A 57484-nucleotide genomic window follows, 5' to 3' on the forward strand; every position below is an offset into this window, starting at 1 on the left:
CGCGCGAGTCGGTGTGAATCCTGCCGAGTGTTTGCGAGCATCTGCGACTCGCGGCGTCGAGCCTCACCGCTTAACACATGGGAACGTGCTTTGCTGCGTCACGGGCGCGGCCGCCGCGTGGCGCGCGTGGGTGGACTCGCAACCCCGACTCACAACCCCGACTCACAACCCGTATGGAGATTGCAATGTCAGGCTTACCGGTCGAACCGACAGTAGAGGACCGAATTCGCAAGCGCGCGTATGAGTTGTGGGAGAGCGACGGCTCGCCCGAAGGGCGGCCCGACGATTACTGGCTGCGCGCGCAGGCACAGATCGAAGCGGAAGGCGACGCGGGCGACGCCGAGCCGCCGATTGCGGCGGAACAGTCGGGCAAGGGCCGACGCGCGGCGGAAGCAATCGACGACGAGAGCGCGGAAACATTGGACACCGCGCAGCCCCCAACCTCCGCGAAGACGCGCGGCAACGGCAGCGCGAAGCGCGGCTAGCGCGGCACAACCACTACACGCGGGAGAAGACATCATGGACTTCGAATATGGAGGCTGCATCGTTCACGTCACGGCAGGCGTCGACGACGGCGCGATTGTCGCGCAGGCGAGGATCGAAGTGACGGAAGGCGCCGTGAGTTCGAGCGACGATACGCACGATATGGAGTTTCATCGCGATTTCGTCGACGAGCATGAGGCGATCGAGTTCGCGCGCGAGCGGGCGACGGACTGGATCGACGAGCATGTCGAGCGAGTGGAGCCCGCGTCGCCCGCCGACGGCTACAGCGGCCCGATCGCCTAGCTGCCCGTCACCCGCCACAACGTTTAAATTTCATCGCCGACCGGTACATTTTTCCAACGACGATAATCTTCCAACGACGACAATCGCGGCGGCTCACACGCGACATTGCCGGGCATGCGCGATGCGGCGCGCTACGCATCGGTTCGTCGAGCGGAGCAACGCATGCGCATCGCCCAGGTGTCACCGTTGTACGAGCGAGTGCCGCCCGTCGCTTATGGCGGCGTCGAAAGGGTGGTGGCATGGCTGGTGGACGGCCTTGTCTCCCTGGGCCACGACGTCACGCTGTTTGCAACCGGCGATTCCCGCACCCGGGCACGACTCGTCTCGGGCAGCGATTGTGCGATTCGCCTGATTGAAGATACGGCCGACGCGCAGGCGTTTCACTTCGCGATGCTCGAGGAAGTGGTACGGCGCGCGGATGACTTCGACCTCGTCCATTTTCACACCGACTACACGAGCTTTCCATTCGCGCGGCGATTGGGATGCGCGTCGCTAACCACCTTGCACTGGCGACTCGACGTACCCGGCTTGAGCGCGCTATACCACCAGTTCGCCGACATGCCGGTGGTGTCGATTTCCGAGGCGCAGCGCGCGCCGCTTCCATGGCTCGACTGGCGCGCGACCGTCCATCATGGCTTGCCCGCCGATCTGCTGCGCTTTCATGAAGAGCCAAGCGATTACGTGGCGTTTCTCGGTCGCATCTCGCCGGCCAAGCGGCCCGACCGCGCAATAGAAATCGCGCGGCGCGCGGGCCTGCCGTTACGCATCGCCGCCAAAATTGCCCACGATGACCGTGAGTATTTCGAGCAGGAAATTGCGAGCCTCTTCGAGTTGCCGCACGTCGAGTACTGCGGGGAAGTCGACGACGCGCGCAAAAACGACTTTCTCGGGCAGGCACGCGCGTTACTGTTCCCCATCGACTGGCCCGAGCCATTCGGCCTCGTGATGATCGAAGCGCTCGCCTGCGGCACGCCCGTGATCGCGTTCAACAACGGCGCCGCGCCGGAGATAGTCGAACACGGCGTGACCGGTTTCCTCGTCGATTCCGTCGACGAAGCAGTGGCCGCGCTCGCGGAAATCGACACGATCGAGCGCGCTGCATGCCGCGCGGCATTCGAGCGCCGCTTCACCGTCGAGCGGATGGTCGATCAGTACTCGCGCATTTACGAAGCGATGCTGCGCAGCACTCGCGGCGCGCAATCCGGACAGACTGACTGAAGCAAGCCGAAACGAAACAGCGAAACAGCGAAACAGCACTACGGAGCGTCTTTCATGCGATTTCTTGCCATTGCGACCGACTACGACAACACCCTCGCATCCGACGGACGCGTCGCCGACGCAACGTGGGACGCGCTCGAGCGCCTGCGCGCCTCGGGCCGCCAGGCGATCCTCGTGAGCGGCAGGGAGATGGACGACCTGCTCGCCGTCTGCCCGCGGCTCGACATGTTCTCGCGGGTGGTCGCGGAAAACGGCGGTGTGTTGTACACGCCGTCGACGGGTACACGGCGGCTCCTGGCGCCGCCACCGCCGCCCGTTTTCGTCGATGAACTGAGGCGCCGTGGCCTGCATCATTTCAGCGTCAGCGAAACGCTCATTGCGACGATGAAGCCCGCCGAGCAGATCGCGCTCGCCGCGATTCGGGACCTGGGACTCGGCTTGCAAATCATCTTCAACGGCGAGGCGGTCATGATCGTCTCGCCGGGCATATCGAAAGCAAGCGGCTTGCAGGAGGCGTTAAGCGAACTGGCGCTGTCGGCGTTCAATGTGGCGGGAGTAGGCGACGCCGAGAACGATCATGCGCTGCTCGACGCGTGCGGTTTTTCGGTGGCGGTTGCCAATGCTCTACCGGCCCTGAAGGAGCGCGCCGATATGATCACGAGCCAGGCGGCGGGCGCGGGTGTCGCCGAACTGGTCGACGCGCTGGTAAAGGACGACTTGCGCGAACGGGCGAGCATGACGCCACGCAGTCGCGTCCTTGTCGGACATGCGCGCGACGGCGGCGAGCCGGCCGACCAGTATTGCGCGGCACACGGCACGGTAGCGCTGCTCGCCGGTGAATCGGGGTGCGGCAAGTCGACCGCCTGTGCGGGTCTGCTCGAACGGTTGGCGGGCATGCACCAGCAGTTGTGCATCATCGATCCGGAAGGCGACTACCAGAACGACGAAGACACGATCGTGGTCGGCGATGCGCACACCGCCCCGCTGATCGAGGAAGTCGTGCAGTTGCTGCTGCGCCCTCCGCGTGCTGCGGTGGCCGTCAATCTGCTGCGCGTGCCGCTGCCGGAGCGGCCCGCGTTCTGCGCGTCGTTACTGCTCGAAGTGCAGCAGTTGCGCGTGCGAACGGGGCGGCCGCACTGGCTCGTGTTCGACGAGGCGCATCATCTGTTTCCCGCTGGATGGGCAGGGGCCAGCCAGACCATTCCGCAGACGCTTGCGACCGCGCTTGCGATCACGGTGTCTCCGCAGCAACTCGACGGCGCGTTCCTGCGTCAGGTGAATCTGATGCTCGCAATGGGTCCGAGCGCGGGCAAGGCCGTGCAGGAACTCGCAAAGGCGACGGATCGCACTGTGCCGAACGTCGACGACATGCTGGGGCAAACGCAGCTGCAACCCGGCGAGGCGTTGCTATGGCGTCTCACCGAGCCGGCGCCCGAAGGTGTGATCCGGCTGGAACCGGGCACGAAGCACCGGCTCAGGCATCGGCGAAAATACGCGGAAGGGCTGTTGATTCCCGAGCGCAGTTTCTATTTTCGCGGGCCCGAACGTGCATTGAATCTGCGCGCGCATAACCTGGTGCTGTTCGTGGAGATCGCGGAGGGCGTCGACGCCGCCACCTGGCGGTATCACCGCGAGCAGGGCGACTATTCGCGGTGGTTCGAAAAGGAAATCGGCGACCCGGATCTCGCGGCGCAGGCGCGGCAGATCGAGCAGGACACTTCGCTCGATGCAGCCGGGAGCCTCGCACGAATCAAGGCTGCAGTGCAGGAACGCTATACGCAGCCGGAGAATCCGTCGATGCCGGCCGTGCTGACCACGAAGCGTGACGCTCCGGCGGCGGACGCATCCGCGCCCGACGATTTGAAGCCCGAAACCTCGGCTCAAAAGGATGGCGCGGCGTAATGGCAGATGTTACGGATACCGTAATAAACCGGCATCTGCCACGCATCGGCTAGTCCACGCGTGCAAGGCTCCCGCCCGTCTTGCGCGCGCCTCGCCTGGGCGAATCGGTCGGCGCAGAATTCACCGCGACCACTGGCGCAGCATTCTTGTGTTTCGTGCCGCGCATCGTTGCGAGCGTATCGAACAGTCGCTGCACGTCGGTCGCGTTCGACGGCGCATCGAAATACAGCGCCATGCGTTCGAGCATCTGCAGTGCTTCGGGTGCGCGACCGCCTTCCTGCCGCAAGCCGGCCAGTGCCAGCGACGCGCGCAGTTCCCACATTCTTGCGCCCTGTGAACGCGCCATGTCGATTGCCTTGACGAAGCAGGATTCGGCGTCGGCGAGCTTGCGCTGCGCGTGCGCGGCGACTCCGAGCACGCGCCACAGTTCGGGCGCGAACACCATCTCGCCGTTGGCCTCGCAAAACTGAAGCGTATCGGTGAGCCGGCGCGACGCTTCGTCGATACGTCCTGCGGCCACGAGCGCCTCGGCATAGGCGCTGATGAAGAGCGTGATGAGGCGCCGGAAACCACGCTCGATCAGCGCGTTGAGCGAGGTTTCCAGTAGCGCGATGCCGCGCTGCTGATCGCCGCCGAGAATGTCGCGATACGCGCACAGACAGTTGCAGTAGTCGCGCCAGACATCGAGGCCATGCAGCGCCGCCTGCGAGCGCATGATCTCCAGATAAACCGCGCCGCGCTTGAGATCGCCGCACATCAGCGCGAGCGGTGCGGCCGAGGCGCCGAGCGTGTGCGTGAGCAATGGCTCCATGATGTCGGGGCGCACGAGCCCGACGAGCGTATCGACGAGCTTCATCGCCTCGCCACAATGTCCTTCGAGCCACGCAATGCGCGCGAGCGTGCCGTTGCAGTAGACAAGCGGATGGACGGCGATCGTGTTGTCGCGCTGCCCGCTGTATTCGAGTTCTGCAAAGCGGTCGCGCGTGCGCAGCAGTTCTGCTTTCGCCTCGGCATGTCGGCCGAGGCAATGCAGCGAAATCGCGACAATCTGATCGGCCAGCGTTTCCTGCCACGGGTTCGCGCGAGCGTGCGCGAGCTGCCGCAAGCGCTTCGCGAACTGCATCGACTCGTGGATGTTGCCGCTCGAAATCATGGTGGTCCACAAGCCCCAGAGCGAGCGTGCCTGAAATGCCGCGTCACCGTGTTCGGTCGCGAGCGTGAGGACATTGCGCCACAACTGCTCAGACGTCGACACAGCGCCGCGCACGTGCGGCAGCGCGGAAGCCAACGCCGCGCGTACGCGCATCTCGCCGAGCGCATCGACGCTGCCGGCGGGCAGCGTGTCCAATGCATCGACCGCGCGGCTTGCGCGCTCACAGCATTCCGCGATCATTCCATTGTCGAGCAGCGCACCCGTGAGATTCGATGCGAGTTCGATGCCCAGGTGCACATCGCCGTCGGCGGAAAACGCCCAGTCGTCTGCGGTGCGTGCGTCGTCGAACGTGTGCCTGAGGGCCGCGGCGCTATCCGCGTTGCCACCCACCGTCTGCGCCGTGTGTGCCATGAAACATTGCGACAGATAGCGCGCGTGGCGCAAGGCCATGTCCTGCCGCTCGCCCTCGGCTTGCAGCTTTTCGAGCGCATACGCACGCGTCGATTCCAGCAGACGGTAGCGCGCCACGGGGCCATCGAACTCCACGTTCACGAGCGACTTGGCAAGCAGTTCGCTGATCGCGCTGATCGCATCGGCCACCGTCAGCGACGCGTCGCATGCGACCGCGCACATCGCTTCAAAGCTGAAGACGCCGCCGAATACCGCGGTTCGTCTGAAAAGCGCTTGCGAATCCGAATCGAGCAGCGCGAAGCTCCAGTCGAACGTCGCGCGCAAGGTCTGGTGGCGCGGCAACGCCGTACGATAGCCGCCCGCGAGTATCGCCATGCGGTCGTCGAGCCGTTGATGCACACCGACCACGCCGAGTGTCACCACGCGCGCCGCCGCCAGTTCGAGCGCAAGCGGAATGCCGTCCAGACGCCGGCATATTTCGCCGACGAGCCGCAGTTCCGCGCTATCCGCGGCGACTTCGCGCTGCAGCGAGTTGGCGCGCAGCAAAAACAGGCTGACAGCGGATTGCTGCAGAATCTGCGCGTCAAGGCAGCCAGGCTGCGGCACGTCGAGCGGCTCGACCCGCAGAATCGCTTCGGCCATGATGCGCAACGGCTCGCGGCTCGTTACGAGCACTCGCAAATTCGCGTTGGCAGCGACCAATGCCTCGACCATCTCAGCGACGTGCTGGACCACGTGTTCGGCGTTATCGAGCACGAGCAGACGGCGCTGGTCCGCCAGCACCAAGGCGATTTGCGCGAGGTCCGGCGTCCCGTGTTCGACCGGCAACCCGCAGCCTTGCGCGGTGGCGGCCAGCACTTCGTCGCGCGTGCCGAGCGTGGCCAGTTCAACGAACCACACGGGCTCCGCGAAATCTGCGGCGGCATGACGGGCGGCTTCGATAGCGAGACTCGTCTTGCCGATGCCGCCTGCGCCGGCTAGCGTCAGCACGCGCGTGTGTTCGAGCATGGAGCGGATTTGAGCGATGGCCGTGTCGCGTCCCACGAGCGGCGTGCGCGGAGGCGGAAGAGAGCGCCCGGCGGGCGCAGGCATTGGCGGCGTCGCGGTGCTGGCGGCTCGATGCCGCTGCACGAGTTGATAGCCGCGGCCAGGCACGGTCAGAATCAGATCGCGATCCGCGCCGAGAATCTTGCGCAGTGCAGACAAATGCACCTGAATATTATTTTCTTCGACGATCGTATCCGGCCATACGGCGTCCATCAACTCGTCTTTCGTGACGAGGCGTCCACCGGCCTTGACGACCATTGCGAGAATCTCGAAGGCGCGCGAGCCGAGCGGCACACGTTCGCCGTCACGCCATAAGGTGCGCAGTTCCAGATCGATTTGAAAGCGGCCTAGTTCAATCATGTCGTTTTCAACTTCCGGGACAACGTGCTTGGTGAGAAGAACCTGCAGTGCGACAAGACGGAAGTTACCGCATCAAATCGTTCGAGTCTTGTCGGTTAGTGCGATGCTTTGTACGAAAGTCCATTTGCATGGGCTGCGCACCGTGAAAAATGGGTGCTACCGGAATGACGTCTTCTATCGGCAAGCCTCACGACGCCAATGTCCTGGCGGCATGCCGACGAGCTGCGAAAACGTGCGCGTGAAATGGCTCTGATCGGAAAAGCCGCAAGCCATGCCGATCTCCGAAAGCGAATGGTTCGAGTGCTTGAGAAGCTCGCGAGCCTGGTCGATACGCCGCTCCAGTAGCCATTGATGCGGCGTGCGCTGCGTGGTCTCGCGAAATGCTTGAATGAAGTAACTGCGCGACAGATTGCACGCACTGGCTATCTCTTCAATGGACACATTGCCCTGAGATCTGGCGAGCAGCATCTCTTTTGCGCGGGCTTCCTGCAACGCGGACAAGCCCCGGTTGTTGCGGTTCGACCGACGCGATGCCTCGCCGTAGCGATCAAGCAGATGCGTGCCGATGGTCACGCCGAGTTGTTCGATGAAGAGCGGACTTGCCTCGCTTTGCGCATTGAGCGTGAGCGCGAGCACCTGCGCGAGATGTCCGAGCACCGGATCTTTGCGGCCCGCAACCGTTGCGATACGCGCAAGGCCGCTGCCGCCGCGCTCGTGGCAGGCGTCGCTGACAAAATTGCGCGACAGTTCGATCAGTACGAAGTCGAAGCCGCCAAGCAGTTCGGCGCGGTAGTCGTCGGCGAAATCGCGGACGTAGACGCAGTCGCGCTCGAACTCGTGCGTGACCCAGCGATGTTGCGAATAGATGCGCCGGCGGTGTCCTGTTTGCAGCGATACGCCGATCAGAAAACCACGGCCCGAGCCGTCCATTGTGACGGGACTCGTGTCGCTGCCCAACGTGCATTTGCGGTAAAACTTGAATTCGCCGGTGTCGAGTTCGAGGTCCTGGCGCAGCTGACTCGACAGACACCCGAGGGAGTCTTTAGGACGTGCGGCCGTGGCGGCGGATGCATGAATATCGTTGAACATTTCGTCACCTCGGGTCGTCGCAGCGCCTCAACTGCCGTTAGTCGTTACTCAAAAATTATCATTTGTAAGTTATTTGTCATTATGCCGGGTTTTCCCGAGGTTGGGAAACGTCGATAAAATAATGTGCGCTCAAATAATAAGCATCAAACATCATAAGAATTACGTGAGCCCCGGCCTTCGGAGCTTTGCTGCTTATCACAAATCACCGACGCTCAAAAAGCAACGCGATTTATTTTTGTGATCGACATATTGCCGTAACGGATTTTCGCTCGGAGGATTCGCGTCGCGGCATTCATGTATTCGCGACGCTTCTATTAATCGGACTCGCAATTCGGAGCCGATCGCATCGGCGCTTCGCGCGGCGGCAATCTGCGTCAAAAGAATCTAGACGCGAAGGGAAAGGCAGGGGCGGCGCCGCTAGAACGCGGCGCGGCCGCCAGGTTTAGCTCTGCAGGAATTCGAGCAGGTCGGCGTTGACCTTGTCTGCTTGCGTCGTGCACATGCCGTGCGGTGCGCCGGCATAGACCTTCAGCGTCGCATTCTTCACGAGCTTGGCCGACAGACGGGCCGAGTCGTCGATCGGCACGATCTGGTCGTCGTCGCCGTGAAGGATCAGCGTGGGCACGTCGATCTTCTTCAGGTCCGCGGTGTAGTCGACCTCGGAGAACTGCTTGATGCACTCATACTGGCCTTTGATCGAGCCGAGCATGCCTTCGCGCCAGAATTCGTCGATCGTGCCTTGCGAAATTTTCGCGTTCGGACGATTGAAGCCGTAGAACGGCACCGCCAGGTCCTTGTAGAACTGCGAGCGGTTCGCCGCCACGTTCGCGCGAATGCCGTCGAACACGGACATCGGCAAGCCGTTCGGATTGGCTTCCGTCTTGACCATGATCGGCGGCACGGCGCCGATCAGCACGGCCTTGGCAACGCGCGACGTGCCATGGCGGCCAATGTAGTGAGCGACCTCGCCACCGCCCGTCGAATGGCCGACGAGCGTGGCTTCCTTCAGGTCGAGCGCCTCGATCACGGCGGCCAGATCGTCCGCGTAGGTGTCCATGTCGTTGCCGTGCGACGGCTGGTCCGAGCGGCCATGGCCACGACGGTCATGAGCGATCACACGGTAGCCTTTCTGCACGAGGAACAGCATCTGTGCGTCCCATGCGTCCGCATCGAGCGGCCAGCCGTGCGAAAAGACGACCGGCTTACCCGAACCCCAGTCCTTGAAGAAAATGCGCGTGCCGTCCCTGGTCGTGACCGTGTTCATGGTGTGTCGCTCTCCGTGCTTTGAGTGAGAAGAATTGCCCGCATGGCTGCTGCCGCCGGCCGTTGCCGCTAGCGCGACGCCCGGCGCTGCGATAGCGGCAACGGCCGCACCTGCGCCTGCTGCGAGCAACTGGCGGCGGTTCGCCGATGGAATTGCGGATGAGTTGGCCAAATTTTTTCTCCGTGCGTGTGACGTTGTGATGTGCGTGCCGGCGAAACGCGACGCGGCATCGCAGAGTTGCGGATCCTACGGGCGCGAATATTTCCCGTACTTTCAGATTGCTTAATTGTTGTTAAGGCGGATGACTGAACCTGTGCCGCCAGTGGCGTGAGCGAGAGAGGCCAGTGCGCTATCAGTCGTGGCGTCCCGACTCGAACAGGAACCACACGCGCTGCTCGGCTTCGTCGATCCAGTTTTCGAGCAGGCTCGCAGTCGCGACGTCGCCGTATTCATCGCACAACGAATGCGTTTCGCGCATATAGCCGGCGAGCGCCAGGTTGTCCTCGCGCAGTTCCGCGAGCATGTCGCCGGGCGTGACGAAGTCGGCGTCGTTATCGGCGATACGTTGCAGCTTCGTGATGTGGCCGGCCGAGCGCAGCGTTTTGCCGCCGATCTTGCGGGCGCGCTCCGCGATCGGATCGGTCGTCGCGTAGATCTGGTTCGCCTGGTCGTCGAGCAGCAGGTGATAGTCGCGGAAGTACGGCCCGGACATATGCCAATGAAAGTTCTTTGTCTTCAGATACAGCGCGAATACATCGGCGAGCAGGGTGGTCAATGCGGCGGCGATGTCACGAGTCGCGTCTTCGGTGAGGCGAGTCGGCGTCCTGAGCGATGCCGCGCGATGCGCCGCTGCCTGCTTTAGGTCTTTCATGGCGAGTCCTTGATCGGGGGTGGTGAGTGGCGCTGCGAGCGTGACCGTTCATATGCCCATTGAGCGCCCAGCCAGTGTAGGAAGAGCACGTGCATAAAGTCCTGCAAAAATAATGAAAACTTCTGAGGCGCGTGCGCCACTCGCGGCGATTGTTTTCGCGGACGCGACACGAACCGTTTTGAGAACCGGCAACAGGAACCAGCCTCACCAACCAGCATTAAGAACTTGCATTAAGAACTATTAAGGGCTTCGACAAGGACCTGGCAAAGCGCCGCCGATAGACTGCCTCCCAGTTCGACTCGCCATCCAGGCGAGCGCGGCACGTCTCATCAGCCTGCCTGTCCTTTCTCTCACGGAGCCCGCCATGTCCAAAGACCTGTCACCCGGATTCACCCCGGCCGAGGTCGTCTTCTTCAACGGCAAGATCGCGACGCAGGACGAGAAGCGCTCGTTCGCCGATTCGCTCGCCGTCGCGAATGGCCGCGTTATCGCCGCTGGCTCGCGCGATGCCGTGATGCGTCACGTGAACGACGCCACTCGCCATGTCGACCTGAAAGGCCGCACGGTCATTCCGGGTCTGAACGACTCGCACCTGCACATCATTCGCGGCGGTCTGAACTTCAACATGGAGTTGCGCTGGGACGGCGTGCCGTCGCTCGCGGACGCGCTCGACATGTTGCGCAAACAGGTGGCCCGCACGCCCGCGCCGCAGTGGGTTCGCGTGGTGGGCGGATGGAACGAATTCCAGTTCGCCGAGCGGCGCGGCCCGACGCTGGAAGAGATCAACGCGATCGCGCCGGATACGCCGGTCTTCATCCTGCATCTGTACGACAGCGCGCTTCTCAATGCGGCGGCGCTGCGTGCGGTCGGCTATACGAAAGACACGCCCAATCCGCCGGGCGGCGAGATCCAGCGCGACAAGCGCGGCAATCCGACCGGCATGCTGATCGCGCGGCCCAACGCCGGCCTGCTTTACGCGACGCTCGCCAAAGGTCCGAAGCTCGCGCTGGAAGACCAGCGCAATTCGACGCGTCACTTCATGCGCGAGTTGAACCGGCTCGGCGTGACGAGCGCAATCGACGCGGGCGGCGGCTATCAGGCTTATCCGGACGACTACGCGGTCATCATGGAAATGGCGAAGCACAATGAGTTGACCGTGCGTATCGCCTATAACCTTTTCACGCAGAACGCGAAGAAGGAAATCGAAGACTTCGCGAAGTGGGTGAAGATGACGAAGCCCGGCGAAGGCGACGACTTCCTGCGCGTGAACGGCGCGGGCGAGATGCTGGTCTTTTCCGCCGCGGACTTCGAAGACTTCCTGGAACCGCGGCCCGATCTGCCCGACACGCTCGAAGCCGAACTCGAGGCCGTGGTCCGGTTGCTTGTCGCGAACCGCTGGCCGTTCCGTCTGCATGCCACTTACAACGAGTCGATCGAGCGTTTTCTCAACGTGTTCGAGCGCGTGAACGCGGACATTCCGTTCGACGGCCTGCGCTGGTTCTTCGACCATTGCGAGACCATCACGCAGCAGAACATCGAGCGGGTGCGCGCGCTCGGCGGCGGCATCGCGATCCAGCACCGGATGGCGTATCAGGGCGAGTACTTCATCCAGCAATACGGCGAAGAGGCAGTCAAGCACACGCCGCCGATCCGCCAGATGCTCGACGCGGGTCTGCCGGTCGGCGCGGGCACGGACGCCACGCGCGTCGCCAGTTTCAATCCGTTCGTCTCGCTGTACTGGATGGTGTCGGGCAAGACGGTTGGCGGCACGGCAATGTATTCGAGCGCGAACAAGCTCGATCGCATGGAAGCGCTGCGCCGCTATACGGTCGGCAGCGCCTGGTTCTCAAATGAAGACGACCGCAAGGGCGCGCTCATGCCGGGCCACTTCGCCGACTTCGCCGTGTTGAGCGACGACTACTTCAGCGTCGAGGAAACCAGCATCAAATACCTCGAATCGGTGATGACAGTGGTGGGCGGCAAGGTCGTCTATGCGGCCGACGAGTTCGCGCCGCTCGCACCGCCCGATCTGCCAGTGAGCCCGTCGTGGTCGCCGGTGGCGGAGTTCGGCGGCTACAGCCGCTATAAGCCGACCGCCGTCGCCTGCGTGGACGGCTGCGTGAATCTGTGCGGCGTGCATGCGCATGCGCATGGCTGGGCATGGCGCAAGAACGTGCCCGTCAGCGATTCCAACGGCTTCTGGGGTGCGCTCGGCTGCAGCTGCTTCGCGTTCTGACGCGCGGCGCGCTGCTCTACTTGCCTGATCTTCATCGTGCCTTGCCGTAAGCGGGAATCACTATGCCGACTCTGACCGATGGCGTGCTCTATGGGCTCGGCATTCTGGTTCTCGACTTCCTCGCTTGGCGCTTCATGGGCCGCCGCAACGCGAACGCGCGGCTCGCGTTGCGCGTGATCATGTTTGGCCTGTCGAGCTATGTGCTCTTCACGCACGGCATGAATCCGCTGCGCGAGGCGCCGTGGGGCGCGGAGCCGGTGCGCCATCTGCTCGCGCAGATTCTCGAAGTGATCTGGTGGCTGCAGGGAGCGCGGCTCGTGACCGTCGTGCTCGATCGAATGGTGCTGCCCGAGACCTGGCACAAGGAGCGTCTGTTTCAGGACGTGCTCGGTGCTCTCGTGTTTCTGGCCGCCGCGGTCGGCGCGATCGCGTTCGTGTTGCAGTTGCCGGTGCGCGGGCTGCTCGCCACCTCGGGAGCGGTTGCGGTGGTGCTGGGTCTCGCGATCCAGAGCACGCTGAACGACGTGTTTTCCGGCGTCGTGCTCAACGCGACGCAGCCGTTCCGCATAGGCGACTGGATCACCATCGGCGAAGTGGAAGGCAAGGTGGTGGAAAGCAACTGGCGCGCGACGAGCCTGCTGAACGGGCAGGGCAACATCGTCGTGATCCCGAACAGCGTGGCGGCACGCACGAACATCGTCAATGCGAACCGGCCGATGGATACGCATGGCGTGAGCGTGCTGCTGCCCGTGAAACCGTCGATTCGTCCGGCGACCGTTCTGCAGGCGCTGATGCACGCCGCCGCCAGTTCGCCCGAGGTGCTCGCCGAGCCGAAGCCGCTCGTGAGCGTGAAGCGCGCCACCAACGACGCGATCGAGTACGAGATCGTCTGCTACGTCGACGCATGGAACAAGAAGATCGGCGTGCGCAACGACCTGTATGACCTCGCGCACCGGCATCTGCTGTCGCGCGGCGTGGTGTTGCGGCCATTGTCGGTAGCGGAGCCCACGGGTGAGCCCACGGACGAAAAGCAGCGGCTGTTGCACAACGTCCTGATCTTCCAGACGCTCGACGACGCGGAGATCGCCGAGCTCGCCGGCCAACTGACGCTGCACGAGTTCGATGTCGACGACACGATCTATACCGCCGCCGACGAAGGCGGGCATGAGCTGCACATTCTCGCGCGCGGGGTTGCGAAGGCCGTCGTGCAGAAAGACGGCGGCGAGGTCGAATTGCGCAGGCTCGCGCCAGGCGACTCGGTGGGCCAGTCGGGAATACTCGCCGGCATGAGAACCGGGGTAGTCGTGCGCGCGGTCACACGCGCCACGGTGTTCCGGCTCGACAAAAGCGCGCTTACTCCGATCCTCGCGCGGCGCCCCGAAGTCGCGCGGGAAATGTGCCGGTTGCTCTCGGTCCATCACGAAAGCGAAAAGATGCTGCTTGCGACATCGGCCACCGCTGATGAGGGCAGCGGCGGGCTGCTGCAATGGATCCGCGACGGCGTGCGGCGCTTTCACGAGCTTGCACTGTGAGGGGGCGGCCATTCGAATTCAGCTTTCGCTTAAGGCTTTTTAAGGTCGCGCCAAGGCTTTTATCGACGGCAATCGGTACGCTGAATGGGATCGCAAGGCGGCCCGTTCCGAGCCGCCATGCGCTGCATCGTGCGCAAACGAGGGCCCGATGGCGACGAGGCCCGCGCAGATCGCCGGCGATCGGCATATGGAGGAGGTGACATGAAGAAAACCATTGCGGGCATCGACATGCCCGACAGTGCGATGGCCCGTGGGGCAACCGAACGGATTCGCGCGACCGAGTCTGCGTTGATGTTCCATCACGCGCAGCGGGCGTTTCTATTCGGTGCGCTGACTGGCTACCGCGAGAACATGGTTTTCGACGTGGAACTGCTTTATGTGGGCGCGATGTTTCACAACGTGGGCCTGAATAGCGTGCATCGGCGTTCGTCGTGCCGCTACGAAGTGGACAGCGCGAACGCCGCGCGCGATTTCATGCGCGAGCATCGGGCGGCGGCAAGCGCGATCGACGAAGTATGGATGGCGATTGCATTGCACACGACGCCGGGCATTCCCGAGCATCTCGCGCCGCTCGTCGCGTTGCTCGCCGCGGGCGTGCAGATGGACGTGCGCGGTGCGCGCTACGACGAATACGCCGTCGACGAGCGTGACGAAATCGTGCAGGCGTGTCCGCGCGAAGTGGGTTTCAAGAAGCGGATTCTCGAGGAATACGCGCGCGGCATGGAACATCGCCCGCAAACGACGTTCGGCACGGTCAACGCCGACGTGCTCGACCGATGGGATCCGAATTACCGGCGTCTGAATTTTTGCGGGCTGGTGCTTGGTTCGGAATGGCCGAACTGACCCGGCCTCGATAGGAGATTGGCATGGGCTACATCATTTCACTGGGAGTCGGCTTCGGCGTCGGACTTCTCTACTGGCTGCTCAAGGTGCAGTCGCCGGCGCCGCCGTTGATCGCGCTCGCCGGCCTGCTCGGCATGGTGCTCGGCGAACACGCGATACCTGTGGTGAAGGCACAGCTCTTTCCACAGAGCGCGGCCGTAGAGGCAGCATCGCCTTCGTCGACATTGCCGGTTGCCGCGCCGATGCCTGACAGCTCCGCGCAAAAGCCGGGCGCACCCGGCGCCACGAAACAGGGCGGTTGATTGCAGATCGAGGCGCAGGTCCTGATCTGAAGCCATGACTCAAAGCCTTGGCTCAACCGCTGGCCCGCTCCCAGGTGCAACCCGTATCCGCCGGATCCGGATTGCACTCGAATTCTTCCAACATCGTCAGGTAGATCACATGATCCATTTGCTTCAGCGTTTTCGTCCTCTCGCGGCCGTTTCCGCCGCGTTGCTGATCGGCCTCGCGCCGCTCACCTCCGCTCACGCCGATGCCGGCCCGCCCGAAGTCGCGACCGCCAACACCGCGCTCGCCGCGCGCCAGCCGGATGTGTCGGTCGGACCGCAATACGACACGACCCACGTGTATGTTGCGTCAGCGGATCTGGACGCGTTCGTCAACAGCTTTATCGCGACGTTCGGCGGCAAGGCGTCGCCGCGCGCGGTGTTCACCGTCACGCCGACGCCCAGCAAGACCGCGTCGCAATATGTGCAGACGCCGGTCGGCATGCTGTCGGTGTTCGGCTTCGAAACGCCGGTTCCGTATCCGTTCGGCAATGAGCGCACGGGTTATCTGGTCACGAATATCGATCAGGCGGTGAAGGCGGCACGCGCGGCGGGCGCGGATGTACTCGTGGACAGCTTCGACGACCCCATCGGCAAGGACGCGATCATCCAGTGGCCGGGCGGTCTGACGATGCAGCTCTACTGGCACACGAAGGCGCCGAACTATGCGCCGCTGCAGAGCGTGCCGGATAACCGCGTGTATGTGTCGCGCTACGAGGCCAACAACTTCGTGCGCCGCTGGCTGCACTTTTCGCACGGCAAGATCGTCTCGGACAACCCGCGCGCCGATGCCGGCGTGATCGGCCGCCCGGGCGAAACAATCCGCGAGATTCGCATTGCCTCGGGCTTTGGCCGCATGGTGGTGTTCGTCACCGACGGCAAGCTGCCGTTCCCGTTTGGCCGCGAAACGACCGGCTATGGTGTCGACGATCTTGCACAGACGCTGCAGCTCGCGCAGGCGGCTGGCGCGAAGGTGGTTTATGCGCCGTATAACAGCGCAACGGGCAAGACGGCAGTGCTCGAATTCCCGGGCGGATATATCGCCGAAGTGCACGATGGCCGATAAAGCGCGCGCAATCAGAGCGCTGCTGACAGTGGGGCCGCGTCGGCCGCGTTCGTCAGAGCGAGCCGCGCGAGCGCGGCTTGGGCGGGGCGCTGCGCTGGGTGCTTGGCTGCTCGGCAAGCAGCCCGCAGCGAGCCTCAAGGCCAGCCTGAGCGCACGGCTCACGGTGGGGCTTACCGTGGGGCTTACGGCGGGGCTCACAGCGGGGCTAACGGCGGCACTGCCGGCAATGGCAGCCGACACCGCGCTTGGCAGCGCCGACGACACCGCGGCCGTGAGCGCTCCGGCGGCAAGCACCTCGTGCGCGCGCCCGACGGTGATGTTCAACCGCTGGCAGGAAAACTGGTCGGCGCTCGCGAATCCTTGCGTACCCAAGCGCCCGTTCGACTCGCTCAAGTACATTCCGCTGTTCGGCAATCCCGACGCGTACGTGTCGCTCGGCGTCGTGCTGCGCGAGCGGGTCGAAATGAACGACGCGCCGCTCTTCGGTCTCGGCGCGGGGCACGACGATACGTATCTGCTGCAACGCCTCGAAGTGCATGCGGACGTGCACCTCGGTCCTCACGTGCAGATCTTCACCCAGTTCGAGGACGCCCGTCCGTACGGCAAGGACAATGTCACCCCGGTCGACAAGAATCCGCTCGACTTGCGCCAGGCGTTTGTCGCTATCGTCGAGCCGCTCGGCCCGGGCGTTGTGAAGTTCCGGCTCGGCCGTCAGGAGATGGCGTTCGACTTGCAGCGGTTCATCTCCGTGCGCGACGGCCCGAATGTGCGCCAGGCCTTCGACGCGATCTGGGCCGACTACGAGACGGGTTTGTGGCGTTGGATCGCGTATGCGACGCAGCCGGTGCAATACCGCGACAACAGCGATTTCGACGACGTGTCGAACCGGCATCTGACGTTCAGCGGTGTGCGCGTCGAGCGCAAAGCGGTCGGCCCCGGCGACGTATCCGCGTATTACTCGCGCTACAACCGCAGCAACGCGCGTTTTCTCGACGCGACCGGCGACGAACACCGCGATGTATTCGATGCACGCTATTCCGGCACGCTGAACCACGTCGACTGGGACATCGAGACGATGTATCAGTCGGGGCACGTAGGCACGAAAACGATCGGCGCGTGGGCGGTCGGCTCGCTCGCGGGCTATACGTTCGCGTCGACGCCGTGGACGCCGCGCGTCGGTATTCAGGTGGATGCGGCTTCCGGTGACACCCATCCTGGCGATGGCCGCGTCGGCACCTTCAATCCGCTCTTTCCGAACGGCTACTACTTCGCGCTTGCGGGTTACACCGGCTATACGAACCTGATTCACGTGAAGCCGTCGCTGATCGTCAAGCCGACGAGCAAGCTCTCGCTGCTTGCGGGCGTTGGCCTGCAATGGCGTGAGACCACCGCCGACGCTGTCTATCAGCAAGGCTCGGCGGTCGTGCCGGGCACGGCGGGACACGGCTCGCGCTGGACCGGTTTCTATACCCAGTTGCGCGCCGACTGGGCAGTCACCGCGAATCTCGCGGCGGCGCTCGAAGCCGTGCATTTCCAGGTGGGACCGTCGCTGCGCGAACTCGGCGCGCGCAACGCCGACTACATCGGCGCGGAACTGAAGTTCGGGTGGTAGCGGGTAGGTAGGTAGCGGCCGATATCGGATCGATTGAGGCCGTCACGAAAACAAAGGTCATCGTTATGAGCACTTCCGGTCTATCGCCCGATGTGGCGCAACCGTCCGAGCTGGAGTTCCCGTATTCGTCGCTCGAATACCGGCAACATCAGATGTTCCCGCGTCTGTCGCCTGCGGAAATTCAAAGCCTGCGCCGCTTCGCGCGGCCGATGAACTTCAAGGCAGGCGAACTGATCTTCGAGACCGGGCAGGTCGCGCTGGGGCTTTTCGTGTTGCTGCATGGCCGCGTGAGGATTTTTTCGCGCGACAGCTTCGGCCGCTCGACGCTCGTGACCGAGCACGACGACGGCCATTTCATGGCGGAGATGGCGCAGCTTTCCGGCAAGCCCGCGCTGATCGACGGCCTCGCGCTGACCGATGTCGAGACGCTCGTGATCGAGCCCGAGCGTCTGCGAGCGCTGATCGTCGCCGATGCGCAACTCGGCGAGCACATCATGCGCGCGCTGATTCTGCGCCGGCTCGGACTGATCGAGCAGGGGCTCGGGCCGATCATCGTCGGTAATGGCGACGACGCACGCCTCGTGGGATTGCAAGGCTTCCTGCGGCGCAATGCGTATCCGGCGACCGTGATCGACGCGCGTTCCGATCCCGAAGCCGTGACCCTGCTCGGCGGCATGACAACCGGGCCCGGCGACTTTCCGCTCGTGTTCTGCCCGAACGGGCATGTGTTGCGCGCGCCGGACGAGGCGCAACTCGCGTCGTGCCTCGGACTCGTGCCGACCTTCGAACAGTCGCACAGGTACGACGTCGCGATCGTCGGCGCGGGTCCGGCCGGACTGGCGGCGTCGGTCTATGCGGCTACCGAGGGGCTCTCGGTGGCCGTGTTCGATCAGCGCGCGCCAGGCGGCCAGGCCGGCGCGAGTTCGCGCATTGAAAACTATCTGGGCTTTCCGACCGGCATCTCCGGGCAGGCGCTCGCCGCGCGCGCGTTCCAGCAGGCGCTGAAGTTCGGCGCGCACCTTGCGATTCCAGGCAAGGTCACCGAAGTAACGCGGCAAGACGGGATGTTCGTGCTGACGCTCGTCGACGGCCAGCGCATAAGCGCGCGCACGGTCGTGGTGGCGAGCGGTGCCGCATACCGCAAGCCGACCGTGCCGGGCTTCGAACGTTTCGAGGGGCGCGGCACGTATTACTGGGCGTCGACCATCGAAGCGAAGCTCGTCAAAGGCCAGGACATCGTGCTGATGGGAGGCGGCAACTCGGCGGGCCAGGCCGTGGTGTTTCTCGCGAACTTCGCGCGCAGCATCCGCATGCTGATTCGCGGCCAGGACCTCAACGCAAGCATGTCGAAGTATCTGATCGACCGCATCGGCTCGCTGCCGAATGTGTCGTTGTGCACCGGCTGCACGCTGCGCGGGCTGGAAGGCGATGAAGCAGGGCTCACGCATCTACGCGTGCGCCACGAAGCGAGCGGCGAAGAGGAAGTCCTGGCTTCGCGGCATCTCTTTCTCTTTATCGGCGCGGAGCCCAAAACGGATTGGCTCGCCGCAAGCGGCGTCGAGCTCGACAATCGCGGCTTTCTCCTGACCGGCATGGCGAGAAGCGGGCAGGGCGCGTCGGCGGCCAGTGTGCACTATCCGCTCGAAACCAGCGTGCCGGGCATGTTCGCGGTCGGCGACGTGCGCTCGGATTCCGCGAAACGTGTCGCCGCCGCGGTCGGCGACGGTGCGGCCGTCGTCGCCCAGATCCATGCGTACCTCAGCCAGTCCACGAAGCTCGCGGCCACCCCCTGACGGAGCAGACGATGAAGTCGATTCAACGTAGCGCAACCCTGCATGCGGCGGCCTGCTGCGTGCTGCTATTGAGCGTCGTCACGAGCCTGTGGGGCGGCGTGGCGTTTGGCGCCGCGCCTCAGGTCAGGACTCAGGGCCCGGGCTTTTACCGGATCATGCTCGGCGGCTTCGAAGTGACCGCGCTGCTTGACGGCACGCATCCGTTTCCGATCGACACCGTGATCGAAGATGTTCCGAAGGCGGAGATCGCGCGCGACCTGGATCGCGATTTCCTGCAGGCGCCGGTGCAAGGCTCGATCAACGCGTTCCTGATCAACACGGGCTCGAAGCTGATTCTCGTCGACTCCGGCGCGGGCGTGCTGTATGGCGATTGTTGCGGCAAGCTGCTCGCCAATCTGCGGGCGGCCGGCTATCGGCCCGAACAGATCGACGAGGTGCTGCTGACGCATCTGCACAAGGACCATGTGGGCGGCATCGCGACGAGCGGCGCGATGGCCTTTCCGCATGCCGTCGTGCGCGTGAGTCAGACCGAAGCCGACTACTGGTTGAACCCGGCCAACAAGTCCAAAGCGCCGGCCTTTCTGAGCACTTTCTTCGACGCTGCCAGTGCGAGCGTCGCCCCGTATATCGCGGCGGGCCGCTTCAGACCTTTTCAAGGCGATGTCGAGCTCGACCCAGGCATTCGCGCCGTCGCGCTCGATGGACACACGTCCGGCCACACCGGCTATCTGGTGCAAAGCGGCGCGCATCGCCTGCTCGTGTGGGGCGACATCGTGCATGTGGCGGCGATCCAGTTGCAGAACCCGACGGCATCGGTCGAATACGACACCGATGCCGCCGCGGCCCAACGTTCGCGACGCAGCGCGCTCGAACTCGCTGCGAGGGAGCGCTATCTGATTGGCGCCGCGCATATTGCCTTTCCGGGCCTCGGGCACATCAGGCAGAACGGCAACACGTACGACTGGGTGCCGGTCAATTACGAAGCGGCGCCGGCTCAGTGACGCAGCGTGGCCGGGCGACGCTGCCGGCCACTTCTGTCACGGGCGCTGCGCCAACTTTCGAGGAGAATCACGATGCACATCGAATCCCCGGCCAGGCAATGCAAGACTGCAGCGAGGCACGAAGCGGACGTGCATCATGACGCTTGCCGCATCGCGCACGACGACCACGCGGCCACGCACGACGAGAGCCTTGCGCCCGTATGGAGTCACGTGATCAAGCGGCTCCTTGCCGGTTATCGCGGCGAAGCGGAAGGCGAAGCCTATCTTGCACCGCCGCTTACGCGCGAGGCCGCCAATGAACCGTCGCGCCACCGGCAGGTCGAGGTGATCGAGCGTCTGTCCGAGACGTCGATCGCGGTCCTCTGGCAGGACGCCACGCTATGCCGTTACGCGGACCAGGTATGGATCAGTTGCCGTGCGAGACTAAAGGGGCGCTGTGCGGTGAGCGGGGCGACGATCCGCCGTAATGATCTCATCTACAAACCAAGGGTGCGCAGCGCAGTCCCGGTCAACGCGGCCGCGATGATTCTGGCGTCGGTCGTCGACCTGCAGCATCCGCTGGTTCAATACAAAAATTTTGAACGATAGCTTCAGTTTTTTCCGCGCATGCGAAGTTGCGGTTGGTCTAGACTTCGGGGACTCATCGCCGGGCCGCTGTTGCCCGGCAGCTTCTCCACCGGTTGCGTCCTGGATACCGCCTCATGATTCGCATCGGACCTCTTCAAGTGGACCTTGCCAGTCGGGAACTGCTTCTCGACGGACAACCCGTGCGCATCGGCAGCCGCGCATTCGACATGCTGGCCGTGCTGATCGCCGCGAAGGGCGAACTCGTGTCGAAGAACGACATGTTGAAAGAGGTGTGGCCCGACACCATCGTTGAAGAGAACAATCTTCAGGTTCATATGTCCGCGCTGCGCAAGGTGCTCGGCGAAAGCCGCGGACTCATCCAGACTGTATCGGGCAGGGGCTACAGGCTCGTCGCAAGGCAGTCGCCGCTGCCGCCCGCCAACGGCGTCAATCAATCCGATTCCCCAGTAGCCGATGACCGGCAGGTTCGTTCCGCCGGTCAGGTGCCCCACAATCTACCCGCGAGTTTTTCGCCGCTGATCGGCCGCGACGGGGCGCTGCGCGACGTCGCGCGCACGCTCGCGTCGGCGCGGCATGTCACGCTTCTCGGCGCGGGCGGCATCGGCAAGACACGCCTCGCGGTCGAAGTCGCGCGAGTTCTGCTCGACCAATATCCGGACGGCGTCTATCTGGTCTCGCTTGCGTCCACGTCGGACGCAAACAGCGTACTCGCGATGTTCGCTGCGAGCGTGGGCGTGAGCAAGGCGAGCGGTCCGCTCACGCTTACGCGGGTCAGCCGCGAGTGGGGCGAACGGCGCGTGCTGTGCGTGCTCGACAACTGCGAGCACGTGCTCGGCCCCGCTGCGGAACTCGCCGAGGCGCTGCTCAATGCTGGCCCTGGCGTACGTGTTCTCGCAACGAGCCGTGAGCCGCTGCGCGTCACCGAAGAGCATTTGTATTGGGTCGCCTCGCTCGACGTTCCTTCGCACGACGATCAAGGTGAGCACGTGCTTCAGTGCAGCGCCGTACAGCTGTTCATGTCGCGCGCCCGAGCAATGGACGCGCGTTTGTCGTCCGACGAGCGAAGCATCCAGCTGACCGGCACGGTGTGCCGCCGGCTTGACGGCATTCCGCTCGCAATCGAACTGGCGGCGGCCCGCGCGGCGATCCTCGGCATAGAAACGCTCGCGGATCATCTCGACGATCGCTTCAATATGCTCACGGGCGGCAATCGTACGGCGCTGCCCCGGCATCAGACGTTGAAGGCCACGCTCGACTGGAGCCACGGGCTGCTCGACGACGCAGAACGCGCAACGCTGCGCAGGCTCGGCATTTTCGTCAACAGCTTTTCGATGGACGCGGCCATTAGCGTCGTGACGGACATCGGCTTGCGCGAGCAGGAGGTGATTGCGGCGCTGTCGGGCCTCGTCGAAAAATCGCTGGTCGTCGCCAACGTGGAGCGCGGCCGGGCGAGCTATCGGCTGCTCGAAACCACTCGCGCGTACGCACTGCAAAAGCTCGACGACAACGGCGAGCGGCGCGCCGTCACGCTCAATCACGCGCGCTATTTCACGGGCTTGCTGGAGCGCTACATGTCGGCCGAAGCACGCTCCGAGGAGGCCGACGCCGACCGTTGGCATTCGCGTATGCGCGAATGGCTCGACGATCTGCGCGCGGCGCTCGGCTGGGCGCTTTCGTCGAAGGGCGACGATGCGCTCGCAGAAAAACTCGCGGTCAAAGTGGTCGCGCTGCTGTACGAACTGTCACTCGTCGACGAATGCTGCGCGTGGGCGCGGCGCGCGCTCGATAGCGTTGCGCGAACGCATGGCGGATCGGGCTCCACGCGGCATCTGCGAGTTCGCATGCAACTGCTCGCCGCGCTCGGTGCGGCGCTTGTCTACGTGAATGGACCGAACCGCGAAACGCTCGCAATCTGGGCCGAGGTGCTTGCGCTGGCCATCGCGCTCGGTGACCACGCATTCGAAGCACGCGCGTTGTGGGGTATGTGGAACGCGAGCCAGTCTTCAGGCGCGGCGCGAAATGCGCTTGCGTTCGCGCATCGATTCGCTTCGCTCGCGGCGCAGACGGGCGACGCAAGCAACGACATTCTTGCTTCGCGCCTTCTCGGCATCGCGTCGCACTACGCGGGCGACCAGCAACAGGCGCGCGCGTCACTCGAACGGTTTCTCCAGCACACCGACACGCTTCAGCACGGCTTGCCACTCGGGCAGTCGATCGATCAGGGCGTGGTGGGACGCGCCACGCTTGCGCGTCTGCTGTGGTTTCAGGGCTCGCGTGACGAGGCGCTCGATCTGGCCGAAGCCTGTGTCGCGAGCGCGTGTGCGCAGGACCAGGCCATCGTCACCTGCTACGTGCTGGTCGAAGCGGAGATCCCGCTTGCGCTGCTGTCGGGCAAACGCGAGCGCGCGGCTGACGCAATTGCATTGCTGCGCGATGTGTCGGCTCGTACGGGTCTCGGTGTATCGCAGGCATGCGCCCGCGCTTTCGACGAGTATCTGCGCTCGCTCGACGACGTGAGCCCCGAGCGGCTGAATGCGTTTCGCGCCGCCTTGGACGAACTCGACTCACTCGAGTACGGTGCTCAACGCGCGATGCTCGTCGCGCGGTACGGTCTTGCATTGGGGCGCGCCGGGCGACGCGACGAGGCAATCGCAGCGGTGACGCGAGCCTTGGCGCAGTGCGACGAAAGCGGCGATCACTGGTATGTGGTCGAACTGCGGCGCGCGCACGGCGAACTGCTTTTGCTCGGCGCGGCGGGCTCGCCGCCAGGTGGCGATGTCGTCACGGATGCCGAGGCGTGCCTGACCGCCGCGATGGAGGAATCGCTCGCGCAAGGTTGCCGCTCGTTGCAATTGCGCGCCGCGACGAGTCTCGGCCAGTTGTGGTGGGCGCAAGGGCGCGCCGCCGATGCGGTGCGTCTCGTCGAATCCGCGTGTGCGAGGCTAAGCCAGGGGCGCGATCTTGAGGACTTCGCGGCCGCGCAACAACTGCTCGATGCCGCGAGAGTTGCGTCCCGGGTTGTGACGCCGCGCGTGGAGAGGCAGGGCGATGTGGACCTGCATCTGGATCCGCATCTCAATCCGCATCTCAATCCGCACCTGAGCCCGCATTTGAACTCGCGTCTGCCGAAGCGTACGCGGCAGAAAGTCAGCGAAGGCCGCTAGCCTGCGCCGAGCGGTTGGATCGCACTGCGTGGCATGGCTTTCGCCATGTCACGCGTTCACTTGCGTCTGCTGCATCTGCTGTTGCACGGCTTTGTCGATCAGATCCGGCTGGTCCAGCCGATCGACCCACCAGCGCAGTGCCTTACCCGTCTCGTCGTCGCGCCACGCCAGATAAAAGTGCGTGACGTCGCGCATGCCGAGCACTTCTTTCTGGACGAGTTCACCGCGCCTGAGCGCGTCGATGGCGAGGCACTCGGGAATCGTGCCCGCAGCGAGCCCGCGCAATTGCGCAGCGAGCTTCGTTTCGAGCGTGGGCACGGTCAGCACTTCCTGATTAACTGCAAGCGCAATGGTGCGCGGTGCGAGATCGCGCGACGTATCGCCGATTGCAACCGCACGATGCCGTGCGACTACATCGAGCGTAAGCGGCCCAGGCAACGAAGCAAGCGGGTGCTGCGGCGCCACCACGAACACGTGCCGCAGCGAGCCGATAGGCTTCGCGATGAGATTCGGGATTGCCGGCGGATCGCCCGCGGCGCCGACAATCAGATCGGCACGGCGTGTGAGCAGCGCATCCCACGAACCGCCCAGTACTTCTTTGGACAGATGCAGGCGCGTGTCGAGCTTCAGCCCGTAAAACTCGTCGACGTGATCCCACAGCAGCGCGAACGGAATGATTTCGTCGACGGCCACGTACACGTCGGACTCCCAGCCTTGCTCGATGCGCTTTGCCTTGGATTCCAGGTCTTCGGCCGCCGCCAGAAGACGGCGGCCTTCCTCGACGACCACGCGTCCCGCATGCGTGAGGGTGGCGCGCCGGCCGCTGCGGTCGAACAGCTTGACGCCAAGATCCAGTTCGAGCTTCTGCACGAGATAGGTTAGCGACGAAGGCACCTTATGCAACGTTTCGGCAGCGCTTGCAAACGTGCCGGTTCGATCGACGGCGTCGAGTACCTGGAGAACTTCAAAGGAAAGGTTCATGGCGAAGAGTGAAATCCATCTGGGCCGGACGGCTGAAGCGCCCAGCATACTGGATTTCATCGCGCTCGCGACGGCCTCGTCGTTGCGTTTCATGTCGCCCCGTGCGATTTTTCCAACGCTCAAGACAGCGCGTCGACGACGCGGTACATTTGAAGTCCGTACAAAAAATCACGGAGACAAATGTGGGACGCTATTCAGAGGATCAGCTTGACGAGTTTGCCGCGGCGTTCGAACGCGACGGAATGGTCGTATTGAGAAACCATTTTCCGGCGGAAAAGCTTCGCGCATGGGCCGAGGCTTTCGAACCGTTGCTCGACGAGCGGCTTGCATCGAAAGCGACGGCCGTGCGCGGCGAAAACCGGCACTACATCACGCTGCCGTTTACCGGCGTGTTTGCCGACGAAACCATCTTTTGCGATGCGGACGTGCTCGCGATAGTCGAGCGCGTGGCGGGCGACGATCCTGTCATGTGCCAACTCGCCACCGACACGCCGCTCAACGGCTCCACCTATCAGGACGTGCACCGCGACACGCCGGCGCTGTTCGACGGCGAGCCCGAAACGCCTTCGTTCCAGCTGGCAGTGAACTTCCCGTTATGCGATGTCACGCTGGAAAACGGTCCGTTCGAAACCACGCTCGGCACGCATCGTATGCGCTCGGAGGAGGCGTTGCAGGCATGGCGCGAAGGGCGTGTGCCATTGCAGGCGATTCCAATGAAGCTGGGCGATGTAATGATCCGCGACGTGCGGGCGCTGCATCGCGGCACGCCGAACAAAACCGACGTGCCGCGTCCAATGGTGGTGATCGGCTACAGCAGAAGCTGGTACTTTCGGCCCGAAGTGCATATCGACGTACCTGCGGCTGTCTACGACCAGTTGAGCGCGCGGGGCAAACGGTTGTTGCGATACATGCCGCGGGTCGAAGAACTGGATACCGCACCGGGTGCCGAGCACTATCGGAAGTTTGCTTATTGACGGGTGTTTTTGCGTTTCGTGTGATGCGTTGGGAGGCGCGGATGCCGGACCGAAAAATCAGCCCCGCGCCTTCCGCGCAAAGTACTCCGCCGCCATTAGCCGGAAAGCAATGACGGCCGGATTGTCCTGATCCGCTCGCCAGGCCATGCTCATCTCCGCCTGGATCGAATGCTGCGCAATGAACCGGAATTCGACATTGTCGTAATGGAACCGCTGCGCCGACGCGGGCAAAATCGCAACGCCCAGCCCCGCGCGCACGAGCGACAGAATGGTGGGCGTCTGATCGATGTACTGCGCAATGTTCAGATTCACGCCTTCCGTCGCGAGCATTCCCATGATGCGGTCGTGAAAGTACTTCCCTTGCGTGGGCGAATGCATGATGAACGGCTGCTCGTCGAGTTGCTTCAATGCGATCTGCTCGAATTGACACAACATGTGCCGCTTCGGCAGCGCGACGATCAACGGTTCTTCGTCGACGAGAAGGAACTCGAGCTTCTGCCTGGATGGCAAAGGCCGGAGAAAGCCGAGATCGATCGTGTTCGCGGCAAAGGCTTCGATCTGCGCAGCCGAGACCAGTTCGAGCAAGACCACGTCGATCTCGGGCAACACTTCGGCTGCCGCCACCAGCAACTCGGGAATCAGTTCATAGCCTGCCGCGCCGGTGAAGCCAAGACGCACGCGCCCGGTTTTGCCCTTGCTCGCGCGCCGTACCGTGCTTTCCGCCTGCTCGGCGAGATTGAGCAGACGCGTGGCGTCCGCGAGAAAGACGCGGCCTTCCGTCGTCAGCTTGACCGTGCGGCCAATGCGTTCGAAGAGCATGACGCCCAGGTTGTCTTCGAGTAACTGGATCTGTCTGCTGAGCGGCGGCTGCGTCATGTTCAGCAGCGCAGCCGCACGCCTGAAGTTCAGTTCTGTCGCCGCCGCAACGAAGCAACGCACTTGTCCGAGATCGAGCATTCTTGTATCGACATGAATGGGGAAGTCGACGGTCATTATAGGTGCGCGCGCTCTCGCTCGATCCGGGCATGGCAGAACAGCTGCCGCATCAGGTCGTGAGGCTGCCCTCGGGACGTTGCCCGGCGAGTGCCTGCGCGAGACTTGCGAGCACCATTTCACCCATCGCCGTGCGAGATTCGATCGTGGCGCTTGCGCGATGCGCCTGCAGCACGACACGGTCCATTTCGAAGAGCGCGGACGGCACATTCGGTTCGTCCACGAACACGTCGAGACCCGCGCCCGCGATCACGCCGCCACGCAACGCGTCGACCAGATCGCTTTCGACCACCAGCTTGCCGCGCGCCACGTTGATCAGGTAACCGTGCTTGCCCAACGCGTCGAGTACCGCGGCATTCACGATGCCTTGCGCCTTGTCGGCGGCGGCCGCCAGCACCAGAAAATCGCAGCCGCGCGCGAGCGACAGCAAGTCGGCAACGAACGGAGACGCGACATCGTCCATGCGTCGCAAGTCGGTGTACGTGACGAGGCAATTAAATGCAGTAGCGCGTTGTGCAATTGCACGGCCGACTTTACCCATCCCGACGATGCCTACTCGTTTTCCGCTCAGACGGTGCGACAACGGCAATGCACCCGGATGCGGATTCTTCTGCCAGTTGCCCGATTTGACGAACTCGTTGCCCGCGCATATTTCGCGGCACACCGCGAGCATCAAACCGATGGCGAGGTCGGCGACATCTTCGGTCAAGGCGCCGAACGTTGCCGTGACCGGAATGCCGCGCGAACGCGCGAATTCGAGGTCCACCGCATCGGTGCCCACGCCGTTCACCGCAATCACCTCCAACGCCGGCAAGCGTTGAATCATGTCGTTCGCGATGCCCGTATGTCCGCCGGTGATCACGCCTCTAATCGACTGCCCGTGCTCGCGAATATACGCGTCCTTATCGCTCTGTTCGAAGAGGCGATGCACGGTGTAGAGCGAGGCGAGCGTGTCGTTGATTGCGGGAATCAGAATCGGGTTCAGTTGCAGAATGTTCGGTTTCATTCCGTGCGCTCCTTTGTTGTAGTTGGCGGTCGTCGCGACGCCATATCCGGCGCACGCATCCAGTCGCAATGTCGGCGGATGATGGGCTTTTTCGTAAGCCGCGTCCAATCCCAAAACGCTATCAGTTGATCCACGGATCGACACGTGAAGGGCGAGTGCTATCGATTCAATTCCGGCATCAATCAATAGCGAGAAAAGATTGGACGGCGTATGGCACGGCGGCCAGAATCAAAACCGTCAGAAGGAGCGTTCCTTCACCCACTTCCCAGCAGGGAAGGGAAATAAGTTTCATGCACATTGGAGACAAACGTGAAAACGTGCCGCCGTATCGCGCCCATTGCTTTTACGCCCACTTTCCCGCGCAACATCGCGAGGGGACCGGTATGAACAATGCGGAGGGTGTCGTCGCGGGCGCGAAGGCGCAGCCGGTCGCGGAGAAGCGTACCGGCCACCGTTGGATCGTCATGGGGCTGATCTTTTGCATCTGGGCCATTGCCTGCGCCGATCGCGCCAATTTCGGCATTGCATTGCCGTACCTGAAGAAGGAATACGGCATTACGAACACGCAGGCCGGACTGATCGTGAGTCTCTTTTCTTTTGCGTACGGATTCGTGCAAATACCGGTCGGCCTGCTTTATAAACGGCTCAGCGAAAAGACGACTGGTTTTCTGTTTTCGATCTTCATGATACTCACGTCGGTGTTTACCGGCCTCATGGGCACTACGTCGTCGGTGTTCCTGTTGCAGGCATACCGCGTGGGTCTGGGTCTATCGGAAGGCCCGTTGGGCATCGGCTGCACGAACGTGATCAACCGCTGGTTTCCCGCAAAAGAGAAGGGCACGGCGACGGGACTCTGGATTGCGGCGTCGAAGCTCGGTCCGCTGATCGTACCGTCGGTTTGCATCGTCGTCATTCAGCTGTGGGGATGGCGAGAAATCTTCTATGTATTCGCGGTGCCTGGCATTCTGCTCGCCATAGTCTGGATGTTCACGGTGACAAACTCGCCGAGCGAGAACCGCTTCTGTTCCGAGGCGGAACAACGCTACATCGCCGACGATACGCCGCGCCAGGCCCACGGCGCGCACGCATCGCGGCGCAACGAGGTCGCGCATATTCCGTATCTGGATGCGTTCAATCGTACAAGGCGTGTTGCTCAACTCGAGACGATCCGGCAGGTGTTCGGTTCATGGAATATCCTGGGCGTCGCGATCGGCTACGGTTGCATGATCGGGATCAGCAATATCTTCATGTCGTGGATGCCGACGTATCTCGTGACCGTCAAGGGTTTTGCGTCTGTAAAAATGGGCTTCCTCGCATCGGCGCCATTCATTGGTGCGGTGGCCGGCAACATGCTGGGCGGCGTGATCTCCGACCGTTTGCTGGGCGGCCGCCGCAAGCCGATGATGATGCTCGGCGCGCTTGGCACCATGCTGATGATGCTTCTGCTAATCGACGCGCCCGACAGCGTCGCGTATCTCGGCGTCGCGCTGATACTGGCGGGCCTGATGCTCGGCATCGGCTTCGCAGGCTATTCCGCGTATCCGATGGGCCTCGCGACGAAGTCCACATATCCGGCCGCCTTCGGTATCGTGAACTGCGTGGGCCAGATTGGCGGCGCATGCGCGCCGCTTGTCGTCGGCATTCTGCTCGACAAGTACAGCTGGACGAGCGTGTTTCTCTACATGGTCGGCACCGCGCTGTTATGCCTGCTGCTGCTCTTCAGCGTGATCGAACCGATTGCCGCGGGGCGTGGGGACGGCGCCGAGGGGAAGGCGAAATAGGAGCGCGGGCAGTGGCCGCACGCCGCCTACGCGGCCACTACGTCGCAGCCATGCTCGAAAGAACGTGGTGAGCGCTTAGTCGAAATCGAATACGTCGAAAATCGAACGCTTCTTCTTTTGCGTTCGATAACCCGAGCGATGATCTTCGTACCGGCGGTCACTGTCGTAAGCGCGGTCATGCTCCCGGTGATCATGGCGGCTTGCGCTCGCCGCACTGCGCAGGCCAGTCTCCGCGGTGTCTTGCGCGATCAGCTTGTCGAGCTCGCCGCGATCCAGCCACACGCCGCGGCAGTTGGGGCAATAGTCGACCTCGATCGAGCGACGCTCGGTCATGAGCAGATCAGTTGTCTTGCAAGCAGGGCATTTCATGGTGTCGCTCCTTATAGTACAAGTACAAAGACGCCGGGAGCCCGATCGAACACGCCGCCTGATCGGGCAGGAAGACGCCGATCCAGTTATTCAACGGTACCGATTGCGCGCCTGGTTTTCGCGCGGCGCACCAGCATGTTCACCGCCTCGACGAACGCGGAGAACGCCATCGCCACATAGATGTAGGCCTTCGGCACATGCGTTCCAAAGCCCTCCGCAATCAGCGTCATGCCGATTACGAGCAGGAAGCTCAATGCGAGCGTCACAATGGTCGGATTGCGCTCGATAAACTGCGACAGCGGACGAGCAGCGAAGAGCATCGCCATAACGGCGCTAATGACCGCGAGAAACATGATCGGCAAATGCTCGGTCATGCCGACAGCCGTGATGATGCTGTCTACCGAAAACACGATATCGAGCACCAGAATCTGGCCGATTGCGCCAGCGACGGTCAACTGGACCGTGCTGCCCGCGCTGCTGCGTTCCTCTTCCGCGTGAACCACGTGGTGATGCATTTCACGCGTTGCCTTCCACACGAGAAAGAGACCGCCGCCGAGCAGAATAAGATCGCGCCACGAGAACGCGTGGCCGAGCAGGGTAATGGCGGGTGCGGTCAACTGCGCGATCCAGGCAACCGTACCGAGTAGCCCGAGTCGCAGCCCTAGCGCGAGCATGATGCCAAGACGCTGCGTGCGTGCGCGCTGCGCCTCGGGCAGCTTGTTGCTGAGGATCGAAATGAAGATGAGGTTGTCGATGCCGAGCACGATCTCCATCACAACCAGCGTGAGGAGCGCAACCCACGCGGCAGGGTCGGCAGCGAGTGTGAGCAGGGTGTCCATGGTGTACGTCTGCTTATAAATGGATGACGGTGGAATAACGATCATGATCGCCGCACTCGGTGATCGGATAAACCAGTGTTAATCTGAGCGATAGATCGGTTTTTCCGAAGTTCATCGTCGCGGACCACCTACATGCTCAACTACCGTCACTTGTACTATTTCTGGATCGTCGTGAAGGAGGGCGGCTTTGCGCGCGCGGCAGAGCGGCTCGATATGGCCGTTCAGACCATCAGCGCGCAGGTACGTGAACTGGAGAAGTCCATCGGGCGTCAGTTGCTCAAGCCTGCTGGCCGAGGCGTCGTGATGACAGAAGCCGGCGAGAGCGCGTTTAGTCGCGCCGAGCAGATCTTTCAGCTAGGTGAGGCGCTGCTCGATGACATGCGCGAGGCGGGCGGCGAGGGCGTCGCCCGGTTGGCGGTCGGTCTGTCCGACGGTATTTCGAAGCTGGCGGCGCACGCGCTGCTCGCTCCGGTGCTCGGCACGCCGTCGCTCCGGCTCTTGTGTCATGAAGGGGAGCACGCGCAGTTGTTATCCGAACTCGCACTGCACCGGCTCGATCTCGTGCTCGCATGTCAACCGGCGCCGCATAATTCCGATCTGCGTGTGGTGAGCCAGCGGCTCGCCGGTTCGCCGGTGGACTGGTACGGTCCGGCTGAAATCGCGCGCAAATCGGCGCGCGCGGGGTTTCCGCAGTGCCTCGCCGACTTGCCAGTGCTCCTGCCGACGCGCCACGGCGCGTTGCGTGGGCGGCTAGACCGCTGGTTCGATTCGCAGGGCATCCGGCCGCGCGTCGTCGGCGAATTCGAGGACAGCGCGCTGATGGCGGTGTTCGCCGCGCGCGGCCTGGGCGTATTCCCGCTCGCTGAATTGGGTGCGGAAGATTTGTCGCTATTGCGCGGCCTGCGCTGGCTCGGCCGCGCGGACGGAGTGATCGATGAGATTCACGCCATCCGCTCGCGCCGCGGCCAGCATCATGCGCTGGCTTCTCAGGTGGTGGCCACTGCACGTCCATGAGCGCGCGACGCGGGCCACTTAAGCCCCGCGCGGCCCACGGCCGGTTTCAGGTCGTGTCCCCATGCGTTGAAGACCGCAGCGAGCAGCGCAATTTCGCCGTCGGCCAGATAGTCGTCCGCGACCGTTACCGCAACACATAGACGAATGATCTTGCGGCGCAAGACGGGATCGTCGATTTCGTCGATGAGTGTCGTCAGCATGGCCGCGTCCAGGCGGCCCATTGGAGGCGCGGACGACATCTGCGCAATCGAGCGGTCCTCGCAGAGCGTCTGCACGATGTGGGCGAACTGGGCCGGCGCGAGACCGAGTTCGCCCGCGATGTCGAGCTTTTCCAGCACGCGTTCTTCCGAACTGCATACGTGGCCGTCCGAAGTGAGGGCCAGCGCGACGATACGTGCTGCTGCCTGGGGGCTGTTACGCGGATAGGTTCGCATGATCGGGTCCTTTGGAGGCGATGTCCGTGTTGAAGTGAACCCAGTCTGCGGCAATACCCAAGCCGGACAAACCTGTTAATAGCGAAGTTATGGTTCGGAAAAACCGATGCTTCAGCTCGCTGTAAATCGCGGCGCGCGTTGCCTCCACCTGCATGCAGGCAAGACCTGCGTCATGAAATGCCCAGTTGCGTTGCCGTGGCGTCGATCGCGTTCTTCGCCTTCGAAACAAGCTCGTCGATCTCCTGTTTGCTGATGACGAGAGGCGGCGACAGCAGCATACGGTCGCCGCTTGCGCGCATGATCAGATTGCCGTTGAAGCAGAAGTCCCGGCAAACGCCGCCCACATCGCCACCATTGGCAAAGCGTTTGCGCGATGCGGATTCTTCCGCAAGCTGCAATCCCGCCACCAGTCCCGCACCGGCAATCTCACCGACAATCGGATGGTGCGCGAAGGTGTCGCGCAGTTTCTTCTGGAAGTAGGGTCCCGTATCGGTCTTCACGCGCTCGACAATTTTTTCGTCGCGCAGCAGTTTGAGATTTGCTACCGCAACGGCGGCGGCCACCGGATGGCCCGAGTATGTCAGCCCATGATTGAATTCGCCGTTTTCGATAATCGCTTCGGCAATGCGGTCGTTCAGGCCGACTGCGCCCATCGGTACATAACCGCTCGTCAGCCCTTTCGCCATTGTGATCAGATCGGGCTGGAAACCGAAATGTTGATGAGCGAACCATTCGCCGGTGCGGCCAAAACCACCAATCACTTCGTCCGCGACTAGCAGGACGTCGTGCTTGCGGCAGATGCGCTCAATTTCCGGCCAGTATGCGGACGCCGGAAAGATAACGCCGCCCGCACCCTGGAAAGGTTCGCCGATAAACGCAGCCACGTTGTGCGCGCCTATTTCAAGGATCTTCATTTCGAGTTGTTGCGCCCGGGCAAGCGCGAACTCTTCCGGTGTCTGACTGCTATTTGCTTCGCCGAAGAAATAAGGTTGATCGATATGCACGATGTTCTCGACTTTCGACGGCATCTGCTCGTGCATGTAGCCCATGCCGCCAAGCGTACCGCCTGCGATCGTCGAGCCGTGATAGCCGTTCTTGCGCGAAATCACGACCTTTTTCGAGTGCTTGCCCTGCGTCGCCCAATATCGATGGACGATACGCAGCACCGTATCGTTGGCTTCCGATCCACTGTTGCAGTAGAAGAAGTGATTGAACGGCTCCGGCGCGAGTTCCGCGAGCAACGTCGACAACTCGATTACCGGCGGGTGAGTGGTTTTGAAGAACGTGTTGTAGTAGGGCAGTTCTTCCATTTGCCTGTACGCCGCATTGGCTAGTTCCTTGCGGCCATAGCCGACATTAACGCACCACAGGCCCGCCATTCCGTCGATAATCTTGTTACCTTCCGAATCCCACAAGTACACGCCGTGGGCTTTCACGATCACGCGGCTGCCGCTGCGGTTGAGCTCGCCCATGTCGGAGAACGGATGAATGTGATGCGCGGCATCCAGCGCGCGGTACTCCGCGGTGGTGCGTTGCTGCGTGGTGCGTGCGCCTGCGGCAGGTTCGGCAGGTTGCGCGTAGGCGATTCCTTCTGTTCTGTAGCTCATACTGCCTCCGGTTTTTCTCACGTCTGCGTTTGCGTTTGCGTTTGCGTTCGGGCTGGCGTTTGATTCAAACGTGCAATAGCAGATGCCGGCGTTCCCATGAACTGATCACGCGAAAGAACGCTTCGTATTCGGTCTCTTTTAGCGCAAGGTACGCCTGCACGAACTTGTCGCCGAGTACCTCTGCAATGGGCTCGCAGGCGCCCATTAATGTCAGGCCCTCTTCGAGGTTGCGCGGTAGCTGGTAGGGCAACTCATATCCGTCGCTCAGCAGCGGCTCGGTAGCGTCGAGCTTTTGTGTCATGCCGAGATAACCGGCCGCAAGCGTTGCCGCTATCGCGAGGTAAGGGTTGCAGTCCACGCCGGGAATCCGGTTTTCAATGCGGCGCGCAGCCGGCCCCGAATGCGGAATGCGAAAGCCCACCGTGCGATTGTCGTATCCCCACGCGACGTTTATCGGCGCGGCCATGAAGCGCGAGAGACGCCGATATGAATTGATGTATGGGGCAAAGATCGGCATCAACGCGGGCGTGTATTTTTGCAAGCCCGCTATGTAGCTGGTGAAAAGCGACGTGGGCTTACCGTCGGCGCCGGTAAAAAGATTGTGGCCGGTTTCCCCGTCGACGAGGCTTTGATGCATATGCATGGCCGAGCCAGGTTCGCCTTCCATCGGCTTGGCCATGAAAGTGGCGTACATCTTGTGACGCAATGCCGCTTCGCGCACCGTGCGCTTGAAGAGGAACACGCTGTCCGCGAGTTTGAGCGGGTCGCCATGCATGAAGTTGATCTCCATCTGCGCGGCGCCCACCTCATGAATCAGCGTGTCGACCTCCAGTTCCTGAACGTCGCAATACTCGTAGATGTCTTCGAAAAGCGGGTCGAATTCGTTGACCGCTTCTATCGAGTAGGCCTGGCGTCCGGTCTCGGCGCGCCCGGTGCGGCCAATGGGCGGCTGCAGCGGCAGGTCGGGGTCCTTGTTCATATCGACCAGATAGAACTCGAGCTCGGGTGCAATGACCGGCTTCCAGCCCTTCGCCTTGTACAGTTCGAGCACGCGGCGCAGCACGCGGCGAGGCGAAATGGCAACGGGCGTGCCGTCGAAATGAACGCAATCGTGAATCACCTGAGCGGTCGGGTCGACGGCCCACGGAATCATTCGTATCGTGCTGGAGTCGGGCACGCATACCATGTCGGGGTCGGTGACGCCCGTGAGCGTGCCGCCGTCCGGATAGTCTCCGGTGACGGTCTGGATCATCACGGCCTGCGGCAAGCGCATGGATTCGCCTGACTCGAACTTGCTGCGCGGAATGATCTTGCCGCGAGCAATGCCCGCCATATCCGGGATGATCGCTTCAATTTCAGTGACGTGATTTTTCTTTAGAAATTCGTCGATGTCATGCATGATTTTCTCTCTGTGTGTTGCGCTATCGCGCAAGCCTGCCTGGCGTCGGCAAGCTGAGTTTCATAGCCAGTTCTCGCGTTTGGCACGCATGCGTTCGCGGCACGCATTGCCGAACGCACGAAAGATCGCAGTGGAGAGGAGGTCGCTCGCATGCTTCCACTCCGGGTGCCACTGCACGCCCAGCGCGAAAGCGCGTGCATCGATCACGCTCACCGCTTCGATCAGTCCGTCCGGCGCAGTGGCTTCGACCACGAGACCCATGCCCAGCTGCTCGATACCCTGGCCATGCAACGAGTTCACGCGCACTTCGTTTGCACCGCCCGCGAGACGCTGCAACAAGCCACCTTGCGTCAGCGTGACCGTGTGAGACGGCGCGTATTGCAGGTCGAGGCGATCCTCCTTGTTCTCGCGATGGTCGCTAAAGCCCGCGACCGCATGAACGCTTTGATGCAACGTCCCGCCGAACACCACGTTCATTTCCTGCAAGCCACGGCATACGGCGAGCACGGGCACGCCCGCCGCAATCGCGGCGCGCATCAGCGGCAACGTCGTCGCATCGCGGGCTGCATCGTGCAGCGTGTCAGGCGCACAAGGCTTGCCGCCGTAACGGTGCGGCTCGAGATTCGAATAACTGCCGGTGAAAAACAGACCGTCGACACTGGCCAGTACATCTTCCGTGGACTGACGCTCGCCCAGCGCAGGCAGCAGCAATGCGAGCGCCTGCGACCCGTCGACAATTGCCGCGATGTATTTCTCACCAACGACGTGCGAAGGATGATGTCCTGTCGTCGTTCTATCGGCGGTAATGCCAATCAATGGATTATTTCGCATAACGAATTGACGTGTGTATTCAACCGCGTGACGCAGAGGATGCGAAACGCAGCGTGCGCACCGTGAATGTCAGCGCGGCACCAGTCCTCAGCCGGACGCTATGCGTCAAGCCGCCGGAGTAGGGCAGTCGGTCGTCGTCAACGAAACGCGCCGCGCGTGACGATCAGGTTTGCCGTTCGATAGGGGCCGGTGCGCTGCACATCCGGGCTGACACGTGCGAAACACATGGATGGCATTGAGCACCGCACATGCGCAAACGCGCGGCTTGAGCAAACGCGCTCGCGCAGACGAACGAATCCAACGGCGAAAAAGAGGGAGGCGCTAGGGCAACAGCGAGGCGACTTCGTCCGTACGCACGGCAATGAAGGCGCGGGCGGAGATAGAGTTGTGACGTCGAACTGAACGACGCGAAAGGATTGTGAAGACGGAGACGAAGCGGCGGAACGCAAGGCTGCCGCTGCTGCCGTCGGCGATGGCGCCGTCAGCGCGAGGACAACTCGCCTGGCTGCGGTTCCATTTCACCAAAGGGCCACGGACTCTCACGATTACACTCGACTGGCAACGTTGAAAGTATTGAACGGCCTGCTCATCCGCACGGGGCGTTTAAAGAAACAGGACGTTGGGATGATCGCCTTGAACCACCGTGAAGCGATTTCGCTGCATCGCAAAACACAAGCGAGTGTCTTGCGACGCGCGAACGGCGACCGCCTATAAGTCAGGATATACGAGCCAATAACGCCGTCAAACCATTTCTGAAAAAACGCGCTTGGTGCTTTCCCGAGGCGGTCCGCAAATTCGTCACTGAAAAGAAGGACTGTTGCGTATTGGGTATTTCGCATCATTCACGCTTTGCTGTCGCGAAGTGGAATTGGAGAAGCGTGGGTGCGGTGGTGTCGACATCAAATGCAGATGTTTTGCTCGAACACAGTCCCCAATCCTGCCGCGTCGTCCGCTCGACCAGCCAGTATTGCGGCAGCATAACGCGTTGCTCGCCGGCCACTCTCACGAGACCCGCCCCCTCGGTCTCCTCTGAAGTTGGTCTCTCCACGGTTAACCGGGCAGGACGGCGACGGCCTTGATTTCGACGATATAGCCGGCCGTGCCCCCGAGCATGTGCGCGCCGACGGCCGTCCATGCAGGCATTGGATGCGTCGTGAGATAGTGGTCGCGTATCTTCAGGAATAAAGGTAAGTCGCGCATATCGGTGTGGAACGTGGTGAGATCCACCACGTCGCTCAGCGAAGCGCCTGCAGCCTCGAGTACTTTCTTCAGGTTCTCGAACGCTTGAACTGTCTGCGCTTCGCGGCCTTCGACGAGTTGCATCTTCTCATCGCGACCCACCTGTCCGGACACGTATATGGTGTTCCCGACCTTGACCGCGGGGGCGTAGCGGATTCTTTCGTACACCGCCTCCATTCCGGCGGGCACAACGGCTTTGCGTTCCTTCATTACTGCGTCTCCAGACTGATTTGGCTCTATCCGTTGTCGCCGCCGGCAACCGGCAACACAGCACCCGTGATGTAGCCAGCTTCGTCGGATGCAAGAAAGAGAATCGGCGCGACCTGTTCTTCAAGCGTTCCATAGCGCTTGAAGAAGGTGGACTCGGCCACCTGCTTCACGGCTTCGCTCATCCAGGTCCTCTCCGCTTCGTTATCTCCGGCTTCGTTGCGAGGCACGCGTCGCGGAGGGGCCTCTGTCCCGCCAGGCGCGGCAGCGACCACGCGGATGTTGCATTCGCCGTATTCCATCGCGAGCGACTGGGTGAGGGCATTGACGCCGCCCTTGGCAGCCGAGTAGGGCACGCGGCGAATACCTCGCGTGGCATTCGATGAGACGTTGACGATCGTTCCATGGCCTTGCGAAAGCATCTGAGGCAAAACAGCGTGGCACGCGTAGAGGGTCGGCATCAGGGAACGGCGGATTTCAGCATCAATCTGAGCCGGTTCGAACTCCGCGAAAGGCCGCATGCGAATCGCGCCGCCGACGCCATTCACAAGGATGTCGATCCGGCCAAACTTTTGCGCGGCAAAAGCCATTGCCGAAGCCGCACCTTCATACGTCTCGAGGTCGGCGACGAAGCCGGCCGTCTCGGCGCCGATCGCCTCGGCGGCGACATCGTGAACAAACTCAGCGCGGTCCACAAACAGTACTTGCGCGCCCTCCGATGCTGCACGCAGAGCAACGCCGCGCCCGATTCCCTGCGCCGCTCCCGTGACGACCATTACCTTGCCTTCGAACCGTTGCGCGTTCATGCGTCCACCAGGGCAGCGTTAGGGGTAAATTTTTCGTAGTGAAAGCTGGCTGGCTCTACGCCGTTTTCGTCGAAGTATTGGCGTACGGCGTCCACCATCGGCGGCGGGCCGCACAGGTACACGTCGACATCTCCGTCGTTCAAACATTCTGCGGGCATGTGCTGTGTCACCCAGCCCTTGCGCGGGTGCGCGGATTCGGTTGCGGCCACAACGGTGCTGAACGTGAAATTCGGAAGCCTCAACGTGTATGCCTGAATGTCTTCGACCAGAACCAGGTCGAGGTCTCGCGTCACACCGTAGATGAGGTGCACCTTCTGCTGGGAGTTCGCGCGGGCCAACACTTCCAGCATCGACAGGAATGGGGCCAGCCCAGTACCTCCGGCGAGGAACAACAAGGGCCGTTCGACTGCACGCAAATAGAAGGTGCCCATCGGTCCGGTCAACTGAACCTTGTTGCCCGGCTGGGCCGATTCGAGCCATGTGCTCATGACGCCGCCGGAAATCTTCTTGATCAAAAAGCAGATTTTCGATTCGCCGGGCAACGAGGAGAACGAGTAGGAGCGGTGTTGGCCGCTGCCGGGTACATCGATGTTGACGTACTGACCGGCAAGGAACACGGGCGGAGCGCCGTCAACATTCATCTCAAGCACGACGGCCGCGTCGTTGTGCTTTTCGACCTTTGTGACCGTCGCGGCGAACTTGCTCTGCTCAGTCTTGCAGGCCGTCGACGATGCGGGGACGGCAATGACACAATCGCTTTCCGGAACCATCTGACATGTGAGGACGAGACCGCTCTGCTTCTCGTCGTCGGTCAACGCGTCTTCTATATAGTCGTCGCCCAGATCGTAGCGGCCACTCTCCGCCCGGCATTTGCAGGTACCGCATACGCCGTCGGAACAGTCCATCGGCAAGTTGATTCTGGCGCGAAAGGCGGCGTCGAGAACTTTCTCGCCGGCCTTGCATTCGACGAAGCGGGTTACTCCGTCTTCGAAGTTCAGTGCAATGTTGTAGCTGGACATGTTGTCTCCTACTTCCTTGTCTCTATTCGACCGGTCGCATCAAACGTGATAGACGTCGAGTACCTGTCGGATATAGTCGTTCTTCAGTGCAATCTTCTTGCTGGCAATCAGCAGGCGGTCGTCGACCTTGCGCAAGGTGACGTACATCGTGCCGAAGAACTGGTCGGTAATCCTGTAGCGATGAATGAGCGTGTTGAAGTTGTACCGAAGGTCCACCTCGTCATCACGTTCAGCCAGCACTTCCACATTGGTCACGTTATGGCTCGTGCGCGGTTCCGGCATCGAAGCGCCGCTTCGTTCGGTCTTGATGCGGAACACGCGGTCTTCGAGCCCGCCGCGATCCGGGTAGTACATCAACGAAATCTGCGTCTGCGGGTCTTCTGTCAGCCTGTCATCGTCGTCCCACGCCGGCATCCAGTAAGTGACGTCCTCGGTATAGCAGGCGAGCCACTCGTCCCATTGACGGTCATCCAGGAAACGGGCTTCCTGATAGAGCGCGCGACATACTTTTTGATAGTCGAAGCTCATACCGTCGCCTCCGCCTGTTCTTTTCGCAACGCGCCGCGCATGACCTGCAGCCAGTACTCGTGCTGAACGACAAAGAGGCCCTCGTCTTCGCTCCGCTCTCCGGAGATGAGCGGATTCAAGCCCATGCTTTTGGCGTTTTCGTCGGGTCCGTGAATCCACAGCGGAGCACCGCGCGAGAGGTCGTTCCACATCGTCGTTGAACCGGCGTAACCGGACTGACACGCGCGAAATTCTTCGAGGTCGTCACTCGTCCCCATGCCAGATACGTTGAAGAAATCTTCGTATTGGCGAATGCGGGTCGCGCGGTCTTCGGCACTTTCGCCCTTGGGGGCGAAACAGAAGATGCTGACTTCGGTTCGGTCTACGCTAATCGGACGAACCACTCGAATCTGCGTGCTGAACTGATCCATCAGGAAGACATTGGGATAAAGGCACAGATTCCGGGTCTGGTTGATGACGAATTTCCCTTTGTCTTCGCCCACACGCGCCGTGATTTCGTCGCGGTGCCGATAAACCGGTCTCACTTCCGGGTTCATCGTATTCGTCCACAGCAGGATATGACCGTGCTCGAATCCGTACACGCCGGCAATCGACTTGCTCCAGCTGTTCGCATCCACTGCCTTGGTGCCTTCTTCCTTGCGCCGGCCCATCGTCGCGGCATAGTTCCAGTGGACGGTGCTGACGTGATAGCCGTCGCAACCGTTTTCCATCTGCATCTTCCAGTTGCCGTCGTAGATATACGAGGAGTTTCCGCGCAATACCTCCAGGCCCTCTGGTGCTTGCGCAACGATCTGGTCGATGATGACCTTCGTCTCGCCGAGGTAATCCTCAAGCGGCATCACGTCGGCATTGAGACTGCCAAACAGAAAGCCGCGATAGCTCTCGAAGCGCGCAACCTTCTTCAGGTCGTGAGAACCTTGCTTGTTGAATTGCACCGGATATTCGGTGGTCTTCTCATCCTTCACTTTCAGAAGCTTCCCCGCATTCGAGAAAGTCCAACCGTGAAAAGGGCAGGTGAAACTGCTCTTGTTGCCGTGCTTGCGGCGACACAGCATTGCACCTTTGTGCGCACACGCATTGATGACCGCGTGCAATTCGCCGGTCTTGTCACGCGTAATGACGATAGGCTGACGACCAATCGACGTGGTGTAGTAGTCGTTGTTATCAGGAATCTGGCTTTCGTGTGCGAGATAAACCCAGTTGCTCTCGAAGATATGTTTCATCTCGAGTTCGTACAAATCGGCGTTGGTGAAGATGTCACGGCGGCAGCGGAAAACACCGTTTTCTTTGTCGTCTTGCACTGCGTTACTCAGCAGGTCTTCCAGCTTCAACGCCTTGTCGATAATTGCAGACATGTTTGCTCTCCCTATGCGGGCTCCATGGCGGAGCCCTTGCATCGGTTCAGTGATTTATGCGGAGAATCAGGCAGCGAGTCGGTCAGAAAGCCGCCGTGTCGAGCGGTTAGACCGCAGCTGACGCCCTCGGGCGATTGACCAACTGAGTGTCCTTACCCTCGATCAATGGGCTCAGCGCAATGTCGAACTGGATCTCTTTGTACGCATCCGCCTTCAGTCCCAAGGCAATGCCGCCGGTCTTCTCGACCACGTGAGGTACGAGTTCTTCGCGGGTCGCATAGGCGAAGTCGTCCCAGATCAGCGGGTCGCCTTCGATGTTGATTTGCGTCGTCAGCTTGCGTGTTTTATCGCTGGTGACGAAGAAGTGCACATGCGCCGGACGATTACCGTGTCGAGCGAGCATGTTCAGCAGTTGCTGGGTCGCACCGTGCGGCGGGCAGCCGTAGCCAACCGGCATGAGTGTGCGGAATTCGTACTTACCGTCGGCACCGGTTCGCACTGCGCCGCGAAGGTTAAACTCGCTTTGTGCACCGGTCGGGTCGAAGTGCGAATAGAAGCCCTTCGAGTTGGCATGCCAGCACTCGACCACCGCGCCCGCCACGGGCTTGCGATCAGGTCCGGTCACGGTGCCATGAATGATGAGCGGGCCAGCGTCTTCGTCGGGATTGATATCGATTTTCGACACACCGTCGCGAACCGGCGCGCCGGCGACATACAACGGTCCTTCAATGGTTCGCGGCGTGCCGCCATGGATGTCTGCCTCGCGGTCCTGCGCATCCATGCGAATGTCGAGATACTTTTCCAGCCCAAGACCTGCAGCCAGAAGCGCCGCTTCGCCGTCTTGCCCGAGCTTATTGAAGTAGGTCACGCCCGCCCAGATCTCATCGGGGGTCATGTCGAGGTCGTCGATAGCCTTGAACAGGTCGCTCAGCAGGCGATGGGTGATCTCCTTGGCGCGGGCGTTGCCGTCCTCGCGACCAAGGTTGGCGGCGGCCGCGAGAAGGTTCTGCACTTCGTTCGTTTCAAACACTTTGGCGTTCATTGTCTGCTCCTGACTCTCTCTTTTTTTCGATGGGGTTAACCCTTGTTTCTGCGCAGATTAAGTATGCTCAGAAGGTATAATCGGGTTGTGAAACTCGGTATGAATGCAGGATAGTTGAGGCCAAACCGACCGGTCCAACACCGATTTAGTATCGGGCTATATCTGAGAGGTATTAAATGGAGCTGCGACACCTCCGGTACTTCGTGGCGGTTGCCGAGGAGCGGAACTTCACGCGTGCCGCGCAGCGGCTTCACATCGCCCAGCCACCGCTCAGTCGGCAGATACAGCAACTGGAAGAGACCTTGGGCGTGCAACTCTTCGAAAGAAACTCGCGCCCGCTGAAACTCACGGAGACGGGCAAGTTCTTTTACGGCCACGCGGTGCAATTGCTGGCACAGACTTCAGAACTTGAGTCGATGACGCGCAGAGTCGGCAACATCGAGCGCAGCATGTCCGTCGGCTTTGTCGCATCGACGCTCTACGGGTTGCTGCCAAAAATAATCCGCCGCTTTCGCGACGAAAACCCGACCGTCGAACTCAGCCTTCACGAAATGTCGACTACCGACCAGATCAGGGCGCTCAAAGACGGCCGCATCGACATCGGCTTTGGCCGCATCCGGCTAGAAGATCCGAACATAAGGCGAGTGGTTCTGCGAGAAGAGAAGATGATTGTCGCGTTCCCTCTCGGCCACCCGCTTTCGATTTCCAGGCCTGTGTCGGCCTTGCGCGACCTCGTAAACGAAACGCTCATCATCTACCCGAAAACGCCCCGTCCGAGCTACGCGGACCAGGTCCTCGCTGCTTTTGAGGATCGTGGGTTAAAGCCGCGAAAGATCTATGAAGTCCGCGAAATACAGATTGCGTTGGGGCTAGTCGCCGCAGGCGAGGGGATTTCCATTGTCCCGAGCAGCGTCTATGGTTTGAAGCGCGACGACGTGAGCTACAAGGAACTGGACGACCCGACTCTGGTGTCGCCAATCATCATGAGTGTGCGTGCGATGGACGAGTCGCGCGATATAAGCGAGATGCTCGATCTGATTTATCGGCTGTACGAGGAAGAGCAGGTGGCATCCGTCGCCCGCACGGACGGGGGTCGGTAAGCCTGTCATACCTCGCGGGTATGGCACTAGACGTCGATGGTCTTGGACAGGGGAAGATTGCGCGAGCAATACTTCTGCAACCTATCCATCTCGTCATCCCAGGTATGAATCCCCAAATCACCTCTGTCGAAGCGATTCTGGTTGACCTTCCAACCATTCGCGCGCATCAGCTCTCCATGGCGACGATGCAGCAACAAACCATGGTCATCATCCGCCTTCGCTCAAGCGACGACATCGAGGGCATAGGGGAGGCGACGACTATCGGCGGTCTCTCTTACGGCGAAGAAAGTCCCGAAGGCATCAAACTGACCATCGACACATATCTGGCGCCAGTGCTGGTGGGACAAGACGCGACCAACATCAACGACGTCATGCTCAAGCTGAACAAGGCGGCCCGCGGCAACCGGTTCGCCAAGTCCGGCATTGAAACGGCGCTGCTGGACGCCCAGGGAAAACGTCTTGGCGTGCCGCTGTCGGCACTGCTAGGCGGATCTGTTCGCAAGACGCTTCCGGTGCTTTGGACGCTCGCGAGCGGCGATACCCATCGCGACATCGAAGAAGCCGAGATGCTTCTTGCCGAACGTCGGCACGATACGTTCAAGCTGAAGATTGGACGGCGTAGCGTTCGCGACGACGTAGCGCACGTGTCCAAAATCAAGGCCGCCCTCGGGGACCGCGCAAGAATCACCGTGGACGTGAATCAGGCATGGAACGAAATCGATGCCGCACTGGGAATTGCCGCGCTGGAAGCGGCCGGCATCGACCTCATCGAGCAACCCACGCCACGCGAGCAACGTGGAGCGCTTGCCCGCCTCGCTGCTCGCTTCATCGTGCCGATCATGGCGGACGAGGGCGTCACGGGTCCCGAAGACGCTCTCGATCTTGTACGTGGCTCGTGCGCCGACGTTTTCGCGCTGAAGATTGCGAAGTCCGGCGGTATCTACGCGATGATGCGGACCGCTGCCGTCGCCGACGCCGCCGGCGTGGCGCTATACGGCGGCACCATGCTCGAAGGCAGCATCGGTTCGATTGCTTCCGCGCACGGATTCAGTGCACTTCCGCAATTGTCATGGGGTACTGAGCTTTTTGGCCCACTCCTGCTAAAGGATGACGTGGTGACGGCTCGCCCCCAGTATCGCAATTTCGACTTGCATCTTCCTGAAGGGCCGGGGCTCGGACTTCAGATCGATGAAGAAAAGCTCGCTTTTTACCGCCGTGATAAACAGGCCTGAGCACACCGGGCCGGTCCACATTCGTTACGACGCAATCGCCAGCAATGGAGAAGGGCGTCGCGCAAGGAGGAGAACATGCTGTATCTCGCAAGAATGGATGTACACCTGCCGCAAGATATGCCGGTCGTTCAGGCCAATGAGATCAAGGCCCGTGAAAAGGAATATTCACAAGAACTACAGCGACAGGGGAAATGGCAGCAATTGCACCGGGTCGTCGGACAGTATGCGAACTACAGTATCTTCGACGTCGACTCACACGACGAGTTACACGAGATTCTTTCTGGCCTTCCATTATTTCCGTACATGTCGATCGAGGTGACAGCGCTTGCACGTCACCCTTCGTCGATACGATAGAAGCCTGGACCGATAGGTCCAGGCAGTGCCGCCAGCCCTACAGCTTGAAAAAGCGGACGGTGGAGTTGAGTTCGTGGCCCTGCGACTTGAGCGAATCCGAAGCTGCGGCTATTTCCTCGACAAGTGCGGCATTCTGCTGGGTCGATTGGTCCATCAAGGCGACTGCCTGATTCACTTCATCGATCGCACGGCTCTGTTCGCGAGCCGACGTAGCAATCTCGCCCGTGATCGTCGCGACATGCGAAATGGCGGTGGCCAACTCGGCAATGGTCTTTCCGGCGAGGTTGACCTGTTCGGCACCCGCCTCGACATTCACGACAGACGACTCCAGCAACCCTTTGATCTCTTTGGCTGCGGTCGTTGAGCGCTGGGCAAGGTTGCGAACTTCGGCGGCGACGACGGCAAAGCCGCGTCCGCTTTCGCCCGCACGGGCGGACTCAACCGCTGCGTTCAAAGCGAGGATATTCGTCTGGAATGCGATGCCTTCTATCATGCCGACGATCCCTACAATCTTGCTGGATTGCTCGACCGCGGCGTTCATCGTGTTCGCGGCCTTCAAAACCGCTTCATTCCCGCGATGCGCTGTCTCTACTGCGCCGCTCGCCACGCTATTGGCGCTCTTCGCCTGTTCGGCCGTGCCGCGTACCGTTCCGGCAAGCTCCTCCATACTCGCAGCCGTCTGCTGCAGCGAAGCCGCCTGCTGCTCAGTCCGCGATGACAGGTCCAGATTACCTGACGATACTTCACCCGCCGCGAGTTCGAGATGGCCGCTGCTGCTCACGACCTTCTGCATCACGCCGTGGAGCTTCGCGACAAACGCATTGAACTGACGCGCGAGAAGTCCGACTTCATCTTCGCTATCGAGCGGCAGCCGCCGGGTCAGGTCACCGTCGCCGGCAGCGATCTCATGCATCGAACTGGCGAGGCTGCGGATCGGACCGGTCATCTTCCGCCCGAGCAGGATCGTCATGCCAAGTCCTGCGGCCAGCACGAGAAGACCCGTCGCGATCAGCGTCAAAGTCAGCTTGTTGGCGGCCGCCATCATTTCCGGCCCTGGCACCAGGGCGAAGTATTTCCAGCCGTTCTTTGGCGACGTGTAGACGAAGGATTCATATGAAACGCCGTCCATCTGCACAGTGGTCAGCCCGTCGGACGACGCGGCCAGTTGCGCGTAGCCGCCGCCAAGGCTTTTCAGATCCTTGAACTCGTGTTCCTTGGCCCTGGGGTCGATCAGGATCTTTCCGTTGTTGTCTGCGACGAGCAGGTAGCCCGTCTTGCCGAACTTGATACCGCTGGTGAGGCGAGCGAAGTCAGCAAGCGAGATGTCGCCCTCGAGCACGCCGAGGATTTCTCCCTTGCTGTCTTTCACGACACGAGCAAACGAAATGATCGCACCGCCCGAACCCGCCGCGCTCAGATAGGGAGCAGGGCGCACGACGCGATCGGGCGCCGTCAACGCTAACTGATACCACGGCCTCACGCGAGGATCGTAGTGGTCGCCATTCATGCTCTCGATTGGCCACTGGACGTAGCCGCCCCAGCGCGTGCCGATATCGAGGTATCGCATGTTAGGGTGACTGTCGCCGAACTGCTTGAGCAGGGCGAAAATGGTCTTCTCGGTTTCGCCGTTAGCATCCGGCGTCATCTGCCCGCCGTGGCTCAGATAATCGGTGATGCTCTGGTCAGCCGCTCTTAGTTGCGTTGTCTGCACCAGGTAGCTGATGTTTTGCTCGACTTCGCGGAAATTGGTGTCGAGCGATTCATCGGCCTGAAGGATGCGCTCATGGCTGGATCGCTCGAACTGGTCGACAGCCTGCTGCCGCACATTCCGCGCGCCGACCGTGGTGAGAAGAAGAACCGCAACCGCGAGTGCAGCACCGGCCACAGCGCTGAACTTGAAGGCGATCGAACTCGTAAGCTTCACAAATGACCTCTGAGCAGTATCTGAACTTGAACCGTAATGTTTTGTTGAGCGCAACGGCCACAGAGCGGGCCGTTATGATGGTTGTCGGCCTGGTTTCTGGGTGCTTGAGCCGAGTTGGTGCCAAACTTCGAAATATTTCTGAGGCATGCGCGCGTGTTGTGTTGGCGTTGGGGGGATTGTTTGTGTTGAGGGGGCCGTGGGCTCGGGCGCTTTCAGGAACAATTTTCCCACCGCAGTTGGCGCACAAAATTGTTCCTTTAGGCAGTATGTCAGTCGAGGGCCGCCGTAGCAGGCCTGACTTCGCCACCGGAGATGCACGAGCGGGCAAAGCCGCCGTTACGCCACTTCTGCCAGTATCCCGCTGACCTCGGCCAGCGCTTGCCGTCGCAGTTCGCCGAGATCGACATTCGCCACGGCATCGTCCTTCACCACACGGCGCCCCGCCGAGAATAGTGCCGCGACCGTCGGCCGTCCGCCCGACGCCACCGGTCCGATCGCTGGATCGTGCAGACCGAAGTAGCGGGGATCGTCGAGCCGGTACACGGCGATATCTGCGGAGTAGCCCGGCGCAATTCGCCCGACGCCTTCGAGCCCAAGCACGCGCGCGCCACCCGCCGTCCCCCAGTGCACGACTTCTTCCACCGAAGCAGCGTCGGCGCCGCCTTCGAACGTGCCGCCCCGATAGACAGGTTGCGCCGCCATGCCGCGCCGCGCGCGCTGCGCGAGCCACGCCATGTGGACCTCGGAGATCATGTCGGCGGCTTCGTTGGACGCCGCGCCATCGACGCCGATCGACACTCGCACGCCCGCGTCCGCCATCTGGCGCACCGGCGCGATGCCGCTGCCGAGCCGCCCGTTCGATTGCGGACAATGCGCGACCCCGGTCCCAGTCTCGGCGAGCAGCGCGATCTCGTGTGCATCGAGCTTGACGAGATGCGCGAACCAGACGTCGTCGCCGAGCCAGTCGTATTCGCCGCAGAACTCGACCGGCGTCGCGCCATGCATCGCCTTCGCGCTGTCCTGATAGCCAACCGTCTCCGACAGGTGACTGTGCATCCTCAAGCCGAGCCTGCGCGCGACGCTGGCCGTCTCGCGCATCTCGTGCGGCGAAATCGAATAGAGCACGGTAGTCGGCGCCATCGCGACACGTCGCATCGCGCGCGGTGAGGCATCGTGATAAGTCGACGCCAGCCGCTCGATATCGGCGAGATAGGCATCGAGCGACTCGGGCCGAAGCGCGGTCGGCAACTCGGCTTCGAGCTGGCGCGTGCGCGTCGCACCGCCGCGCAGCAGCACGAAGCGCAGGCCGAGCTTGTCCGCTTCGTCGAAGAGGATCGCCGAACTGTCGAACGGCATGCCCGGGTAGTACAGGTAGTTGTGGTCCGCGACCGTCGTGCATCCCGAGCGCATCAGTTCGATCAGCCCGATGCGGGCAGCGAGGCGGAAGCGCTTCTCATCGAAGAGTACGCGAAAGCGATACGGCGTCGCGGCGAGCCACGGTGTGAGGGAGGCGTTGAGTCCCGCAGGATCGCCCTTGAGCAGCGACTGGAAAAGATGATGATGCGTGTTGACCCACGCCGGATAGACCACGCAATCGGAGGCATCGACGATCGTCTCGCCCTCGCGCGGCGCGAGCCTGCCAATCGCTGCGATCGTCTCGCCTTCGATGCGGATGTCCGGTCCGTCCGCGCGCGCGGGTTCTTCGGCGCTGCCGTTGCCGCCGGTCATGATGGCCGCTGCATTGCGAATCAGTATGCTCATATCGATGGTCTCAGAGTTCACTCTCGTGCCAGCCGCGCAAGCCGATGCGCGCGACCCATACGGTGATGCCGAACAGCACCACGCCCGTGAGCGTGATCAGAAAGAGCGCCGCAAAAAGGCGCGGAATGTTCAACTGGAATCCGGCCTGCAGAATCTGATAAGCGAGGCCCGAACCGCTGCCGCCGGTTCCCGCGACGAACTCCGCGACGACCGCACCGATCAGCGAAAGTCCGCTCGAAATCCGCAATCCGCCGAAGAAATACGGCAGGGCGCTCGGGATGCGCAGACGCACAAGCGTCTGCCAGCGTGTCGCGCGGTTGATGCGAAACAGGCTGACGAGGCCCGGATTAACGCTGCGCAAGCCGAGTGCGGTGTTCGAGATGATGGGGAACAACGCGACGAGCGTCGCGCAGATCACGAGCGCGAACGTCGTGTCCTTCACCCAGATGATGATGAGCGGCGCAATCGCGACGACTGGCGTGACCTGCAGCAAGATTGCATAAGGAAATAAGCTCGCCTCGATCAGCGGACTCTGCGCGAAGAGCAATGCGACCGCCACGCCCAGGACTGTTGCGAGTGCGAAGGCGAGCAGCGTGATCTTGAGCGTCGCGAGAAGACTCATGACGAGCATCGGGCCATCGGCGACCAATTGCAGCGCGATGTCATGCGGCGCAGGCACGAGATACACCGGCACTTTGAAGAGCGCGCACCAGCCTTCCCAGACCAGCAGCATCAATATGCCGACGACACAGGGCGCCATCGCCTTCGCTACGCCGTGCCGCTGTAACAGCGGCGGGCTGCGCCGGCGCTCGGCTGTCGGCTGCATCGCAGGCTTCGTTGCAAGCGTCTGACTACTCATGATTGCGCTCCTTCGGTATCGACCTGCCTGTCTTCACTCGATGCCAGATGCGCGTCGGTGATCAGGTCCGACAGCGTCTTGCAATGTTGCATGAAGGGTGCCGACACGCGATACGCTTCGTCGCGTTCGGCCGGCCCGCCGATCGGCACGTCGGCGATGATGCGCCCTGGCCGCGCCTGCATCACAACCACGCGTCCCGACAGATACACCGCCTCGTAGACGCTGTGCGTGACGAACACCACGGTCATGCCGCGCTTCCTCCAGAGCGCGCGAAGATCGGCATCGAGCTTGTTGCGCGTGAATTCGTCGAGCGCGCCGAATGGCTCGTCGAGCAGCAGCAGGTCGGGTTCCGTGACGAGCGCCCGTGCCAGCGACGCACGCATCTGCATCCCGCCTGACAGCTCGCGCGGACGCACCGTGCCGAAGCCGCCAAGACCGACGTTCGCGAGCGCCGTGGCGACACGCGCGTCGGCTTCGCGTCGCGGTACGTGCGCGAGGTCGAGCGGCAGGCGCACGTTGTCGGCAATCGACGCCCAGGGCATCAGCGTGGCTTCCTGAAACACCATCGACATGCGCCGCCCGACCGATCCGACGACGCTGAACGGCTGGCCCCACCACCGCATGTGACCGTGCGTGGGCGTCTCGATGCCGGCGAACATCTTGAGCAGCGTGCTCTTGCCACAACCCGACGGTCCGAGCAGCGAGACAAATTCTCCCGCGCCGATGGTGAGGCGTACATCGTCCAGTGCGATCGTGCCGTTCGGATAGACCTTGTCGACACGCTGGACGGCGAGCGCCGTGTCTTTGCTGTCATCGCTCATGGCCTCATGCCTCCTCTGTATCGATGCGGAACACTTCGCGCTCACCATGCTCTTCGAGCAGCTCGAGCAGCATGCGGCGCATCAGCAGTCCGGGCTGATCGGATGCCATGTGGCATTCCTGCTGGCGGCGCACGTCGATGCACGCGTCGTAGTCGGTGGCTTCGAGAATCTCGCGGTCTTCATCGGTGATCGGGCGGTCCCAGTCGATCAGCTCCTGGGTCGAACATTGCTCTTCGGTGTCGTTGCGATAGAGCCATTGCACGAGCATCATCGTCCGGTCGTCGATCGGCGTCGCGCAGTTGTAGATGATGTGATGCACGCCGCTTGCCGGATACATGCAGCCGAAGCGCCGCGCGAACGGCAAGTACCATCGGTTCATCAGATGGCGCTCGGTGATGTCGTCGGTGGTGCCCGTGATGCGGAAGCTTGCTTGCGGGTTGCGGATCGGCACGCGCGTCTCGGCCTCAAAGCCCCATTCGTTCGGACGGAACTCGTACTTCGATGGCTTCGGATTGTCGAAGAGGCCGAAGTTCGACTTGTGCACGAAGCTGAAGTGCGAGTTGTCGAACGAATTCTCCATCATGCGCAGCGGGCTCGTATTCCACTGTTCATAGAACTGCAGGATGCGCCGGTAGCCCGGTGCGGTTTCCTCGGCAAATTCGGGAATCGGCTGCAGCGGATCGTCGAGCGCAACCCACGCGTAACCGTAGCGCTCCTCGCAGCGATACGACTGCACGATCGCGCGCGACGGAATCTCGCCGCCCGCGTTTTGCGGAATGCGTACGCACTTGCCGCTGCAGTCGTAGGTCCAGCCGTGATAGCCGCAAGCGATGTTGCCATCGGCATCGACGAATCCCTTCGAGAGCTTCGCCGTGCGATGGCAACAGCGGTCGCGCAGCGCATGCGGCTTGCCGCCCGCGCCTTTCCACAGGACGATCGGTTCGTCAAGCAGCGTGAACGGCTGCGGACCTGCGTCGAGTTGTGAGATCGGCATGACCGCGTACCAGAAGCGGCGCAAAACTTTCTGACGTGTAACCAGCATGATCGGACTCCTTGATTCCGTGAAGCCCGCTCAGGGCATGACCTTCGCGTTCTGGATGTACTGCAGCGTATAGGCGCTCTTATAGTCGGTGCTCGCTTTGAGCAGCTTCGCGCCGACCATGTAGTCGTAGGTCTTCTTCCAGCGCGTGTCGGTCATTGCGCCGATGCCGAGCGTCGAGGCGTCTCCGCCCGTCACGAGCTTCAGCTTCTTCAGTTGCGCCACGCCGAACGCGAGCTGCGCATCGGTCATCTCGGGATTGTCCTTCTTGATGAGCGCGTTGCCCGGCGCCGGATCGGCGAGATAGCTCTTCCAGCCTTCCATCGACGCCTTCACGAAGCGCGCGGCCACATCGGGCTTCTCGGCAAGAGTCTTCTTCATGCCGACGATGGTGGTGTTGTAGGGCGGATAGCCGGCGTCGGCAAAAAGGAAAAAGTGCGTTTTCACGTTCGCGCGTTCGGCCTGGAACGTCTCGGATGACGGATACGCCTGCATCGCGACGTTTGCATCGGCGAAGAACGGCTGGATGTTGAACGTATAGGGACGCGTCTGACCGTCGCTATAGCCATACTTCTCCTTGAGCCAGGGCCACCACGACGTGCGGCCCGAACCCGCGACCAGGATCGTCTTGCCTTTGAGGTCCGCGAGGCTCTTCACGTCGTCGTGCGTGAGCATGCCTTGCGGGTCGAACTGGAATGAGGCGGCGACCGTCGTCACTGGAATCCCCGCCTCGACGCTCGACAGCACCTGGAAGTCGTAGCCGAGAATGAAGTCAGCCTGGCCGCCGACGAGCAACTGCATACCGTTGACCTGCGGGCCGCCCATCTTGATCGTGACGTCGAGCCCGGCTTTCTTGTAGAGGCCCGTGGCCTGTGCCTGATAGAAGCCGCCGTGCTCGGCCTGCGCATACCAGCTTGTCAGGATGGTGATGTGATCGTCGGCGCGCGCCGATGTCGTCGAACAGATGCTCGCGGCTAGAACGATGCTGCTCAAGATGCGATTCAATACACGCATGAAAAGGGCTCCCCTGCTGGAACGTAGGAAGACCATGCGGACGTAAGAACGTGTCGGGCGCAATGCGCTCGGCGTGCCGGATGACGATCGAGGAAGATTCGGGGCGATTCACGCAACGCTTCCTGTCGACGGAATCCGGACGATTCCGTTCGAACGTCGAGGCTGGTCGACGTAGGCGCGCGATGCGCCCCAAGAGCAATGCCCCACGCCGGTCAGATACGCCGACGCTAGCCGCTTATACTCTGCAACGCTTTAAGCGATATCCATGCCAGACATTTGTTGCCGGGACTGCCGGACCTCGGGTTGTTGCAGGCCTGTCCGAGAGGGCGATACCGGGGCAGCGGCGCCCAATCGTGAGGCATGGACGCACTGTGAAGGAACGCATTCCTTACAGAGAGACGTTGCACGGTTTTATAAAGGTAGGTGAAAACCCAACCCTTTTTCTGACGGACGCTCTTCAATCAGACTGAAACGATTTTAAAGAGATCGAATACAGATGGGGCTCGCCGTTCGACATGACATCTGTGGTTTTCAGTCCCCCCGCGCACGCAATGAATAATGTGGTTGCAGTGATGCGAGAGGAGTATAGAGACGCAGCCGGAGTCGTCTGTCGAGTCGTCATCGAGAATGTCCGTAAGAGAACTGCAAATTGGACACTCGAGACGACCGGGATAACGCGATCCGGTTTGCCGCTCCTCGCCGCGAGCACATGAATGGGCGCCCGCTGTTCGCAGGGCGCCGTTCAGGCGCCCCCCAAAGCGTCGAGCTCTGCGCGAAGCGCAGCCACTACGCCAGTCCAGTCGCCTCGTGTCGTTTGTCGAAACAAGTGTGCCTGGGCGTACCATGGACTATCACTTCTGTCGAGTTGCCATCTCCAGTCCGGCATGAACGGCACAGCAATCCATACGGGCTTTCCGAGCGCCCCCGCCAGATGCGCTACGGCCGTGTCGACGCTGATCACGAGGTCGAGGCGAGCGATCAGCGCAGCCGTCTCAGCGAACGTAGTAAGCTGCGCGGAAACCTCGCGCAGCACCGCGCGCTGCTCAAGCTGCGCGAGGCACGTCCGATCACTGTCACGTACATCATGCTGCAACGCGAAGAAGTCCGCGTCGGCATCGAATAACGGCGTCAGTTGTTCGAGCGATATAGACCGGTTGTGGTCATTCACATGTGTCCGGCTTCCCGACCATACGATCCCAACCTTCCGCCGTCGAGCAGAGGCGGTAAACAGATCGTCCCATTGACGGACAAGCGCGTCGTCTGCGTGAACATATGGACCGGTCACCGCGAGATCGGGTGCGCGAACCTTGAGCGCAAACGGCAGGCTCAGGGTCGGAATGTGATAATCGAAATGGGGCACTTCTCCCGTCTCGCCGATGACTTCGGCCGCGCCCCGATAATTCTTCAGAAGCGGCAGCAGTGCATCCTGAACGCGCAACACGACGCGAGATCCAGCCGCACTGAGCCGATCCACGAAGCGTACGAATTGCAGCGTGTCGCCAAACCCCTGCTCGTGATGAACGAGTATTGTCCTGTCACGTATCGGTTGCCCGCCGGTCCATAGGGTGCTATGCGGAAAGCCGTGGCTACCGGTGCCATCGCGCCAACGCCATTCATATTCGCGCCAGCCGTGTTCGAATTCGCCGAGCAGCAAATTCGTCTGAGCCCGATTGGTGCGGGCACCGACGTCGTTCGGATCGATCGAAAGCGCCTTCTTGAATTGAAGCAACGCCTCATCGAAGCGTCGCAGATCTCGCAATGCGACACCGAGATTGACGTATGCGCGCACGAAACGCGGCTTGAGCGCGATCGCCTGCCGGTAAGCATCCAGTTCGTCCTCATAGCGCTCCAACTTACCGAGCAGCGAGCCCCGGTTGTAATGCGCTTCGGCTGACTGCGGCTGGATTTTGCACAGATGCACCAGGATGTCGAGTGCACGCTGCAGTTCGCCAAGCTGTATCAGCCCCATTGCGACGCCATGCAATGAAGCGGCATGGTCTGGAAACCGGGCCAGGCAGCGCTCGAACAGCGCTATTGCATCGTCGTGACGTTGTGCCAACTGACACACCCGCGCGGCGAAATTCAGTTGTTCAAACGAGACGGACATGTGCGCCGATGCCTGTATCAGAAACTCTGCTGCGCGTGCATGATCGCCTTGTTCGGCGGCGATGTAACCGAGGCCCGAAAGCGCTTCACTGTGGTCGGGGACGCTTGCGAGAATACCGTGCAGCAGACCTGCAGCATCGTCGAGTTGACCGGCCATGAGGTTCTTTTGAGCGGCGGCGAGAGCGTGTTCAATGTCGTGACTCATGGCGATATAGGACTGCGCAAAACGCGATCTGTCGACGGTTGGATACGCCTCATTGTACGGGGGCGCGTAACGCGGCTCTCCAGATCAAATCGATGGCCGCGTCGGTTGCCTGCAGGGAACAACACAGCCTTCGCCGACGCTTCCCAGACATCAAGCTCCCAAAATCGCCAGAATTGCCATTGAAGTGCGACAAGGTCCTTTCAATTGCACAGTCCCGCAACTAACGTCGGACCGCCTTTTGCTCGGCCGTGGTGTCGGGTGTCGTCCCGGATGCGCGTATGGAGTTGAAGGGCTTACACCAGCGTCCGTATTCTGGCCGTCTCCTGTCGATTTCCCGACGGTCGGCAAAAGTCGGCCACGAGCGTCAGCACGCGACCCGGAGGCGACACTCACAATCTCCACACAGCGGCCACTCAGATTGGCGACAAAGTACGCCCTGTACGCTTTGAGCAGAGCCCGATTGGCCCCCATTCGTTCCGCGCGATGGCCAATACTGTCATGGTGCACTCGTGGCCCTTGAAGCGCTGAACTGCGAATTCAAGGAAGCCAAATTCCAGCGAGGCGACCATTAAGCGATTGTGCTTATCTCGCCGCAATGCATTGTCACGGGATCTGCTGAACCCATTGACTCCGCCAACCCGGCGCTTCAAAGGGATCTGAAAAGTACTGGGTCTCGTGAATGACCTTCCCCTTGCGGAACTCCATAATGCTTACCGTGTAAGCCGGCCGCCCGTCATAGGTGATGGAGTATTCCGTGATCCATAGATTACCTTCTCCTTGCATTCGCCTGACATCGAAACCTGCTGGCTTGCCTGGATGATGACTCCGCAGTGCCTGCAAATTCATTCGTCCGAGGATTCGTTCACCTGACTGGGGATAGTCACAGATGGCATCGTCATCGTAAATATCGTGTTCTGCGTCGAGATCGCCGGCCGCTGACGCTTGCCAGTGCGCATTCAGGGCTTCAATTATTTGCTCTTCCTGCATGGAGTGCCTCCGGCTACCTTACGTTCACCTATTGCGTGCGTCGTGGGATAAACCCGGGCGCCCGTCCAGACGACTTCGAGACTCCACGAAGCATGTGCTCAATGTGTGCTCTTGCCGAGGTCTAAACTTCATCGTGATGGGCAGTTGCTAGCAAGGGGACGACTTCACGAATTGTCTACGATATCTTCGAGCCGGTGTCGAACGACCGTTCCTGGCCCTATCAAGCCGGAAAACATAGATGCATGGCTCAACCCCGACCCAAATGACCTCGAGGCAATGTACGCGATACTCGATGACAGGGACCGGCCGTACTACGAGCATCGTATGGCCGCGTGACGAACACTGCTGGCTCGATTCCGAACCTTTCGGGGCCGGCATCGCGAATGCCGCGCGCCGAGAGGGGCGAACCGACTCAGCCAAGCATTGCAAGCTCCGGCATGGAAGACCCGGGAAGGAGGCAGACATGAGCAAATACAGCACGCGGGTTCCCCGCCTCGGCGTGGTCGCTGCGGTTATCCTGGCCGGCCCGGTGCTATTCCAGCCGGCCTTTTCCCAGGACGCGAGCATCCAGAGGTCAAACCAACCAGCCGGTGCGGGAGTGCTACGACATATTCAGGCACGCATCACGGGTATAGACCTGTCACACAACAGTGTGACCTTGCGCGACACGCGCGGCGAAATGGCCGTGATAGAAGTCAGCCCGGACGTCACAGAATTAAAAGAATTTGACGTGGGGGACACGGTGAAAATCGCATATAGAAACGCAATTCTGACGCACCTCACCAAGTCCGCATCCAGTGGCATCCGCGAGCGAATCGAAACCGAGGTTGTGCAGCCAACACAGGATGGCGAAGCCAGTTCAACCCAGAGCGTGGAGTTGCTGGCGACAGTGCTGAAAATCGACCGGAAGAAACGGTTGGTCACATTGCGCGGCCCGACCCTAACTGAGGAATTCGACGTTGCCCCAGATTGTTCTATTGACGGTCTGAAAATCGAAGATTCGGTCCGGGCGAAATTCGTCTCTGCCCGAGCAACTTCGGTTGAGCGGGTCGGGACTGCTCCGCAGTGATAGAAGTGTCGCCCGTCACCACTTGTCATTGCGACGCGAAACGGTTGCGCGATGTGCATGCATCTCCAACGGACAGCGTGTGCTGGAAAAAACGCGCTGCCGCCAAATCGCCGGAGCGGGCAAGAATGGCTCCCGCCTATAATCACTATCAAAAGGTGGGAAGCGCCGTAGCGGGAAACTGCTGGAACGTAAGCGGAGGGCGGATGCGATGCGACGGTTGCAGAAGTTGTAGTGGGCTGGAGCAGCAGTTCGCTCCGCAGTTACATGCTTTGAGGCTCAACAATGAGGCGGCGTCGTGACTACAGACTCCAATAAAAATAGCATGGC

50 protein-coding genes and 1 pseudogene (1 of these 51 only partly in view) are annotated in these 57484 nt (G+C 61.7%); 23 read left to right on the forward strand and 28 right to left on the reverse strand.

Annotated features, from left to right (window positions below; translation table 11 throughout):
• The first annotated feature begins 185 nt into the window (after positions 1-185).
• The 4 genes from ACTJLB_RS06150 to ACTJLB_RS06165 all read left to right on the forward strand — a co-directional run bounded on the left by ACTJLB_RS06150 (position 186) and on the right by ACTJLB_RS06165 (position 3906).
• The gene (locus ACTJLB_RS06150; RefSeq protein WP_310356839.1) at positions 186-485 is read left to right on the forward strand and encodes a DUF2934 domain-containing protein; all 300 of its coding nucleotides are present in this window, start codon (positions 186-188) and stop codon (positions 483-485) included.
• 34 nt (positions 486-519) lie between these two features.
• A complete protein-coding gene (locus tag ACTJLB_RS06155) occupies positions 520-786 on the forward strand; it encodes a hypothetical protein (protein ID WP_020066128.1) in 267 nt (88 codons plus the stop codon).
• A 162-nt stretch (positions 787-948) separates the two neighbouring features.
• Positions 949-2004 carry a glycosyltransferase family 4 protein gene (locus ACTJLB_RS06160; protein ID WP_440782770.1) on the forward strand — a complete coding sequence of 352 codons (1056 nt, stop codon included), beginning with the start codon at positions 949-951 and terminating at the stop codon, positions 2002-2004.
• A gap of 54 nt (positions 2005-2058) precedes the next feature.
• Positions 2059-3906, forward strand: a complete 1848-nt coding sequence (locus ACTJLB_RS06165) for an HAD hydrolase family protein (protein ID WP_440782771.1) — start codon at positions 2059-2061, stop codon at positions 3904-3906.
• Between the two features lie 49 nt (positions 3907-3955).
• On the opposite strand, the gene ACTJLB_RS06170 is transcribed toward ACTJLB_RS06165, so the two are convergent.
• The 4 genes from ACTJLB_RS06170 to ACTJLB_RS06185 all read right to left on the reverse strand — a co-directional run bounded on the left by ACTJLB_RS06170 (position 3956) and on the right by ACTJLB_RS06185 (position 10101).
• Positions 3956-6877, reverse strand: a complete 2922-nt coding sequence (locus ACTJLB_RS06170; protein WP_440782772.1) for an ATP-binding protein — start codon at positions 6875-6877, stop codon at positions 3956-3958.
• Positions 6878-7051: 174 nt separating this feature from the next.
• The gene (locus ACTJLB_RS06175) at positions 7052-7966 is read right to left on the reverse strand and encodes a helix-turn-helix transcriptional regulator (protein ID WP_020066124.1); all 915 of its coding nucleotides are present in this window, start codon (positions 7964-7966) and stop codon (positions 7052-7054) included.
• 442 nt (positions 7967-8408) lie between these two features.
• Positions 8409-9230, reverse strand: a complete 822-nt coding sequence (locus ACTJLB_RS06180) for an alpha/beta fold hydrolase (protein WP_310359333.1) — start codon at positions 9228-9230, stop codon at positions 8409-8411.
• Between the two features lie 352 nt (positions 9231-9582).
• Positions 9583-10101 (reverse strand): Dps family protein, encoded by a 519-nt coding sequence (locus ACTJLB_RS06185; protein ID WP_020066121.1) that lies wholly within the window; start codon positions 10099-10101, stop codon positions 9583-9585.
• A 364-nt stretch (positions 10102-10465) separates the two neighbouring features.
• Here ACTJLB_RS06185 and ACTJLB_RS06190 point away from each other — a divergent pair, with 364 nt between their 5' ends.
• From ACTJLB_RS06190 to ACTJLB_RS06235, 10 genes are all read left to right on the forward strand, one after another.
• Positions 10466-12337 (forward strand): amidohydrolase, encoded by a 1872-nt coding sequence (locus tag ACTJLB_RS06190; protein ID WP_087754586.1) that lies wholly within the window; start codon positions 10466-10468, stop codon positions 12335-12337.
• 62 nt (positions 12338-12399) lie between these two features.
• Positions 12400-13869, forward strand: a complete 1470-nt coding sequence (locus tag ACTJLB_RS06195; RefSeq protein ID WP_440782773.1) for a mechanosensitive ion channel domain-containing protein — start codon at positions 12400-12402, stop codon at positions 13867-13869.
• Positions 13870-14070: 201 nt separating this feature from the next.
• Complete coding sequence (locus ACTJLB_RS06200; protein ID WP_440782774.1) at positions 14071-14712, forward strand: phosphohydrolase; 642 nt, start codon at positions 14071-14073, stop codon at positions 14710-14712.
• Positions 14713-14735: 23 nt separating this feature from the next.
• Positions 14736-15014, forward strand: coding sequence for a DUF1427 family protein (locus ACTJLB_RS06205; RefSeq protein ID WP_408194292.1), 279 nt, complete (start codon positions 14736-14738; stop codon positions 15012-15014).
• 139 nt (positions 15015-15153) lie between these two features.
• Complete coding sequence (locus ACTJLB_RS06210) at positions 15154-16104, forward strand: glyoxalase (protein WP_440782775.1); 951 nt, start codon at positions 15154-15156, stop codon at positions 16102-16104.
• Entirely contained in the window at positions 16094-17716 is a 1623-nt protein-coding gene (locus ACTJLB_RS06215) for an alginate export family protein (RefSeq protein ID WP_440782776.1), read from the forward strand. Before ACTJLB_RS06210 ends, ACTJLB_RS06215 begins: the two co-directional genes overlap by 11 nt.
• Positions 17717-17781: 65 nt before the next feature.
• Positions 17782-19509 (forward strand): FAD-dependent oxidoreductase, encoded by a 1728-nt coding sequence (locus tag ACTJLB_RS06220; protein ID WP_425180812.1) that lies wholly within the window; start codon positions 17782-17784, stop codon positions 19507-19509.
• Between the two features lie 11 nt (positions 19510-19520).
• On the forward strand, positions 19521-20510 hold the full coding sequence (locus tag ACTJLB_RS06225; RefSeq protein WP_440782777.1) for an MBL fold metallo-hydrolase: 990 nt from the start codon (positions 19521-19523) through the stop codon (positions 20508-20510).
• Positions 20511-20582: 72 nt separating this feature from the next.
• Positions 20583-21098, forward strand: a complete 516-nt coding sequence (locus ACTJLB_RS06230; protein ID WP_087754593.1) for a DUF3331 domain-containing protein — start codon at positions 20583-20585, stop codon at positions 21096-21098.
• Positions 21099-21211: 113 nt separating this feature from the next.
• A complete protein-coding gene (locus ACTJLB_RS06235) occupies positions 21212-24262 on the forward strand; it encodes a winged helix-turn-helix domain-containing protein (RefSeq protein WP_440782778.1) in 3051 nt (1016 codons plus the stop codon).
• A 48-nt stretch (positions 24263-24310) separates the two neighbouring features.
• Here the strand turns inward: ACTJLB_RS06235 and ACTJLB_RS06240 are convergent, their stop codons facing one another.
• Entirely contained in the window at positions 24311-25243 is a 933-nt protein-coding gene (locus ACTJLB_RS06240; protein ID WP_087754727.1) for a LysR family transcriptional regulator, read from the reverse strand.
• 182 nt (positions 25244-25425) lie between these two features.
• Here ACTJLB_RS06240 and ACTJLB_RS06245 point away from each other — a divergent pair, with 182 nt between their 5' ends.
• Positions 25426-26217 carry a phytanoyl-CoA dioxygenase family protein gene (locus ACTJLB_RS06245; protein WP_440782779.1) on the forward strand — a complete coding sequence of 264 codons (792 nt, stop codon included), beginning with the start codon at positions 25426-25428 and terminating at the stop codon, positions 26215-26217.
• A gap of 57 nt (positions 26218-26274) precedes the next feature.
• Here ACTJLB_RS06245 and ACTJLB_RS06250 read toward each other — a convergent pair whose 3' ends face one another.
• The gene (locus tag ACTJLB_RS06250; protein WP_440782846.1) at positions 26275-27174 is read right to left on the reverse strand and encodes a LysR family transcriptional regulator; all 900 of its coding nucleotides are present in this window, start codon (positions 27172-27174) and stop codon (positions 26275-26277) included.
• Between the two features lie 88 nt (positions 27175-27262).
• On the reverse strand, positions 27263-28216 hold the full coding sequence (locus tag ACTJLB_RS06255) for a 2-hydroxyacid dehydrogenase (protein WP_440782780.1): 954 nt from the start codon (positions 28214-28216) through the stop codon (positions 27263-27265).
• 383 nt (positions 28217-28599) lie between these two features.
• On the opposite strand from ACTJLB_RS06255, the gene ACTJLB_RS06260 reads away from it, so the two are divergent.
• Entirely contained in the window at positions 28600-29997 is a 1398-nt protein-coding gene (locus ACTJLB_RS06260) for an MFS transporter (RefSeq protein WP_020066105.1), read from the forward strand.
• A 75-nt stretch (positions 29998-30072) separates the two neighbouring features.
• Here the strand turns inward: ACTJLB_RS06260 and ACTJLB_RS06265 are convergent, their stop codons facing one another.
• Entirely contained in the window at positions 30073-30366 is a 294-nt protein-coding gene (locus ACTJLB_RS06265; protein ID WP_087754597.1) for a zf-TFIIB domain-containing protein, read from the reverse strand.
• An 86-nt stretch (positions 30367-30452) separates the two neighbouring features.
• Positions 30453-31205, reverse strand: a complete 753-nt coding sequence (locus ACTJLB_RS06270) for a TerC family protein (RefSeq protein WP_027804323.1) — start codon at positions 31203-31205, stop codon at positions 30453-30455.
• A 132-nt stretch (positions 31206-31337) separates the two neighbouring features.
• Between ACTJLB_RS06270 and ACTJLB_RS06275 the strand changes: the two genes are divergently transcribed.
• Positions 31338-32219 (forward strand): LysR family transcriptional regulator, encoded by an 882-nt coding sequence (locus tag ACTJLB_RS06275; RefSeq protein WP_440782781.1) that lies wholly within the window; start codon positions 31338-31340, stop codon positions 32217-32219.
• Here ACTJLB_RS06275 and ACTJLB_RS06280 read toward each other — a convergent pair.
• The 11 genes from ACTJLB_RS06280 to catA form a co-directional block, all read right to left on the reverse strand.
• Positions 32192-32653, reverse strand: coding sequence for a hypothetical protein (locus ACTJLB_RS06280; protein ID WP_088174414.1), 462 nt, complete (start codon positions 32651-32653; stop codon positions 32192-32194). The genes ACTJLB_RS06275 and ACTJLB_RS06280 overlap by 28 nt on opposite strands.
• Before the next feature lie 170 nt (positions 32654-32823).
• Entirely contained in the window at positions 32824-34260 is a 1437-nt protein-coding gene (locus tag ACTJLB_RS06285; protein WP_440782782.1) for an aspartate aminotransferase family protein, read from the reverse strand.
• A gap of 64 nt (positions 34261-34324) precedes the next feature.
• Entirely contained in the window at positions 34325-35659 is a 1335-nt protein-coding gene (locus ACTJLB_RS06290) for a glutamine synthetase family protein (RefSeq protein WP_088174416.1), read from the reverse strand.
• 60 nt (positions 35660-35719) lie between these two features.
• A complete protein-coding gene (locus tag ACTJLB_RS06295) occupies positions 35720-36490 on the reverse strand; it encodes a gamma-glutamyl-gamma-aminobutyrate hydrolase family protein (protein ID WP_440782783.1) in 771 nt (256 codons plus the stop codon).
• 321 nt (positions 36491-36811) lie between these two features.
• Positions 36812-37033 carry a hypothetical protein gene (locus ACTJLB_RS06300; RefSeq protein WP_370687565.1) on the reverse strand — a complete coding sequence of 74 codons (222 nt, stop codon included), beginning with the start codon at positions 37031-37033 and terminating at the stop codon, positions 36812-36814.
• A gap of 507 nt (positions 37034-37540) precedes the next feature.
• Complete coding sequence (locus ACTJLB_RS06305; protein ID WP_440782784.1) at positions 37541-37939, reverse strand: RidA family protein; 399 nt, start codon at positions 37937-37939, stop codon at positions 37541-37543.
• A 26-nt stretch (positions 37940-37965) separates the two neighbouring features.
• Positions 37966-38742 carry a benzoate diol dehydrogenase BenD gene (gene benD / locus ACTJLB_RS06310; RefSeq protein WP_440782785.1) on the reverse strand — a complete coding sequence of 259 codons (777 nt, stop codon included), beginning with the start codon at positions 38740-38742 and terminating at the stop codon, positions 37966-37968.
• The gene (gene benC, locus ACTJLB_RS06315; protein ID WP_440782786.1) at positions 38739-39761 is read right to left on the reverse strand and encodes a benzoate 1,2-dioxygenase electron transfer component BenC; all 1023 of its coding nucleotides are present in this window, start codon (positions 39759-39761) and stop codon (positions 38739-38741) included. Before benC ends, benD begins: the two co-directional genes overlap by 4 nt.
• A gap of 39 nt (positions 39762-39800) precedes the next feature.
• Positions 39801-40289 carry a benzoate 1,2-dioxygenase small subunit gene (benB, locus tag ACTJLB_RS06320; protein ID WP_408492591.1) on the reverse strand — a complete coding sequence of 163 codons (489 nt, stop codon included), beginning with the start codon at positions 40287-40289 and terminating at the stop codon, positions 39801-39803.
• Positions 40286-41644, reverse strand: a complete 1359-nt coding sequence (locus ACTJLB_RS06325) for a Rieske 2Fe-2S domain-containing protein (RefSeq protein WP_440782787.1) — start codon at positions 41642-41644, stop codon at positions 40286-40288. Before ACTJLB_RS06325 ends, benB begins: the two co-directional genes overlap by 4 nt.
• Before the next feature lie 106 nt (positions 41645-41750).
• On the reverse strand, positions 41751-42686 hold the full coding sequence (catA, locus tag ACTJLB_RS06330) for a catechol 1,2-dioxygenase (RefSeq protein WP_408194251.1): 936 nt from the start codon (positions 42684-42686) through the stop codon (positions 41751-41753).
• Positions 42687-42862: 176 nt separating this feature from the next.
• On the opposite strand from catA, the gene ACTJLB_RS06335 reads away from it, so the two are divergent.
• From ACTJLB_RS06335 to catC, 3 genes are all read left to right on the forward strand, one after another.
• Complete coding sequence (locus ACTJLB_RS06335) at positions 42863-43786, forward strand: LysR family transcriptional regulator (protein ID WP_310359281.1); 924 nt, start codon at positions 42863-42865, stop codon at positions 43784-43786.
• 104 nt (positions 43787-43890) lie between these two features.
• A complete protein-coding gene (locus ACTJLB_RS06340; protein ID WP_440782788.1) occupies positions 43891-45018 on the forward strand; it encodes a muconate/chloromuconate family cycloisomerase in 1128 nt (375 codons plus the stop codon).
• Positions 45019-45093: 75 nt separating this feature from the next.
• Positions 45094-45372 carry a muconolactone Delta-isomerase gene (gene catC, locus ACTJLB_RS06345; RefSeq protein ID WP_087754610.1) on the forward strand — a complete coding sequence of 93 codons (279 nt, stop codon included), beginning with the start codon at positions 45094-45096 and terminating at the stop codon, positions 45370-45372.
• A 37-nt stretch (positions 45373-45409) separates the two neighbouring features.
• Here catC and ACTJLB_RS06350 read toward each other — a convergent pair whose 3' ends face one another.
• From ACTJLB_RS06350 to ACTJLB_RS06385, 8 genes are all read right to left on the reverse strand, one after another.
• Positions 45410-47296, reverse strand: a complete 1887-nt coding sequence (locus ACTJLB_RS06350; RefSeq protein ID WP_131319469.1) for a methyl-accepting chemotaxis protein — start codon at positions 47294-47296, stop codon at positions 45410-45412.
• A 336-nt stretch (positions 47297-47632) separates the two neighbouring features.
• Positions 47633-49057 carry an amidohydrolase family protein gene (locus ACTJLB_RS06355; protein ID WP_440782789.1) on the reverse strand — a complete coding sequence of 475 codons (1425 nt, stop codon included), beginning with the start codon at positions 49055-49057 and terminating at the stop codon, positions 47633-47635.
• 10 nt (positions 49058-49067) lie between these two features.
• Positions 49068-49883 (reverse strand): ABC transporter permease, encoded by an 816-nt coding sequence (locus ACTJLB_RS06360; RefSeq protein WP_440782847.1) that lies wholly within the window; start codon positions 49881-49883, stop codon positions 49068-49070.
• Positions 49884-49912: 29 nt separating this feature from the next.
• On the reverse strand, positions 49913-50737 hold the full coding sequence (locus tag ACTJLB_RS06365) for an ABC transporter ATP-binding protein (protein WP_440782790.1): 825 nt from the start codon (positions 50735-50737) through the stop codon (positions 49913-49915).
• A 4-nt stretch (positions 50738-50741) separates the two neighbouring features.
• Entirely contained in the window at positions 50742-51779 is a 1038-nt protein-coding gene (locus ACTJLB_RS06370; protein ID WP_204520867.1) for an aromatic ring-hydroxylating dioxygenase subunit alpha, read from the reverse strand.
• 30 nt (positions 51780-51809) lie between these two features.
• Positions 51810-52790 carry an ABC transporter substrate-binding protein gene (locus ACTJLB_RS06375; RefSeq protein ID WP_440782792.1) on the reverse strand — a complete coding sequence of 327 codons (981 nt, stop codon included), beginning with the start codon at positions 52788-52790 and terminating at the stop codon, positions 51810-51812.
• A gap of 742 nt (positions 52791-53532) precedes the next feature.
• A complete protein-coding gene (locus ACTJLB_RS06380; RefSeq protein WP_440782793.1) occupies positions 53533-55101 on the reverse strand; it encodes a tetratricopeptide repeat protein in 1569 nt (522 codons plus the stop codon).
• A 603-nt stretch (positions 55102-55704) separates the two neighbouring features.
• The gene (locus ACTJLB_RS06385; RefSeq protein WP_440782794.1) at positions 55705-56088 is read right to left on the reverse strand and encodes a nuclear transport factor 2 family protein; all 384 of its coding nucleotides are present in this window, start codon (positions 56086-56088) and stop codon (positions 55705-55707) included.
• Positions 56089-56304: 216 nt separating this feature from the next.
• Here ACTJLB_RS06385 and ACTJLB_RS06390 point away from each other — a divergent pair.
• From ACTJLB_RS06390 to ACTJLB_RS06400, 3 genes and pseudogenes are all read left to right on the forward strand, one after another.
• Positions 56305-56424: pseudogene (locus tag ACTJLB_RS06390) on the forward strand (SOS response-associated peptidase family protein); the annotation flags it as partial.
• Between the two features lie 127 nt (positions 56425-56551).
• A complete protein-coding gene (locus ACTJLB_RS06395) occupies positions 56552-57157 on the forward strand; it encodes a hypothetical protein (RefSeq protein ID WP_440782795.1) in 606 nt (201 codons plus the stop codon).
• Between the two features lie 295 nt (positions 57158-57452).
• Positions 57453-57484 carry the start of a potassium transporter Kup gene (locus ACTJLB_RS06400; protein ID WP_027804319.1) on the forward strand. It continues 1846 nt past the right edge of the window, so the window shows 32 of its 1878 coding nt (coding positions 1-32); its start codon is at positions 57453-57455; its stop codon lies beyond the right edge, outside the window.

Origin of the sequence: Paraburkholderia sp. 22098, from assembly GCF_052045935.1 — a bacterium.
Lineage (GTDB): Bacteria > Pseudomonadota > Gammaproteobacteria > Burkholderiales > Burkholderiaceae > Paraburkholderia > Paraburkholderia caledonica.

Bases quoted from the DNA above. Each gene is read 5' to 3' on its own strand.
- ACTJLB_RS06150 (WP_310356839.1), top strand. From the start codon at position 186: ATGTCAGGCTTACCGGTCGAACCGACAGTAGAGGACCGAATTCGCAAG.
- ACTJLB_RS06265 (WP_087754597.1), bottom strand. From the start codon at position 30,366: ATGAAATGCCCTGCTTGCAAGACAACTGATCTGCTCATGACCGAGCGT.
- ACTJLB_RS06180 (WP_310359333.1), bottom strand. From the start codon at position 9,230: ATGAACACGGTCACGACCAGGGACGGCACGCGCATTTTCTTCAAGGAC.
- ACTJLB_RS06225 (WP_440782777.1), top strand. From the start codon at position 19,521: ATGAAGTCGATTCAACGTAGCGCAACCCTGCATGCGGCGGCCTGCTGC.
- ACTJLB_RS06230 (WP_087754593.1), top strand. From the start codon at position 20,583: ATGCACATCGAATCCCCGGCCAGGCAATGCAAGACTGCAGCGAGGCAC.
- ACTJLB_RS06260 (WP_020066105.1), top strand. From the start codon at position 28,600: ATGAACAATGCGGAGGGTGTCGTCGCGGGCGCGAAGGCGCAGCCGGTC.
- ACTJLB_RS06240 (WP_087754727.1), bottom strand. From the start codon at position 25,243: ATGAACCTTTCCTTTGAAGTTCTCCAGGTACTCGACGCCGTCGATCGA.
- ACTJLB_RS06290 (WP_088174416.1), bottom strand. From the start codon at position 35,659: ATGCATGACATCGACGAATTTCTAAAGAAAAATCACGTCACTGAAATT.
- catA (WP_408194251.1), bottom strand. From the start codon at position 42,686: ATGAACGCCAAAGTGTTTGAAACGAACGAAGTGCAGAACCTTCTCGCG.
- ACTJLB_RS06395 (WP_440782795.1), top strand. From the start codon at position 56,552: ATGAGCAAATACAGCACGCGGGTTCCCCGCCTCGGCGTGGTCGCTGCG.
- ACTJLB_RS06160 (WP_440782770.1), top strand. From the start codon at position 949: ATGCGCATCGCCCAGGTGTCACCGTTGTACGAGCGAGTGCCGCCCGTC.
- ACTJLB_RS06190 (WP_087754586.1), top strand. From the start codon at position 10,466: ATGTCCAAAGACCTGTCACCCGGATTCACCCCGGCCGAGGTCGTCTTC.
- ACTJLB_RS06365 (WP_440782790.1), bottom strand. From the start codon at position 50,737: ATGAGCGATGACAGCAAAGACACGGCGCTCGCCGTCCAGCGTGTCGAC.
- ACTJLB_RS06165 (WP_440782771.1), top strand. From the start codon at position 2,059: ATGCGATTTCTTGCCATTGCGACCGACTACGACAACACCCTCGCATCC.
- ACTJLB_RS06335 (WP_310359281.1), top strand. From the start codon at position 42,863: ATGGAGCTGCGACACCTCCGGTACTTCGTGGCGGTTGCCGAGGAGCGG.
- ACTJLB_RS06275 (WP_440782781.1), top strand. From the start codon at position 31,338: ATGCTCAACTACCGTCACTTGTACTATTTCTGGATCGTCGTGAAGGAG.
- ACTJLB_RS06200 (WP_440782774.1), top strand. From the start codon at position 14,071: ATGAAGAAAACCATTGCGGGCATCGACATGCCCGACAGTGCGATGGCC.
- ACTJLB_RS06155 (WP_020066128.1), top strand. From the start codon at position 520: ATGGACTTCGAATATGGAGGCTGCATCGTTCACGTCACGGCAGGCGTC.
- ACTJLB_RS06305 (WP_440782784.1), bottom strand. From the start codon at position 37,939: ATGAAGGAACGCAAAGCCGTTGTGCCCGCCGGAATGGAGGCGGTGTAC.
- ACTJLB_RS06215 (WP_440782776.1), top strand. From the start codon at position 16,094: ATGGCCGATAAAGCGCGCGCAATCAGAGCGCTGCTGACAGTGGGGCCG.
- ACTJLB_RS06355 (WP_440782789.1), bottom strand. From the start codon at position 49,057: ATGAGCATACTGATTCGCAATGCAGCGGCCATCATGACCGGCGGCAAC.
- benD (WP_440782785.1), bottom strand. From the start codon at position 38,742: ATGAACGCGCAACGGTTCGAAGGCAAGGTAATGGTCGTCACGGGAGCG.
- ACTJLB_RS06340 (WP_440782788.1), top strand. From the start codon at position 43,891: ATGAATCCCCAAATCACCTCTGTCGAAGCGATTCTGGTTGACCTTCCA.
- ACTJLB_RS06220 (WP_425180812.1), top strand. From the start codon at position 17,782: ATGAGCACTTCCGGTCTATCGCCCGATGTGGCGCAACCGTCCGAGCTG.
- ACTJLB_RS06250 (WP_440782846.1), bottom strand. From the start codon at position 27,174: ATGCTCGATCTCGGACAAGTGCGTTGCTTCGTTGCGGCGGCGACAGAA.
- ACTJLB_RS06210 (WP_440782775.1), top strand. From the start codon at position 15,154: ATGATCCATTTGCTTCAGCGTTTTCGTCCTCTCGCGGCCGTTTCCGCC.
- ACTJLB_RS06370 (WP_204520867.1), bottom strand. From the start codon at position 51,779: ATGCTGGTTACACGTCAGAAAGTTTTGCGCCGCTTCTGGTACGCGGTC.
- ACTJLB_RS06235 (WP_440782778.1), top strand. From the start codon at position 21,212: ATGATTCGCATCGGACCTCTTCAAGTGGACCTTGCCAGTCGGGAACTG.
- ACTJLB_RS06255 (WP_440782780.1), bottom strand. From the start codon at position 28,216: ATGAAACCGAACATTCTGCAACTGAACCCGATTCTGATTCCCGCAATC.
- ACTJLB_RS06385 (WP_440782794.1), bottom strand. From the start codon at position 56,088: ATGCAGGAAGAGCAAATAATTGAAGCCCTGAATGCGCACTGGCAAGCG.
- benB (WP_408492591.1), bottom strand. From the start codon at position 40,289: ATGAGCTTCGACTATCAAAAAGTATGTCGCGCGCTCTATCAGGAAGCC.
- ACTJLB_RS06360 (WP_440782847.1), bottom strand. From the start codon at position 49,883: ATGCAGCCGACAGCCGAGCGCCGGCGCAGCCCGCCGCTGTTACAGCGG.
- ACTJLB_RS06175 (WP_020066124.1), bottom strand. From the start codon at position 7,966: ATGTTCAACGATATTCATGCATCCGCCGCCACGGCCGCACGTCCTAAA.
- ACTJLB_RS06195 (WP_440782773.1), top strand. From the start codon at position 12,400: ATGCCGACTCTGACCGATGGCGTGCTCTATGGGCTCGGCATTCTGGTT.
- ACTJLB_RS06380 (WP_440782793.1), bottom strand. From the start codon at position 55,101: ATGAGTCACGACATTGAACACGCTCTCGCCGCCGCTCAAAAGAACCTC.
- ACTJLB_RS06170 (WP_440782772.1), bottom strand. From the start codon at position 6,877: ATGATTGAACTAGGCCGCTTTCAAATCGATCTGGAACTGCGCACCTTA.
- ACTJLB_RS06285 (WP_440782782.1), bottom strand. From the start codon at position 34,260: ATGAGCTACAGAACAGAAGGAATCGCCTACGCGCAACCTGCCGAACCT.
- ACTJLB_RS06205 (WP_408194292.1), top strand. From the start codon at position 14,736: ATGGGCTACATCATTTCACTGGGAGTCGGCTTCGGCGTCGGACTTCTC.
- ACTJLB_RS06325 (WP_440782787.1), bottom strand. From the start codon at position 41,644: ATGTCTGCAATTATCGACAAGGCGTTGAAGCTGGAAGACCTGCTGAGT.
- ACTJLB_RS06375 (WP_440782792.1), bottom strand. From the start codon at position 52,790: ATGCGTGTATTGAATCGCATCTTGAGCAGCATCGTTCTAGCCGCGAGC.
- catC (WP_087754610.1), top strand. From the start codon at position 45,094: ATGCTGTATCTCGCAAGAATGGATGTACACCTGCCGCAAGATATGCCG.
- benC (WP_440782786.1), bottom strand. From the start codon at position 39,761: ATGTCCAGCTACAACATTGCACTGAACTTCGAAGACGGAGTAACCCGC.
- ACTJLB_RS06270 (WP_027804323.1), bottom strand. From the start codon at position 31,205: ATGGACACCCTGCTCACACTCGCTGCCGACCCTGCCGCGTGGGTTGCG.
- ACTJLB_RS06280 (WP_088174414.1), bottom strand. From the start codon at position 32,653: ATGCGAACCTATCCGCGTAACAGCCCCCAGGCAGCAGCACGTATCGTC.
- ACTJLB_RS06295 (WP_440782783.1), bottom strand. From the start codon at position 36,490: ATGCGAAATAATCCATTGATTGGCATTACCGCCGATAGAACGACGACA.
- ACTJLB_RS06185 (WP_020066121.1), bottom strand. From the start codon at position 10,101: ATGAAAGACCTAAAGCAGGCAGCGGCGCATCGCGCGGCATCGCTCAGG.